General features: G+C 65.9%; 51 protein-coding genes and 1 pseudogene (1 of these 52 running past the window's edge). 27 read left to right on the top strand and 25 right to left on the bottom strand.

All coding sequences use genetic code 11. From position 1 onward, the window contains the following. From A9513_RS25760 to minC, 6 genes are all read right to left on the bottom strand, one after another. On the bottom strand, nucleotides 1–314 hold the 5' portion of the coding sequence (locus tag A9513_RS25760) for a GFA family protein (protein ID WP_024763433.1). 88 nt of this gene lie to the left of the window's left edge; only the first 314 of its 402 coding nucleotides appear in the window; its start codon is at nucleotides 312–314; the stop codon falls past the left edge of the window. A 60-nt stretch (nucleotides 315–374) separates the two neighbouring features. Next, on the bottom strand, nucleotides 375–1,664 hold the full coding sequence (locus A9513_RS25755; protein WP_065085965.1) for a M18 family aminopeptidase: 1,290 nt from the start codon (nucleotides 1,662–1,664) through the stop codon (nucleotides 375–377). A gap of 80 nt (nucleotides 1,665–1,744) precedes the next feature. Then, nucleotides 1,745–2,380 carry an RluA family pseudouridine synthase gene (locus A9513_RS25750; protein ID WP_065085964.1) on the bottom strand — a complete coding sequence of 212 codons (636 nt, stop codon included), beginning with the start codon at nucleotides 2,378–2,380 and terminating at the stop codon, nucleotides 1,745–1,747. 75 nt (nucleotides 2,381–2,455) lie between these two features. Further along, complete coding sequence (gene minE, locus A9513_RS25745) at nucleotides 2,456–2,710, bottom strand: cell division topological specificity factor MinE (protein WP_017522035.1); 255 nt, start codon at nucleotides 2,708–2,710, stop codon at nucleotides 2,456–2,458. After that, nucleotides 2,707–3,522 (bottom strand): septum site-determining protein MinD, encoded by an 816-nt coding sequence (gene minD, locus A9513_RS25740; protein WP_024763436.1) that lies wholly within the window; start codon nucleotides 3,520–3,522, stop codon nucleotides 2,707–2,709. The genes minE and minD overlap by 4 nt, the downstream gene beginning before the upstream one ends. Before the next feature lie 61 nt (nucleotides 3,523–3,583). Beyond that, nucleotides 3,584–4,498 carry a septum site-determining protein MinC gene (gene minC / locus A9513_RS25735; RefSeq protein ID WP_024763437.1) on the bottom strand — a complete coding sequence of 305 codons (915 nt, stop codon included), beginning with the start codon at nucleotides 4,496–4,498 and terminating at the stop codon, nucleotides 3,584–3,586. A gap of 144 nt (nucleotides 4,499–4,642) precedes the next feature. Here minC and A9513_RS25730 point away from each other — a divergent pair, with 144 nt between their 5' ends. After that, nucleotides 4,643–5,572, top strand: a complete 930-nt coding sequence (locus A9513_RS25730; protein WP_024763438.1) for a lipid A biosynthesis lauroyl acyltransferase — start codon at nucleotides 4,643–4,645, stop codon at nucleotides 5,570–5,572. Between the two features lie 42 nt (nucleotides 5,573–5,614). Beyond that, nucleotides 5,615–6,799, top strand: a complete 1,185-nt coding sequence (locus tag A9513_RS25725; protein WP_065085963.1) for a patatin-like phospholipase family protein — start codon at nucleotides 5,615–5,617, stop codon at nucleotides 6,797–6,799. A gap of 33 nt (nucleotides 6,800–6,832) precedes the next feature. On the opposite strand, the gene A9513_RS25720 is transcribed toward A9513_RS25725, so the two are convergent. From A9513_RS25720 to A9513_RS25700, 5 genes are all read right to left on the bottom strand, one after another. Continuing rightward, nucleotides 6,833–7,693: a pirin family protein gene (locus A9513_RS25720; RefSeq protein ID WP_024763439.1), complete on the bottom strand. Its 861-nt coding sequence runs from the start codon at nucleotides 7,691–7,693 to the stop codon at nucleotides 6,833–6,835. A 140-nt stretch (nucleotides 7,694–7,833) separates the two neighbouring features. After that, a complete protein-coding gene (locus A9513_RS25715) occupies nucleotides 7,834–8,646 on the bottom strand; it encodes a VacJ family lipoprotein (protein ID WP_024763440.1) in 813 nt (270 codons plus the stop codon). 4 nt (nucleotides 8,647–8,650) lie between these two features. Further along, nucleotides 8,651–10,000: an alpha/beta fold hydrolase gene (locus A9513_RS25710; protein WP_065085962.1), complete on the bottom strand. Its 1,350-nt coding sequence runs from the start codon at nucleotides 9,998–10,000 to the stop codon at nucleotides 8,651–8,653. An 83-nt stretch (nucleotides 10,001–10,083) separates the two neighbouring features. Next, nucleotides 10,084–10,569, bottom strand: coding sequence for a GNAT family N-acetyltransferase (locus tag A9513_RS25705; protein WP_024763441.1), 486 nt, complete (start codon nucleotides 10,567–10,569; stop codon nucleotides 10,084–10,086). A gap of 70 nt (nucleotides 10,570–10,639) precedes the next feature. Next, a complete protein-coding gene (locus tag A9513_RS25700) occupies nucleotides 10,640–11,206 on the bottom strand; it encodes a hypothetical protein (RefSeq protein WP_024763442.1) in 567 nt (188 codons plus the stop codon). A 111-nt stretch (nucleotides 11,207–11,317) separates the two neighbouring features. On the opposite strand from A9513_RS25700, the gene A9513_RS25695 reads away from it, so the two are divergent. Then, entirely contained in the window at nucleotides 11,318–11,683 is a 366-nt protein-coding gene (locus tag A9513_RS25695; RefSeq protein ID WP_038803309.1) for a hypothetical protein, read from the top strand. 1 nt (nucleotide 11,684) lies between these two features. On the opposite strand, the gene A9513_RS25690 is transcribed toward A9513_RS25695, so the two are convergent. Together A9513_RS25690 and A9513_RS25685 are read right to left on the bottom strand one after the other, a co-directional pair. Then, complete coding sequence (locus A9513_RS25690; protein WP_065085961.1) at nucleotides 11,685–13,241, bottom strand: beta (1-6) glucans synthase; 1,557 nt, start codon at nucleotides 13,239–13,241, stop codon at nucleotides 11,685–11,687. A 74-nt stretch (nucleotides 13,242–13,315) separates the two neighbouring features. After that, a complete protein-coding gene (locus A9513_RS25685) occupies nucleotides 13,316–13,528 on the bottom strand; it encodes a DUF2061 domain-containing protein (protein ID WP_065085960.1) in 213 nt (70 codons plus the stop codon). A gap of 285 nt (nucleotides 13,529–13,813) precedes the next feature. On the opposite strand from A9513_RS25685, the gene A9513_RS25680 reads away from it, so the two are divergent. From A9513_RS25680 to A9513_RS25635, 10 genes are all read left to right on the top strand, one after another. Then, entirely contained in the window at nucleotides 13,814–14,668 is an 855-nt protein-coding gene (locus A9513_RS25680) for a glycine betaine ABC transporter substrate-binding protein (protein WP_024763445.1), read from the top strand. Nucleotides 14,669–14,880: 212 nt separating this feature from the next. Then, on the top strand, nucleotides 14,881–15,192 hold the full coding sequence (locus tag A9513_RS25675; protein ID WP_024763446.1) for a DUF485 domain-containing protein: 312 nt from the start codon (nucleotides 14,881–14,883) through the stop codon (nucleotides 15,190–15,192). Next, nucleotides 15,189–16,844, top strand: a complete 1,656-nt coding sequence (locus A9513_RS25670) for a cation acetate symporter (protein ID WP_065085959.1) — start codon at nucleotides 15,189–15,191, stop codon at nucleotides 16,842–16,844. The genes A9513_RS25675 and A9513_RS25670 overlap by 4 nt, the downstream gene beginning before the upstream one ends. Before the next feature lie 75 nt (nucleotides 16,845–16,919). Next, entirely contained in the window at nucleotides 16,920–18,710 is a 1,791-nt protein-coding gene (locus A9513_RS25665) for a DUF294 nucleotidyltransferase-like domain-containing protein (protein ID WP_065085958.1), read from the top strand. Beyond that, nucleotides 18,707–19,333, top strand: a complete 627-nt coding sequence (locus A9513_RS25660) for a 3'-5' exonuclease (protein ID WP_065085957.1) — start codon at nucleotides 18,707–18,709, stop codon at nucleotides 19,331–19,333. Before A9513_RS25665 ends, A9513_RS25660 begins: the two co-directional genes overlap by 4 nt. 120 nt (nucleotides 19,334–19,453) lie before the next feature. After that, nucleotides 19,454–19,612 (top strand): DUF3309 family protein, encoded by a 159-nt coding sequence (locus A9513_RS25655; protein WP_017522017.1) that lies wholly within the window; start codon nucleotides 19,454–19,456, stop codon nucleotides 19,610–19,612. Between the two features lie 208 nt (nucleotides 19,613–19,820). After that, on the top strand, nucleotides 19,821–20,120 hold the full coding sequence (locus A9513_RS25650) for a hypothetical protein (protein ID WP_024763450.1): 300 nt from the start codon (nucleotides 19,821–19,823) through the stop codon (nucleotides 20,118–20,120). Nucleotides 20,121–20,288: 168 nt separating this feature from the next. Continuing rightward, nucleotides 20,289–21,101 (top strand): SDR family oxidoreductase, encoded by an 813-nt coding sequence (locus tag A9513_RS25645; protein ID WP_038803310.1) that lies wholly within the window; start codon nucleotides 20,289–20,291, stop codon nucleotides 21,099–21,101. 229 nt (nucleotides 21,102–21,330) lie between these two features. Further along, complete coding sequence (locus A9513_RS25640; protein WP_024766159.1) at nucleotides 21,331–21,756, top strand: hypothetical protein; 426 nt, start codon at nucleotides 21,331–21,333, stop codon at nucleotides 21,754–21,756. A 29-nt stretch (nucleotides 21,757–21,785) separates the two neighbouring features. Continuing rightward, nucleotides 21,786–22,115 carry a YnfA family protein gene (locus A9513_RS25635; protein ID WP_024766158.1) on the top strand — a complete coding sequence of 110 codons (330 nt, stop codon included), beginning with the start codon at nucleotides 21,786–21,788 and terminating at the stop codon, nucleotides 22,113–22,115. A gap of 41 nt (nucleotides 22,116–22,156) precedes the next feature. Here the strand turns inward: A9513_RS25635 and A9513_RS25630 are convergent, their stop codons facing one another. The 4 genes from A9513_RS25630 to A9513_RS25615 all read right to left on the bottom strand — a co-directional run bounded on the left by A9513_RS25630 (nucleotide 22,157) and on the right by A9513_RS25615 (nucleotide 27,303). After that, complete coding sequence (locus A9513_RS25630) at nucleotides 22,157–22,387, bottom strand: YheU family protein (protein ID WP_024766157.1); 231 nt, start codon at nucleotides 22,385–22,387, stop codon at nucleotides 22,157–22,159. Between the two features lie 59 nt (nucleotides 22,388–22,446). Continuing rightward, nucleotides 22,447–23,667, bottom strand: a complete 1,221-nt coding sequence (locus tag A9513_RS25625; protein ID WP_024766156.1) for an osmoprotectant NAGGN system M42 family peptidase — start codon at nucleotides 23,665–23,667, stop codon at nucleotides 22,447–22,449. Then, nucleotides 23,664–25,463 (bottom strand): N-acetylglutaminylglutamine synthetase, encoded by a 1,800-nt coding sequence (gene ngg, locus A9513_RS25620; RefSeq protein WP_037009261.1) that lies wholly within the window; start codon nucleotides 25,461–25,463, stop codon nucleotides 23,664–23,666. Before ngg ends, A9513_RS25625 begins: the two co-directional genes overlap by 4 nt. A gap of 70 nt (nucleotides 25,464–25,533) precedes the next feature. Continuing rightward, on the bottom strand, nucleotides 25,534–27,303 hold the full coding sequence (locus tag A9513_RS25615) for an N-acetylglutaminylglutamine amidotransferase (RefSeq protein WP_065085956.1): 1,770 nt from the start codon (nucleotides 27,301–27,303) through the stop codon (nucleotides 25,534–25,536). Between the two features lie 132 nt (nucleotides 27,304–27,435). Here A9513_RS25615 and A9513_RS25610 point away from each other — a divergent pair, with 132 nt between their 5' ends. Then, on the top strand, nucleotides 27,436–27,924 hold the full coding sequence (locus A9513_RS25610) for a MarR family winged helix-turn-helix transcriptional regulator (RefSeq protein WP_024766153.1): 489 nt from the start codon (nucleotides 27,436–27,438) through the stop codon (nucleotides 27,922–27,924). A 3-nt stretch (nucleotides 27,925–27,927) separates the two neighbouring features. Here A9513_RS25610 and A9513_RS25605 read toward each other — a convergent pair whose 3' ends face one another. Then, entirely contained in the window at nucleotides 27,928–28,677 is a 750-nt protein-coding gene (locus tag A9513_RS25605) for a sulfite exporter TauE/SafE family protein (RefSeq protein WP_065085955.1), read from the bottom strand. A 55-nt stretch (nucleotides 28,678–28,732) separates the two neighbouring features. Further along, nucleotides 28,733–30,700 carry a bifunctional tRNA (5-methylaminomethyl-2-thiouridine)(34)-methyltransferase MnmD/FAD-dependent 5-carboxymethylaminomethyl-2-thiouridine(34) oxidoreductase MnmC gene (gene mnmC, locus A9513_RS25600; RefSeq protein WP_065085954.1) on the bottom strand — a complete coding sequence of 656 codons (1,968 nt, stop codon included), beginning with the start codon at nucleotides 30,698–30,700 and terminating at the stop codon, nucleotides 28,733–28,735. A gap of 109 nt (nucleotides 30,701–30,809) precedes the next feature. On the opposite strand from mnmC, the gene pap reads away from it, so the two are divergent. Continuing rightward, a complete protein-coding gene (gene pap / locus A9513_RS25595) occupies nucleotides 30,810–32,315 on the top strand; it encodes a polyphosphate:AMP phosphotransferase (RefSeq protein ID WP_024766150.1) in 1,506 nt (501 codons plus the stop codon). A 519-nt stretch (nucleotides 32,316–32,834) separates the two neighbouring features. Here pap and lapD read toward each other — a convergent pair. Continuing rightward, nucleotides 32,835–34,790 carry a cyclic di-GMP receptor LapD gene (gene lapD / locus A9513_RS25590; protein ID WP_065085953.1) on the bottom strand — a complete coding sequence of 652 codons (1,956 nt, stop codon included), beginning with the start codon at nucleotides 34,788–34,790 and terminating at the stop codon, nucleotides 32,835–32,837. An 11-nt stretch (nucleotides 34,791–34,801) separates the two neighbouring features. Beyond that, nucleotides 34,802–35,503, bottom strand: a complete 702-nt coding sequence (gene lapG / locus A9513_RS25585) for a cysteine protease LapG (RefSeq protein ID WP_045210266.1) — start codon at nucleotides 35,501–35,503, stop codon at nucleotides 34,802–34,804. Between the two features lie 208 nt (nucleotides 35,504–35,711). Between lapG and A9513_RS25580 the strand changes: the two genes are divergently transcribed. The 4 genes from A9513_RS25580 to A9513_RS25565 are packed head-to-tail and all read left to right on the top strand — an operon-like array spanning nucleotide 35,712 to nucleotide 42,112. Further along, nucleotides 35,712–36,857, top strand: coding sequence for an efflux RND transporter periplasmic adaptor subunit (locus A9513_RS25580; protein WP_065085952.1), 1,146 nt, complete (start codon nucleotides 35,712–35,714; stop codon nucleotides 36,855–36,857). Further along, nucleotides 36,854–39,949, top strand: coding sequence for a multidrug efflux RND transporter permease subunit (locus A9513_RS25575; protein ID WP_065085951.1), 3,096 nt, complete (start codon nucleotides 36,854–36,856; stop codon nucleotides 39,947–39,949). The genes A9513_RS25580 and A9513_RS25575 overlap by 4 nt, the downstream gene beginning before the upstream one ends. A 46-nt stretch (nucleotides 39,950–39,995) precedes the next feature. Next, nucleotides 39,996–40,688, top strand: coding sequence for a heavy metal response regulator transcription factor (locus A9513_RS25570; RefSeq protein ID WP_024766145.1), 693 nt, complete (start codon nucleotides 39,996–39,998; stop codon nucleotides 40,686–40,688). Further along, complete coding sequence (locus A9513_RS25565; protein ID WP_083196222.1) at nucleotides 40,685–42,112, top strand: heavy metal sensor histidine kinase; 1,428 nt, start codon at nucleotides 40,685–40,687, stop codon at nucleotides 42,110–42,112. Before A9513_RS25570 ends, A9513_RS25565 begins: the two co-directional genes overlap by 4 nt. A 77-nt stretch (nucleotides 42,113–42,189) precedes the next feature. Here the strand turns inward: A9513_RS25565 and A9513_RS25560 are convergent, their stop codons facing one another. Both A9513_RS25560 and A9513_RS25555 read right to left on the bottom strand, forming a co-directional pair. After that, nucleotides 42,190–42,588, bottom strand: a complete 399-nt coding sequence (locus tag A9513_RS25560; protein WP_024766143.1) for a YbaN family protein — start codon at nucleotides 42,586–42,588, stop codon at nucleotides 42,190–42,192. Nucleotides 42,589–42,639: 51 nt separating this feature from the next. Further along, nucleotides 42,640–43,227, bottom strand: a complete 588-nt coding sequence (locus A9513_RS25555) for a YecA family protein (RefSeq protein WP_065085950.1) — start codon at nucleotides 43,225–43,227, stop codon at nucleotides 42,640–42,642. A 196-nt stretch (nucleotides 43,228–43,423) separates the two neighbouring features. Here A9513_RS25555 and recQ point away from each other — a divergent pair, with 196 nt between their 5' ends. The 6 genes from recQ (at nucleotide 43,424) to A9513_RS25525 (ending at nucleotide 51,384) form a co-directional block, all read left to right on the top strand. Then, complete coding sequence (gene recQ, locus A9513_RS25550) at nucleotides 43,424–45,568, top strand: DNA helicase RecQ (protein WP_024766141.1); 2,145 nt, start codon at nucleotides 43,424–43,426, stop codon at nucleotides 45,566–45,568. A gap of 103 nt (nucleotides 45,569–45,671) precedes the next feature. Continuing rightward, entirely contained in the window at nucleotides 45,672–45,962 is a 291-nt protein-coding gene (locus tag A9513_RS25545) for a hypothetical protein (protein WP_065085949.1), read from the top strand. A 67-nt stretch (nucleotides 45,963–46,029) separates the two neighbouring features. Further along, complete coding sequence (locus A9513_RS25540) at nucleotides 46,030–47,226, top strand: diguanylate cyclase (RefSeq protein ID WP_065085948.1); 1,197 nt, start codon at nucleotides 46,030–46,032, stop codon at nucleotides 47,224–47,226. Nucleotides 47,227–47,323: 97 nt separating this feature from the next. Then, entirely contained in the window at nucleotides 47,324–48,340 is a 1,017-nt protein-coding gene (locus A9513_RS25535) for a DUF2804 domain-containing protein (RefSeq protein ID WP_065085947.1), read from the top strand. Nucleotides 48,341–48,459: 119 nt separating this feature from the next. Beyond that, entirely contained in the window at nucleotides 48,460–48,894 is a 435-nt protein-coding gene (gene slyA / locus A9513_RS25530; RefSeq protein WP_024766137.1) for a transcriptional regulator SlyA, read from the top strand. A 294-nt stretch (nucleotides 48,895–49,188) separates the two neighbouring features. Continuing rightward, on the top strand, nucleotides 49,189–51,384 hold the full coding sequence (locus A9513_RS25525; protein WP_065085946.1) for a FimV/HubP family polar landmark protein: 2,196 nt from the start codon (nucleotides 49,189–49,191) through the stop codon (nucleotides 51,382–51,384). A 133-nt stretch (nucleotides 51,385–51,517) separates the two neighbouring features. On the opposite strand, the gene A9513_RS25520 is transcribed toward A9513_RS25525, so the two are convergent. Continuing rightward, the gene (locus tag A9513_RS25520) at nucleotides 51,518–53,704 is read right to left on the bottom strand and encodes a patatin-like phospholipase family protein (protein WP_065085945.1); all 2,187 of its coding nucleotides are present in this window, start codon (nucleotides 53,702–53,704) and stop codon (nucleotides 51,518–51,520) included. Between the two features lie 70 nt (nucleotides 53,705–53,774). Between A9513_RS25520 and A9513_RS25515 the strand changes: the two genes are divergently transcribed. Next, a complete protein-coding gene (locus A9513_RS25515) occupies nucleotides 53,775–54,059 on the top strand; it encodes a SelT/SelW/SelH family protein (RefSeq protein WP_024766134.1) in 285 nt (94 codons plus the stop codon). Nucleotides 54,060–54,182: 123 nt separating this feature from the next. Next, nucleotides 54,183–55,175, top strand: coding sequence for an ADP-glyceromanno-heptose 6-epimerase (gene rfaD, locus A9513_RS25510; RefSeq protein ID WP_024766133.1), 993 nt, complete (start codon nucleotides 54,183–54,185; stop codon nucleotides 55,173–55,175). 314 nt (nucleotides 55,176–55,489) lie between these two features. On the opposite strand, the pseudogene A9513_RS25505 reads toward rfaD, so the two are convergent. Further along, nucleotides 55,490–55,879, bottom strand: a pseudogene (locus tag A9513_RS25505) (DMT family transporter); the annotation flags it as partial. Nucleotides 55,880–55,895: the final 16 nt, after the last annotated feature.

Raw genomic sequence — 55,895 nt, 5'->3', positions numbered from 1 at the left:
GGCCGGGTGCCTGGATCCTCGTCCAGGCTGGCTACCCGCACGATGACGTGAGGCTGGCCGGCGCGCTCGGCGATCAACTGCGTGCCGCAGCGCGGGCAGAACTTGCGCAGCTTGCCGGGCGAGGATTCATAGGCTGCCAGCTTGTCCGCACCACGGGTCCAGCGGAAGTGTTCGCGCATGACCCCTGCCGTGCTGGCGAAGGCCGCAGCGTGCGCCTTCTGGCAGGTCCGGCAGTGGCAATGGCCGATAGGCATGTCCAGGCCGTCGATCTCGTAGGCGATGTCGCCGCACAGGCAGCTTCCGTTGAAGGACATGGCTGGCTCTCCTCTAACACTCTCCATACAAAAACGCCCGGCAGGCGCCGGGCGTTCGGGTCAGGGCAGGTCGGCGCTGTCGTAGAAGGCGCTGAGAACCTTGGCCAGGTAGTGCAGGTCCTGGCTGCCGGCCAGTTCGCGGATGGAGTGCATGGCGAAGGTCGGCAGGCCGATGTCGACGGTACGCACGCCGATCTGGCTGGCGGTGATCGGGCCGATGGTGGAGCCGCAACCCATGTCGCTGCGGGTCACGAAGCTCTGCACCGGCACTTCGTTTTCCAGGCACAGGTGGCGGAAGAAGCCGGCGGTCTCGCTGTTGGTGGCGTAACGCTGGTTGCTGTTGATCTTGATCACCGGACCGCCGTTAAGCTTCGGGCCGTGGTCGCCGTCGTGCTTATCGGCGTAGTTCGGGTGTACGCCGTGGGCGTTGTCGGCGGAGACCAGCAGCGAGCGCTGCACGGTGCGGGTGAAGGCATCGCCCTCGGGCAGCAGGCGGCGCAGCACCTGCTCGAGGAACGGACCATCGGCGCCGCAGGCGGAGCAGGAGCCGACTTCCTCGTGGTCGGTGCAGACCAGCACGCCGCTCTGCTCGTCGCTGCTGCCCAGCAGCGCCTGCAGGCCGGCGTAGCAGGACAGCAGGTTGTCCAGGCGGGCACCGGCGATGAACGCCTGGTCGAGGCCTATCACGGCGGCGCGCTGGGTATCGTAGAAGCTCAGCTCGTAGTCAAGGATGGCGTCGGCGGTGATGCCGTGCTCCAGCTGCAACTGCTCGCCGAGCAGGTCGCGGAAGTCGCGGGTCTCGCCGGCGGCGACCTGGGCGAGGATCGGCGGCAGCTCGGTCTGCGCATTGATCGCCCAGCCCAGGTTGGCTTCGCGGTTGAGGTGGATCGCCAGGTTGGGGATCACCGCAATGGGCGCCCTGAAGTCGATCAGCTTGCTTTCCACCTTGCCGGCCAGGCGGAAGGTGACGCGGCCGGCCAGGGACAGGTCGCGGTCGAACCAGGGCGCAAACAGCGCGCCGCCGTAGACCTCGACGCCCAGCTGCCAGTAGCCGTTGCGCACCAGCTCGGGGTTCGGCTTGACGCGCAGGCACGGGCTGTCGGTGTGGGCGCCGACCAGGCGCAGGCCGTTCTCCAGCAGCGGCACTGTGCCGAGCTTGAAGGCGATCAGCGAGGAGTCGTTGCGGGTGACGTAATAGCGGCCACCGGCTTCGGTGCGCCAGGCCTCGCGCTCGTCCAGGCGCTGATAGCCGGCCTCTTCAAGGCGGAGGGCGAGGGCCTGGGTGGCGTGGAAGGGGGTGGGGGAGGCCGCGAGGAAATCGATCAGGCCCTGGTTGAGTTCTGCACGCATGGGTAACTCCGGACAGCGAATGGCCGGAAGTTTAACGTAAATGGGCAAATCTGCGGCCAGGCGAGGACCTTGTAAAACAATCAGAACGGCGCGGGCGATTCGAAGCGCAGGCGTTCGCCGGTCTGCGGATGGGTCAGGGCCAGCATGCTGGCGTGCAGGCAGAGGCGGTCGCGCAGGGCCAGGGCTTCGCCCTCGGCATACAGGCGGTCACCGAGCAGCGGGTGGCCGATGCTGAGCATGTGCACACGCAACTGGTGCGAGCGCCCGGTGATTGGCGTCAACTCCACGCGGCTCCAGTTGCCGTGGCGCTCCATGACCCGCCAGAAGGTCAGCGCATGACGGCCCTGTTCGAAGTCCACCACGTGGCGCGGCTTGGTTGGCGGGTCGTAGCGCAGCGGTGCCTCGATGCGGCCACTGTCCGGTTCCGGCTCACCCCAGCAGAGGGCGGTGTAGGCCTTTTCGGTTTCGCGGTCGTGGAACTGGCGGGACAGCTCGCGGTGGCTGTCGGCATCGCGGGCCAGCACGATCAGCCCGGAGGTTTCCCAGTCCAACCGGTGGACGATGCGCGCTTCCGGGTAGCCGTTCTCCTGCAGACGGGTGATCAGGCAGTCCTTGTTGTCGTCCGCGCGGCCGGGCACGGAGAGCAGCAGGGTGGGCTTGTTCACCACCAGCAGGGCGGCGTCCTCATGGACGAATTCGATCTGGGAAAGCGGCATGGAAGCTCTTGCGCGAATAAGAATGACGAAAACGACTGCGGCGGCCGAAGCCGCCGCAGGTCCACCACAACCGGATCAACGCTCCGGCAGGGTGATGTTGAGTTCCAGGATCGAACAGCTGCCCTGGTTGGCCAGCTCGACCTGGACTTGTTCCTGATCGATGGGCACGTATTTGCGGATCACTTCCAGCAGGTCTTTCTGCAGCTGCGGGAGGTAGTCCGGTTGCGAACGGTTGCCGCGCTCATGGGCGACGATGATCTGGAGTCTTTCTTTCGCGATGGATGCGCTGGATTGCGACTTCCGGCTGCGGAAGAAATCTAAAAGGCTCATTCACGTCCTCCGAACAGTCGTTGCAGGAATCCTTTCTTCTGCACGTCGAGGAAACGGTGGGGCATTTCTTTGCCCAGCAGTCGCTCGACGGCGTCGCTGTACGCCTGGCCGGCATCGCTTTCTTCGTCGAGGATGACCGGTACGCCCTGGTTGGATGCCTTGAGCACCGCCTGGGATTCCGGGATCACGCCGAGCAGGCGGATGGCCAGGATTTCCTCGACGTCTTCGACGCCGAGCATTTCGCCCTTGGTGACGCGCTCGGGGTTGTAGCGGGTCAGCAGCAGGTGTTCCTTGATCGGGTCCTCGCCTTTCTCGGCGCGGGCGGACTTGCTGGCCAGCAGGCCCAGCATGCGGTCGGAGTCGCGGACCGAGGAGACTTCCGGGTTGGTCACGACGATCGCCTCGTCGGCGTAGTACATGGCCAGGTGGGCACCTTTCTCGATGCCAGCCGGGGAGTCGCAAATGACGTAGTCGAAGGATTGCTTGAGCTCTTCGATGACCTTGCCGACGCCTTCCTGGGTGAGGGCGTCCTTGTCGCGGGTCTGGCTGGCGGCCAGCACGTACAGGTTTTCGAGGCGCTTGTCCTTGATCAGGGCCTGGGTGAGGGTCGCTTCGCCGTTGATGACGTTGACGAAGTCGTACACCACGCGGCGTTCGCAGCCCATGATCAGGTCGAGGTTACGCAGGCCCACGTCGAAGTCGACGATGACGGTCTTGTGGCCGCGCAGGGCCAGGCCGGTGCCGATGGCTGCGCTGGTGGTGGTTTTACCGACGCCACCTTTACCGGAAGTGACTACGAGGATCTTGGCCAAGGTGATTCACCCCAAAGAAAAAACGAAGAATTCTGGTCCCTGAAAGTCGCGGCAGTATCCGTTAAAGGCGGGTGATGTTCAACACGTCACCCGACAGGCTGACGTGCACTGCCTGCCCCCATTGCGGACTGCGTCGAAGGTCTTCGGCGACCTTGTAATTACCAGCGATGGAAACGAGTTCCGCGGCCAGCTGCTGGCAGAAAATGCGGGCACTGGTATCGCCCTTGACGCCGGCCAGGGCGCGTCCGCGCATCGGACCGTACACATGGATGTTTCCGTCGGCGAGAAGTTCCGCGCCCGGGCTGACGGGGGCGAGCACGATCAGGTCGCCGCCGGCGGCGTAGATCTGCACGCCGCCGCGTACCGGAGTGGTGACCAGCTTGGTCGGACGGACGACCGGTGCCGGCGGCTCGGCAGGTTTTTCCGCAGCAGCTTCCTGGGTCGGCGCCTGGGCCTCGGCTGCGGGCTGCGCGGCTGCAATGGGCTCGCCGGGTGCGGCGGGTTTCTCGGCCTGGGTGCCAGCGCCGGCGGCCTGCTCGACCACCTTCTCCGAGAGTTTTTCGCCGCGCGGGCGACGTACCGGCGCAGCGCCGGTCACCTGCGGGACGGCGTCCTTGGGTTCGACCGGGCGCTCGCGGGAGGAGCCCGACGGCGGCAGCACCGGGATGTCGAACATGGTGGCCAGGCGGATGTCTTCCTCGCGGCTGGCGCGAATGGCCAGGGTGCGCAGGCCGTGGCGGCGGCAGATGTCCAGCACGCCCTGCAGGTCGAGCTGGCCTTCGCCGTCGGGGAGCTTGTCCAGCGCCAGCACCAGCGGGGTGTCGCGGAAGAAGTTGGGGGCCTGGGCGACCTTGTCGGCGAGCTGGCGGTCCAGGCGCGGCAGGTCATTGTGGGCCAGTTCCAGAACGGTGACGGCCAGCATGCTGCCCTTGAGCTGGAATACGGGATCGTGGTCGAGAAGGTCGGCTTGGCTCATGGTCAGGCTGCATCACTAAATGGTGTGGACTTATAACGGAGCGCCCCGGCAGCCGCAAGCGTGGCGGAGGGCCAGGGCGTGAAGGCGGGCGCGGTGTGCATCGGCAAGGTAGAATGTCGGGCTTTGACCTAGCCGGAAAGTTCCATGGACCGCCCCACCTTTCGCCGTGAGTTCCTCCATCCCCGCCACTGGCCGCTCTGGCTCGGCCTCGGCGTGCTGTGGCTGGTGGTGCAGTTGCCGTACCCGGCGTTGCTGGCCCTGGGGCGTGCGCTGGGGGCGCTGATGTACCGCGTGGTGGGCAGCCGCCGGGCAATCGCTGCACGGAACCTGGAATTGTGCTTCCCGGAACTCTCCGCCGCCGAGCGCAAGCGCTTGCTCAAGGAAAACTTCGCTTCCACCGGCATCGCCTTCTTCGAAATGGCCATGAGTTGGTGGTGGCCCAAGGCCCGACTGGCCAAGCTCGCCCACATCGAAGGCATCGAGCACCTGAAGAAGGCCGAGGCCGAAGGCAAGGGCGTGATCCTCATGGCCATGCACTTCACCACCCTGGAGATCGGCGCGGCGCTGCTGGGCCAGGTGCAGACCATCGACGGCATGTACCGCGAGCACGACAACCCGGTGTTCGACTTCGTCCAGCGTACCGGCCGCGAACGGCATAACGCCGACGCTACCGCCATCGAGCGCGAGGACGTGCGCACCATGCTCAAGGTGCTGCGCGCCGGCCGCGCCATCTGGTACGCGCCGGACCAGGATTACGGCGCCAAGCAGAGCCTGTTCGTGCCGTTGTTCGGCATCCAGGCCGCCACCGTCACTGCCACCACCAAGTTCGCCCGCCTGGGCCGCGCGCTGGTGCTGCCCTTCACCCAGTCGCGCCTGGCCGACGGCTCGGGCTACCGCCTGACCATCCATCCGCCGCTGGAAGACTTCCCCGGCGAGAGCGAAGAGGCCGACTGCCTGCGCATCAATCAGTGGGTGGAACGCGAGATTCGCCGCCAGCCCGAGCAGTACCTCTGGGCGCATCGGCGCTTCAAGAGCCGCCCTGAGGGCGAGCCGAAGCTCTACGACAAGAAGTAGGCCGGTGGCTACGCTGGTAACGACGCGACAAGGACTTCAGCTGTGACCGACTCCGCCACTGCACCGACTTCCCCGGCCGTCACCGGCCTCATTCTTTCCGGCGGCGGTGCGCGGGCGGCTTACCAGGTCGGCGTGCTGTCCGCCATCGCCGAGCTGCTGCCCGAGGGGGCGGAGAATCCTTTCCCGGTGATCGTCGGCACTTCAGCCGGCGCCATCAATGCCGTCGGTCTCGCCTGCGGTGCGCTGTCCTTCACCGGCGCGGTGCAGCGCCTGACCAAGGTCTGGAAGGGCTTTCGCACCGGGCAGGTCTACCGTTCCGACTGGCCGGGCGTGTTCAGCCAGGCCTTCAAGTTCCTCGGCCACAGTCTGCTCGGGCTGGGCAAGCGCGAGCCGGTGGCGCTGCTGGACAGCACGCCGTTGCGCTATCTCCTGGAACGTGAACTGGACCTGTCCGGCATCGCCGCGGCCGTGCGCCGCCGTAACCTGCGCGCGGTGGCAGTCACCGCGTTCGGCTACGAATCGGGGCAGGCGGTGACTTTCTACCAGGGCCGCGCCACCATCGATCCCTGGCTGCGCCACCGGCGTATCGGCGTGCCGACGCGCCTGCAGATCGAGCATTTGCTGGCCAGCTCGGCGATTCCGTTGCTGTTCCGTCCGGTGAAGATTCTCCGCGAGTTCTTCGGCGATGGTGCGGTGCGGCAGCAGGCACCGATCAGCCCGGCGCTGCACCTGGGCGCCAACCGCGTTCTGGTGATTGGTGTGAGCGGCAATCCCACCGTCGGCAGTGCCAACGAGTCCGTGGCGAACTACCGTACCGGCCAGCCGCCGAGCCTGGCGCAGGTGGGTATCCATCTCCTCAACAGCACCTTCATCGACAACCTGGAAGGTGATATCGAGTTGCTGCACCGCATCAACTTCCTCAGTTCACTGGTGCCCGAAGAGGCGCGCCGCTCGACGCTGGGGTTGGCTCCCGTGGATGTGCTGCTGATTTCGCCAAGCCGGCCGCTGGACGAGATCGCCGCGCAATACCGCCATGAACTGCCGCGCGCGCTGCGCCTGTTCCTGCGCGGGCCGGGGGCGACCAAGGCGAGCGGGGCGGGTGTGCTCAGCTACCTGCTGTTCGAGCCGGGCTACTGCAATGCGCTGATCGATCTGGGGTATCGCGATGCCATGGAAAAGCGCGCGGAGATCGCGCGCTTTCTGGGGATGGAGGAATGGTCGCTGTAGGCACCCATCCTACGAAAGCTCATCGGGCTTCAGTCAGACCGCGAACACGCCATCGCGGTAGTCGCGCAGGGCCTGCTCGATTTCCTCGCGGCTGTTCATCACGAACGGGCCGTACTGCACGATGGGTTCATTGAGCGGCTTGCCGGCCAGGAGCAGGACGCGCGCGCCCTGGTCGCTGGATAGTTGGATCTCGTCGCCCTGGCCCAGGCGCACCAGGCGGTTGGTGGCGACGGTCTCGTTGCCGCGCTCGCCCGGCACCTGCAGCGAACCCTCATAGACGTACAGCATCACCCGATGGCCCGCCGGAATCTGCGGAGCCACCGAAGTGCCCGCCGGCAGGACCAGATCGTAATAGTGCGGTTCGGTGCCCGGACGCTGCACCGCGCCATCGACGGCGGTCTCGCCATCGTCGAAGCGCCCGGCGATCACGGTCACGCCCACACCTTGCCCGGTGGTCACGCGCGGCACGTCTTCCGGCTCGATATCGCGGTAGCCGGCCGGGGACAGCTTGTCCTTCGCCGGCAGGTTCAGCCACAGCTGGAAGCCACGCATGGCGCCTTCCACCTGTTCGGGCATCTCGCTGTGGATGATGCCGTGGGCCGCCGTCATCCACTGCACGCCGCCGGGCTTGAGCAGGCCGGTATTGCCCAGGTGGTCTTCGTGGCGCATGCGCCCTTCGAGCATGTAGGTGACGGTCTCGAAGCCGCGGTGCGGGTGCGAGGGGAAGCCGGCGATGTAGTCGTCGGGGTTCTGCGTGTCGAACTGGTCGAGCATCAGGAACGGATCGAAGCGTTCGATGCCCGCGCCGCCAATGACGCGGGTCAGGCGCACGCCGGCGCCGTCGGAGGCCGGGTGGCCGATGTGCTGGTCGATCACGGTACGTAAGCGGGTCATGGGGACCTCCTTGATCTGTGAATGGCGATCATCCTAGTCCCAATTGATGGATCAATGGTTGCGAGTTTTTCAGCTTACCAATCGATAAAGTAGATGTATTAAGGGAAAGAAAACCGCCGCCCAAGGGCGACGGTTCCGATTCACTCCTGGATCTGCAGGCGCCGGGCTTCGGTATAGAAGTAGCGCAGCTTCTCGTACTCGAAGGGCGTGTTCATCTGCCCGTAGCGGAAGCCGTTGCTGTAGCGCTTGTCGATGATCTCCAGCACCGGCAGTTCCCAGTACTCGCGGCTGAGCTCGGAGTAGTTCAGGTAGTTCACTTCGCGGGCGGCGACGAAGTCGGTGACCAGCCCGCCGGTGTCGCGCAGGTTGGACGGGCCGAGGATCGGCAGCATCAGGTAGGGCCCATCGGGGACGCCCCAGTAGCCTAGGGTCTGGCCGAAGTCCTCGCTGAGCCTGGGCAGGCCCATGGCGGTGGCCGGGTCCCACAGGCCGCCGATGCCGAAGATGGTGTTGAACAGCAGCCGCGCGGTGCTGTTCGCCGCGCGCTGGGGCTTGAGCTGGGCAACGCTGTTGAGCAGCGTCGGCACTTCGCCCAGGTTGCTGAAGAAGTTGCTCACGCCAGTACGCACGAAGTGCGGGGTGACGTACTCGTAGCCGTGCACCACGGGCAGGAAGACCCACTCGTCGAAGCGGTAGTTGAAGTGATAGACCCGGCGGTTCCACGACTCCCAGGGGTCGTAGACGTTGAGGGCGTCGAAGGTGGCGCGCTCGAACTCGCGCTGGTCCAGGCCGGGGTTGAACTTCAGCGCGTCGAGCGGGTGCTTGAAGCCGTCGTCGTCCGGCGCCATGTCGAACTTGGTGGTGATGGGCGTCTGTACCGGTTGCGCGGACTCGGCCTGGGCGACGCCGCAGGCCAGCAGCAGGGCAAGAGTCCAGGAATGGCGGAGTGGCATGGAGTCAGTTTCCTGTCTGCGCGGTGGCCAGGCCGTCGGCCGGGGCACCCTGTCCCTTGAAGAAGCCCAGCATGTCCTGGGCGTTCACGCGGTAATTGAGGTTGCCGCAGTGGCCGCCGCGGGGGTAGAGCGTCAGGCGATCGCCAAAGGTGCGGCGCAGGAAGCCGATATCGCCCGGGCCGAGGATGACGTCGTCGGCGTTGTGCATGACGGCGATCTTCGGGCTCTGCTTCAGGTAGTCCTGGACGCCATACAGGCTGACCTGGTCGATCAGCTGCGGGAGGCTGCCGCCGTCGTACTTGGCGCGCCAGAGCGGCATCAACTGGTCGGTCATGTAGCACTCGAAGTCGCATTGCATGGCGCGCTTGAAGAACGGCGTCAGGCTGGTGCCTTCGGTGATCGGGTACTTGGGCGGGGTGATCAGGCCGCGGCGGTTGATCAGGTCGGAGGTGAAGGCGATGTCGGCGGAGGAGAAGCGGAATACCGCGCCGATCAGCATGGCCATTTCTTCATTGGAGAGGTGTTGCTTGGACTGCTGCAGGTCGAAGAGGAAGGCGTCGTTGAGGTCGACATAGCCCTTCTGGTTGAAGTAACGGGTCAGCTTGGCCAGGATCACCTGGTAGAAGGTGTTGGTGTCGTTGATGCCCTTGACCTGGGTCTGCACCAGCTTGTCGAGGTTGCTGACCGAGGTGTAGAGGTTCACCGGCGGGTTGAGCAGCAACACACGCTTGAAGTTGAAGCTGCGGCGGGTTTCGTCGAGCTTGCTGACGAAGGCTGCGTGCAGCGCGCCCAGGCTGTAGCCGGTCAGGTAGTAGTCGCTGACAGGCAGCTCCGGATGCTGCGCGCGCACCGCCTGCATGACTCTGTACAGGTCGTCGGCATCGTCGGGCGTGTAGCCCGGAGTGGCGACGTGGGAAGCGCCAACCATGAAGTCCCAGCTGGTGGGCGAGGACAGTTGCACCACGTGGTAGCCGGCGCCGTAGAAGAGGCGCTTGAGGTACTCCGGCGTCGTGCTGGCGTAGTTGGCGCCGGTGCCGGCAATGATGAATACCAGCGGCGCCTTGTGGTTCTGCCAGGCCAGGCGATAGTGGAGCTTTTTCACTGGCCAGAAGTTGCTCGGCAGCTCGTACTCGCGCTCCGGGCGCAGCTTGAGCGCGTAGTCCGACTGGCGGATATCGTCGTCCGCCGGCAGTTGCGGGCGCAGCTCCGGCGGGGTGGTGGCAATGGTCGCCTCGAACGGGTTGATCAATGGGTAGCCGTAGCTGGCCTGATCCACGTCGCGGGCCGATGCCGGGCCGGCGAGCCCCAGTGCGAGGCAGCCTATCAGGGCCGCCGCGCGGTAAAGAAATGTCATCGTTTGAAGTCCTTTCAGGAGAGGCCAACTCTAGGGTGACCGCCGAATAAGACCAGCGCATTTCCGACAAGTGCGATTGGCGTTCAGCCCTTGCGTGCCAGGTCTTTCAGCGCGTCACCGGTTAGACGATAGACGGTCCATTCGTCCTGTGGGCGCGCGCCCAGGCTGCGATAGAAGCCAATGGCCGGTTCGTTCCAGTCCAGCACCGACCATTCCAGCCGGCCACAGCCACGCTCCACCGCCAGTCGCGCCAGCTCCGTGAGCAGCGCCTTGCCCAGGCCGGCGCCTCGCGCGGCGGGGCGCACGTAGAGGTCTTCGAGGTAGATGCCGGGCTGGCTCAGCCAGGTGGAATAATTGTGGAAGAACAGCGCAAAACCCTGGGGCGTGCCGTCCACTTCGCCGATCAGCACCTCGGCAAAAGGGCGCGGGCCGAACAGGTGGTCGTGCATGCGCTGGGCGTCGGCCTTCACTTCGTGGACCAGCTTTTCGTAGTCGGCCAGTTCGCGAATGAGGTCGAGAATCAGCGGGATGTCGCCCGGGACGGCGGGGCGCAGGGTGGCACGAGGCATCGGTCATTCCTTGCAGGGCGGGGTCGCGGCGAGGATGCCCAAAGGCGGGCGCGGCTGGCAACCGGGCGTCTCAGTAAAGCTCCAGGCTTTCCACCCAGACCAGCTCGCAGGCGCCGGCGCCGGTGTCTTCGCGGGTCAGTGAGCTGACCCAGCGCCAGCCGTCATCACCCTCCACGCGCACCAGCTTGCCGGAGAGGCGAATGTGCTCGCCGGCGCTGACCTGGGCCAGGGTGCGCGCCACGTCGTCGCTGGCCGGGATCATGTGCATGTTGGCGGCATGGGTCTCCAGCTCCCGGCGGGGAATCGGCAGCTTGTCGGCGTGCCAGTAGAACCAGCGGTTGCCCTGGGTGATGCGGATATCGGCCAGCACGCGCGGATCGTCCATCGGCCCCCAGCCCAGGGCGAGGTCGGTGGGCGACAACTCTGCCTCGCGACCCAGGCGGTAATCCTCGCGGCCCAGCACGCGCGCCTCGATGCTGAAATCCTCCAGCGGATAGATGGAGTAGCGCGCCAGGCGGAAGCCGCCATTGGCCAGTGTCTGGCTGTGCTGCTGCGGCGCCTGGGGACGTTCGGTGGGCCAGAGCCACCAGAAGCTGCCCGCCAGGCAGGCCAGCAGGAACAGGGTCGATCGTTTCATCGAAGGCTCCATTGCTGGGCGAAGTCTAGGCTGCAACCGGCCCCCCTTGCATCGGCCCTTGCGCTGGTTATGCTGGGCGCCGATTTCCCGCCTGCCCGGAGTAGTGGCGCCATGTCCCGTCGTTTGCCCCTGATCCTCCTGCTGCTCGCCCTGGCCCTGTGGCTGGCCGCCAGTTATGGCGTACGTTTCGGGCTGATGGAAGATGGCCGCTGGGTCGGCATCTGCGCCGACGAGGCCGCGCGCTGGGAGTGCGGCGTGCGTTCGCAGCTGGGCTGGGCGATCCACTTCGGCGTATTCGGCAAGCTGGCCCTGGGGCTTTCGCTGCTGGCGTTCTTCGTGCCGCGCCAGGCCGGCTGGTGGCTGGCGGTGCTGGCGATGCTGGTTACGCTGCCGGCGCTGGTGCTGTACAACGCCGGCCTCGCGGTGTTCGCGGTGGTATTGGCCGGGTTGCGCCTGGTGCGGGCAACAGGACGCTGAGTCAGGCCTTTTGCGGCGCCAGCCGTCCGCGTAACAGTGCGCCGAGCAGGAGCAGGCTCACCGCTGCCCAGCCCAGTGCCTGAAGATTGCTCAAGCCTTCCAGCGCCAGCTGTGCGGGAATCCCGGCGGCAATGATCAATGCCAGCAACAGTGCTTCTCGACGTGGCGTCGCGACCGGCCGGCACAGATAGACCAGCGCCGGGAACAGCAGTGCCGCGCTGGGGAAGCTGCGGTAGCGCGCGTCGAAGACCATCCCGAGCATCAGTACCGCGCCAGCGAAACCGGCCGCCGCCAGCCACAGACCGGCGTGGCGCTGCAGCCAGTCGAACGCCTTCGACCGCCAACCTGCGCGGGCTGACAGCGCCAGGCTGATGTGCAGCAGTACCAGCAGATTCAAGCCAACCAGTGCCGCCGACCAGAGCCACTCGCCCCAGAAGCGGCTGGTGATCACCGACAGCTCCAGCCACAGGCCGATGCAGCCGGCGCCGAGGGCGCCAGCCAGCGGCAACAGGAAGGCATGGCGGGCAGAGGCGGGGCGGCCGCCGACCAGCAATCCAGCGAGCAGAATCACGCCGGAAAGTCCCAGCCAGAGCGGCCAGTCCGGCAGGTTGCTGACCGGCCCGGCGAGCACGCCTTTCTCTGCGCGATCGGCGCTGAACAGGCCCCAGTAACCGCCCACCGCGCCTTCGCTCTGGCGTTTCCAGGGCTGGTCGAAGGCTTCGATCAGGTTGTAGCGCCAGCCTTTCTCCTCGGCCATGTGCACGAAGCCGCGGATGAAGCGCGCCTCGTTGACGCGGCTGGGCAGTGCGGTTTCGCGCTGGCGGCCTTCGCTGGGCCAGCCGGTTTCGCCGATCAGGATGTCCTTGGGCGCGAACTCGCGGCCGAAGTCTTCGCGGATCTTCGCCACGTGGGCGAGTGCATCGTCGATCCCGCTGGGATTGTCTTCCCAGTACGGCAACAGGTGGATGGTGACGAAGTCTACCGCCGGGGCGATCTCCGGGTGCTGGTGCCAGAAGTCCCAGACGTCGGCGTAGGTCACCGGCTGGCGAACACGAGCCTTCACCTTGTGGATCAGCCCGGCGAGGTAGCGCCCGGTAACTTCCTTGCGCAACAGGGTCTCGTTGCCGACGATCACCGCCTGTACCACGTCCGGGTACTGGTTGGCCGCCTTGATCAGCGCCTCGACTTCCCGATCGGTATCCACCGGGTTGGCATTGACCCAGGCGCCGAGCATCAGCTTCAGGCCGTGCTTGCGCGCCAGCGCCGGGATGCCTTCCAGGCCGGTCATGGAATAGGTGCGCACGCACTCGAAGCGCGTTGCCAGCAGCGCCAGGTCGGCGTCCATCTGCTCCGGGCGCAGGACGAAGGGCTGGTCGAAGGGCGACTGGTCCTTGGCGAACGGGCTGTAGGACGCGCACTGCAGCTTGTGCGTGGGCGTGGCCGCGTCGGGCAGGGCCACCGGTTTGCCCAGGCCGTACCAGAGGCCGCCGAGGGCGATCAGGGCAAGCAGCAGGGCGAGAAGGTAAGGGAGAAGCGGAAAGCGCGAGGACTGGGGCATGGGGGCACGCGAACCGTGGCGAGGCGCGCATCTTAGCAACGCCGCTTGCCGCCGTCAGTGCCCGTGCGAGGCGTTCACGCGTGGCGGTGAATCCAGTTGTGCGTCGGCTGGGCCGCGTTGCCCTCGATGCGCTTCCAGAACTTCTCGTGGAAGTGGAAGCCCACCGCGTTGCACTGCGGCTCGACGATCGCCACCAGGCCGCCCACGGTGATGCTGCCGGTCAGCGCGTAGGCGACGCTGAAGGCGATGGCGAAGTGCATCAGGGTGAAGGTGACGGTCTTGAGCATGGTGGCGATCCTCCAGTCGAGAATGATTCTCCGTTGCTGAAAGCCTACTGCGCAGGAACCCTCTCGAGTAATCGAGCCTCTGTATGGAGGCGATAGGCCGGCACCTTCGTCGTGGATGGAATGGCGCGGTCGTGGATGGACGGTTTCTGTCGTGGATCGGACCGTTTGGCGTCGTTCTCAGAGCAGTTCGCCAGCAGCGGGCGCCGATCATGAAAGGGCGGCCAAGACCGCGAATGGCGCCGGGTCTACCCGGACGCCGCAACGAAAAATCACGGGGAGAAAACCATGACAATGATGCGACGCCTGTTGGGCCTGGGCGCAGGTCTGGTGCTGTCGGCGGCGGCCGGGCTGGCCGGCGCGGCGGCCAAGCCGGAAATCACCATCGGTTACGTGGACGGCTGGTCGGACAGCGTGGCGACCACCCACGTCGCCGCCGAGATCATGCGCGAGAAGCTCGGCTACCAGGTCAAGCTGATGCCGGTTGCCGCCGGGATCATGTGGCAGGGCGTGGCGCGCGGCAAGCTCGACGCCATGCTCTCGGCCTGGCTGCCGGTCACACACGGCGCCTACTACGAGAAGATGAAGGACAAGGTCACCAACCTGGGCGTGAACTACCCGGGCGCGAAGATCGGCCTGATCGTGCCCGAATACGTGAAAGCCAACAGCATCGAGGACCTCAAGGCGCAGAAGGATGACTTCGGCGGCCGCATCGTCGGCATCGACGCCGGCGCCGGCGTGATGCTCAAGACCGACCAGGCGATCAAGGACTACGGCCTGGACTACAAGCTGGTAGCCAGTTCCGGCAGCGGCATGATCGCCGAGCTGACACGTGCGGAGAACGACAAGAAGGCCATTGCCGTGACCGGCTGGATTCCGCATTGGATGTTCGCCAAGTGGAAGCTGAAGTTCCTCGAAGACCCGAAAAAGGTCTACGGCGAAGAAGAGCACGTCGACAGCGTGGCCAACCCGGCGCTGGAGAAGAAGGCGCCGGAAGTCTGGGCCTTCCTGAAGAAGTTCCAGTGGAAGGACGGCCAGGAAATCGGCGAAGTCATGCTCGCCGTGCAGAATGGCGAGAAGCCGGAAGTGGCCGCCAAGAAATGGGTCGAAGCGCATCCGGATCGCGTGAAGGAATGGCTGTGATCTTCTAGGCCGAACTGACGCCAGCAACAGAAGAATCCCCGGCGAACGCCATCGTTCGCGGGGGATTTTTTTATTCCGAGGCGTCTATTCCGGGCTTGTTCGCAAGAGAGGGCAAATCGCTACGACTAAAGTCGTCTGGAGAGCTTGCAGCGCTCCAATAAATTAGGGATCGACGACATCCGCGTCATCCCCGCTGTGAGGACAAGAACAAAATGAACGACAGCATCTACCAGCGGATTGATACCAATCCGCGCTTCAAAGAGTTGGTGGCCAAGCGCGAGCGATTCGCCTGGCTGCTCTCCCTGATCATGTTGGGCCTGTACGTGGTCTTCATCCTGCTCATCGCCTTCCAGCCGCAGCTGCTGGGCGCGAAGATCAGCGCCGATTCGTCCGTCACCTGGGGCATCCCCATGGGCGTCGGGCTGATTCTCTCTGCCTTCGTGCTCACCGGCATCTACGTGCGCCGGGCGAACGGTGAATTCGACCGCCTCAACCAGGAAATCCTCAAGGAGGCCCAGCAATGAAAGGCCGAATTTCTGCGGCCCTCGCACTGGCCGCTTTCGCTCCGTCACTCTGGGCTGACGCCCTCACCGGCGAAGTTCAGCGCCAGCCGCTGAACATCTCCGCCATCGTCATGTTCGTCGCCTTCGTCGGCCTGACCCTGTGCATCACCTACTGGGCCTCCAAGCGCAGCAAGTCCGCTGCTGACTTCTATACCGCCGGCGGCAGCATCACCGGCTTCCAGAACGGCCTGGCGATCGCCGGCGACTACATGTCCGCCGCGTCCTTCCTGGGTATTTCCGCGCTGGTGTTCACTTCCGGCTACGACGGCCTGATCTACTCCATCGGCTTCCTCGTCGGCTGGCCGATCATCCTTTTCCTGATCGCCGAACGCCTGCGCAACCTGGGCAAGTACACCTTCGCCGACGTGGCGTCCTATCGCCTCAAACAGAAGGACATCCGCACCCTGTCCGCCTGTGGCTCGCTGGTGGTCGTGGCCTTCTACCTGATCGCGCAGATGGTCGGCGCCGGCAAGCTGATCGAGCTGCTGTTCGGCCTGAACTACCACGTCGCCGTGGTCCTGGTCGGCATCCTGATGGTGCTGTACGTGCTGTTCGGCGGCATGCTCGCCACCACCTGGGTGCAGATCATCAAGGCCGTGCTGCTGCTCTCGGGCGCCACGTTCATGGCGATCATGGTGCTCAAGCACGTCAACTTCGACATCAGCACCCTGTTCTCCGAAGCCATCAAGGTCCACCCGAAAGGCGAGGGCATCATGAGCCCCGGCGGCCTGGTGAAGGACCCGATCTCCGCGTTCTCCCTGGGCTTCGCGCTGATGTTCGGCACCGCCGGCCTGCCGCACATCCTGATGCGCTTCTTCACCGTCAGTGACGCCAAGGAAGCCCGCAAGTCGGTGTTCTTCGCTACCGGCTTCATCGGCTACTTCTACATCCTGACCTTCATCATCGGCTTCGGCGCGATCCTGCTGGTCAGCACCAACCCGGACTTCAAGGACGCCACCGGCGCCCTGCTGGGCGGCAACAACATGGCCGCCGTGCACCTGGCCAATGCAGTGGGTGGCAGCCTGTTCCTCGGCTTCATCTCCGCCGTCGCGTTCGCCACCATCCTCGCGGTGGTTGCCGGCCTGACCCTGGCCGGTGCCTCGGCCGTGTCCCACGACCTGTACGCCAGCGTGCTCAAAGGCGGCAAGGCCAACGAGAAGGATGAGCTGCGCGTGTCGAAGATCACCACCGTCTGCCTCGGCGTGGTGGCCATCGTTCTCGGCATCCTCTTCGAGAAGCAGAACATCGCCTTCATGGTCGGCCTGGCCTTCTCCATCGCCGCCAGCTGCAACTTCCCGGTGCTGCTGCTCTCGATGTACTGGAAGAAACTGACCACCCGTGGCGCGAAGATCGGCGGCTGGCTCGGCCTGATCACCGCGGTGACCCTGATGATCCTCGGCCCGACCATCTGGGTACAGATCCTCGGCCACGAGAAAGCCATCTACCCGTACGAATACCCGGCGCTGTTCTCCATGGCCGTGGCCTTCATCGGTATCTGGTTCTTCTCCATCACCGACAAGTCCGCCGCTGCCGACGAGGAGCGCGCACGCTTCTTCCCGCAATTCATTCGCTCGCAGACCGGCCTGGGTGCCACTGGCGCCGTTGCCCACTGATCGCTTGAGCTAACCTGCCGGGGCCGGAGGTGGAAACACCTCCGGCCCTGCTTTTTTGACAGGGATGGATAACGGATGTCCGACGATTTCAACTTCGCCTCGCCTCCTTTCGACCAGCTTCGTCCGCTGGAGCGCGAGCAGCTGCGCGATGCATTGAGTGTGGGTTACTACACGGTCGACGAAGTACTGCTCGAGGCGGGTGCGCCGGTGCCCTGCCTGTTCATCCTGATGAAGGGTGTGATCGAAGAGCGCGGCGAGGACGGCAGGCTGTTCGCGCAATATGGCGCCGAAGACCTGTTCGATGTTCGCGGATTGCTCTCCGGCAGCAGCAAGCACCGTTACCAGGCAGTGGAAGAAAGCATCGTCTACGAACTGCCCGCGGCGGTTTTCCATCAGCTCTGCGCGGACAATCCCCAGTTCGCGCAATTCTTCCGCGCGGACCTGGCCAGCAAGCGCCAGCTGGAGCGCCGCGACGGGCAGAACCTGGCCGAATTCATCCTCACCCGTATCGCCTCCGAACACCTGTTGCCGGCCATTGAAGTGGAGCCTACGTTGCCGCTGGGCGATGCGGCGCGCCTGCAGCTGAGCCATGGTGCCGACGCCTTGCTGGTGCGCGAGGAAGGTGCCCTGGGCATTGTCACCCGCACCGACCTGATGACCGCGCACTTCCGCGACGGCTTCAGCGAGACGCAACCCATCGGCCCGCTGGCGCACCGCCCGCTGAGCCATGTCGAGCTGGGGGATTTTCTCTTCGACGCGATGATCCTCATGACCCGCCAGCGCATCGAACGCGTGGCGGTGTGCGAGGAGGGCAGGGTGGTCGGCCTGTTGCACCTGACCCAGGTGCTCAGCCTGTTCTCCACCCACTCCCATGTGCTGGCGCTGCGCATCGCTCGCGCCGAGAGCGAGGCCGAGCTGCGCGCCGCGGCCGAGACCCTGCACACGCTGATCGCCACCCTGGCGGGCAATGGCATCCGCCTGCGTTTCATCATGCAACTGGTCAGCGCGCTGAACGAACAATTGCTCGAGCGCCTCTTCGAACTGCAAGTGCCGCCGGTGCTGCGCGGCCGCTGCTGCCTGCTGGTGATGGGCAGCGAAGGGCGCGCGGAGCAACTGCTGAAAACCGACCAGGACAACGCGCTGATCCTCGACGACGGTCTGCCGGTGGAGCAGGGCCTGCTGCTGATGCAGCGCTTCTCTGCCGCCTTGTTGGAATTCGGCTATCCGCCATGTCCCGGTGGCGTGATGGCCAGCCGGCCGGAGTGGTGCAAAGCCTTGTCGGAATGGCAGCGCGAATTGCGCGAGTTGCCGTTGCAGGGGCGCCCGGAGCAACTGATGCGCCTGTCGATTCTTGCCGATGCCTGGCCGGTGGCGGGCAACCGGCGGCTGTTCGACGGCCTGCGCGAATGCCTGGGTGAACTGGCTGGCGACAGCAGCCGCTGGATGAGCGACCTCGCCTTGCCGGCGCTGCAATTCGACACGCCGCTGACCTTCCTCGGCCAACTCAAGACCCAGGATGCGCAGCTCGACGTGAAGCGCGGCGGCATCTTCCCCATCGTCCACGGCGCCCGCGTGCTGGCTGTGCGCGAAGGCCTGGAGGAGCGCGGCACGCTGGGCCGGCTGACTGCGCTGAAGGCGCTCGGCGTGCTGGACGAGTCGCTGGTGGACAACCTGGTCGAGTCCTTCGAGCTGTTCCTTCAACTGCGCCTGCGCCAGCAATTGGACGGCAAGCGTGACGGTCGCGAGCAGGGGCTCGATGTTTCCCGACTGAGCCGCCACGAGCGCGACCTGCTGCGCTTCGGCTTGCACACGGTGAAGAAGTTCAAGCAGAGCCTGACCCGCCAATTCCATCTGGAGACCCGATGAACGCCTGCGTCGCCGCCCCCGATCCGCACTGGTCCGCCTGGCGCCGTCGCCTCTACTGGTGGCGGCATGATCCGGCCGAGGCGGAGGAACTGGTGTCGCTGGACCTGGAAACCACCAGCCTCGATCCGCGCAAGGCCGACATCCTCAGCATCGGCGCCGTGGTGATCCGCCGAGGCAAGCTGATCCTCGGCGAGCGCCTGGAGCTGCTGGTGGAACCGCCGCCATCGCTGGACGGCGAGTCGATCCGCATCCACAAGCTGCGCCGCGCCGACCTCGAAGGCCAGCTGCCGCTGGCGGAGGCGCTGAAGCGGGTACAGGCGTTCATCGGCGTCCGCCCGCTGCTGGGTTACTACCTGTCCTTCGATGTCGCCGTACTGCGCCGGCATCTGCGCGAGCAGCTCGGCGCGCGGCTCGACAATCCCCGCGTCGAGGTCTCCGAGATCTACCACCGCAAGATGAGCCGGCGCTTTCCCGACCTGCACCTGGACCTGCGCTTCGATACCCTGGCGCGCAACCTGGAAATTCCCATCGAAGGTCGCCACACCGCCATCGGCGATGCGCGCACTGCCGCGTTGATGTTCCTGCGCCTGCGCAAGGGCTCATTACCCCGCGATCTGAGCTGATCCCGGCGGCGTGCAGATTCTTTGAATCTTCCGCGCAACCGCCCGGTCGGAACTCATAAGCGCTGGCCAATCGCATCCCGCGAGCCATCGCCCCTCGTCGACTGAAAGAGGAGAGACGATATGGGACTCGGGACCATCCTGTTGATCATCCTGATCTTGATGCTGATCGGCGGCCTGCCGGTCTTCCCCCACTCGCGCAACTGGGGTTACGGCCCGTCGGGCGTCATCGGTGTCGTACTGGTCGTTCTGCTGGTGCTGTTGTTGCTCGGACGTATCTGACCGAGTGGATCGGCGTGACCCGTTAAACCCCTCACCCCAGCCCTATCCCAGTGGCGAGGGCTGGGGTGAGGGGAACACCCGACCACGGAGGCCCCAGGTAAGTCGGTTTTTGTCACCGCGCTGATACGCCACAGGGTGATTCGTCGCACAGCCCGCTGGGGAGGCCTGTACTAACATACTGGGCCTTTGCCATCAGGGAGTCGTAGGGATGCTGGGCGTTGTACTGGTTGTGCTGGGCGTGGTGTGGTTGCTCGTCCAGTGCGGGCTGGGCCTGCCGCCGTTGGCCGAAGCCATGACCCTGGACCCGGTGGTCGACCCCGACCGCTATTGGCAATTCGTTTTCCTCGGTCCGGCGCTTCCGGTGGCGCTGGGCGTCTTCCTCCTCCGCTACCGTATCCAGGGCTTTGCCCAGCTCAAGCGCGAACGTATCAACTGCGCTGCCCACCTGCTCGTCTCCGCCGGCATCGCCCTGGTGCTGGGCAAGCTCTGCGTGCTCGCCCAGGCCTGACCCTGCAAGCCGTGAATCACTAGTGCGCCGGCGGTTTGCCAGGGGCATTCAGCGCCCTGATTTCACCGCTGATGGTCGAAAGCCTTGGTTACACTTCGGGCCACAGTCGTCGACAGATCCTCGTCGACCACCCGTCCCGAACAAGACAAGAAAAGGCAGACCTCCCTTATGCAAAATCGCATCATGATCACCGGCGCCGGTTCCGGCCTCGGACGCGAAATCGCCCTGCGCTGGGCCCGCGAGGGCTGGAAGCTGGCGCTGGCCGACGTTAACGAAGCAGGCCTGCAGGAAACTCTCAAGCTGGTGCGCGAGGCTGGCGGCGACGGCTTCACCCAGCGCTGCGACGTGCGCGACTACAGTCAGCTGACCCAGCTGGCGCAGAACTGCGAAGAGAAGTTCGGCGGCATCGACATCATCGTCAACAATGCCGGCGTCGCTTCCGGCGGCTTCTTCAGCGAACTGTCGCTGGAGGACTGGGACTGGCAGATCTCGATCAACCTGATGGGGGTGGTCAAGGGCTGCAAGGCCTTCCTGCCGCTGCTGGAAAAGAGCAAGGGCCGCATCATCAACATCGCCTCCATGGCCGCGCTGATGCAGGGCCCGGCGATGAGCAACTACAACGTGGCCAAGGCCGGTGTGGTGGCGCTGTCGGAAAGCCTGCTGGCCGACCTCAGCCTGGTGGACGTGAAGGTCCATGTGGTCTGCCCGTCGTTTTTCCAGACCAACCTGCTGGACTCCTTCCGCGGCCCCAGCCCGGAAATGAAGACCCAGGTCGGCAAGCTGCTGGAAAGCTCGCCCATCAGCGCCGCCGACATCGCCGACTACATCCACCAGGAAGTGGCCCGCGACGTCTTCATGATCCTGCCTCATGAACAGGGTCGCATGGCCTGGCAGATCAAGCAGCAGAACCCCCAGGCGCTCTACGACGAGATGGCCAAGATGGCGGAGAAGATGCAGGCCAAGCGCCGCAGCCTTTCCTGATTTTGCCCTCTTTCGGTGCAATGAAAGACAGGGCTTGCCCAGGCCGGTGCAAAGGGTTAGTTTTAGTCACCGGCCTGCCTGGCTGATGTACGTTGGACCCCGGTAAAAGCCCCGCGAATGTCGCGGGGCTTTTGCTTTTTCGGGCTACCGCCCAGCTCTTGGGATTCGTGCTTTGCGCATCGTCGGGCCTGTGTTAGAAGGCTCCGGTGTCATTGAAGGAAGAACCCGCTTGCACTGTGAATCCATCGTCTATGGCTGCATCCGCGACTGGCCCGGCGACTCGATGGAGCGCCGCCTGCGCCGCGCCGCCAACCGCAAGGTCCTCGACAGCCTGCCCATGGGCGAGGCCTGGCCGTTCCTGGGCCGCGAAATGTTCAGCCGCTGCGAGACCGAAGGCGCGGGCCTGTACCAGTCCCAGGTGATCCATTTCGGCGCCAGTTACCAGACCATCGAGTACGAGTGGAAACTCTGGGTCGAACAGTTCGAAGCGCTGTTGCGCCGCCTTTACTGGGCCAGTGCGGTGGTGCACCTGGAAACCGAGGTCAACGGCAGCCACACTTTCCGCTGGGAATCCGAGAATGGTTTCCACAGCCCGCGCGAAGGTGAGCTGAAAGTGCGTTGCGCCTGGGAGCGCGAGGGCGGCCTGCGCGGCTGATGGCGCGCCTCCCGTTACGGAAAGCACCCATGATCAATTACCTCTGGTTCGTCCTCGCCGCGTTCTGCGAGATCGCTGGCTGCTACGCCTTCTACCTCTGGCTGCGCCTGGACAAGAGCGCCCTGTGGATCATTCCCGGGTTGCTCAGCCTGACGCTGTTCGCCCTGCTGCTTACCCGCGTCGAGGCGAACTATGCCGGACGCGCCTACGCGGCGTACGGCGGTATCTATGTGGCCGCGTCGCTGTTCTGGCTGTCCTTCGTGGAAAAGAGTCGCCCGCTGTGGAGCGACTGGGTCGGCGTGGCGCTCTGCGTGATCGGCGCCAGCGTGGTGTTGCTCGGGCCTCGTCTCGCGCCGTGATCTGAGCGGGATCGACAGCTGCAGGAGTTCCTGACGCTCTATCAGTCCTCCAGCCACTCCCTCGGCACTTCGCTTTTCAGCATCAGCTGGCACTGCTGGCTTTCCGGGTCGAAGACGATCACCGCCTCGCCGCGCTTGAGCGCATGGCGCGCGCGCTCTACGCGCACGTCCAGGGGCGTGTCGTCGCCGTTGTCGGTGCCTTCGCGGGTGACGAAGTCTTCCAGCAGGTTGTTCAGGGTGTAGGCTTCGATCAGATCGTAAGGAATCAGCATGGCGGAGTACTCGGAATCGCAGCGCGGGATTGTAGTCCCGCGATGCGGTGAGTGCAGCTTCAGTTCTTGCCCTTATCCGAGTCCTTGCCCCGGTCGCCGCTGTCGGTGCTGTCGATCAGGTCGTCCACCGGCGGTACATGGGTGGTGCTTTCCATGTGCACCGGGTGCTCCAGTTGCTTGCTGAAGCGCTCCAGCGTGCCCTCGCTGGGTTCGGCGTCGCTGTCGAAGACCGGCGGGCTGAGCAGGTAAGCAGTCAGCAGTTTCGATAGTGCGGCCAGGCTGTCGATATGGGTGCGCTCGTAGCCATGGGTGGCGTCGCAGCCAAAGGCCAGCAGCGCTGTGCGGATGTCGTGGCCGGCGGTGATCGCCGACTGCGCATCGCTGTGGTAGTAGCGGAACAGGTCCCGGCGCACGGCGATCTCGTGGCGCTCGCCCAGGCGCAGCAGGTGCCGGGACAAGTGGAAATCGTAAGGCCCACCGGAGTCCTGCAACGCCACGCTGACCGCATGTTCGCTGGAGTTCTGCCCCTCGGCCACCGGCGCGATATCGATGCCGACGAATTCGCTCACATCCCAGGGCAGCGCGCCGGCCGCGCCGGAGCCGATTTCCTCGGTGATGGTGAACAGTGGGTGGCAGTCGATCGGCGGCACCTGGCCGGCTTCGACGATGGCCTTGAGCGAGGCCAGCAGCGCGGCCACGCCGGCCTTGTCGTCGAGGTGGCGGGCGCTGATGTGGCCGCTCTCGGTGAACTCGGGCAGCGGGTCGAAGGCGACGAAATCGCCGATGGCCACGCCGATGGATTCGCTGTCGGCACGGCTGGCGGTGTAGGTGTCCAGGCGCAGCTCGACGTGATCCCAGCTGATCGGCAACGTATCCACCGCGGTGTTGAAGGCGTGCCCGGAGGCCATCAGCGGCAGCACGCTGCCGCGGAATACGCCGTTCTCGCAGAACACCGTGACCCGGCTGCCCTCGGCGAAGCGGCTTGACCAGCAGCCCACCGGCGCCAGGGCCAGGCGGCCGTTGGGTTTGATCTCGCGGACGATGGCGCCGATGGTGTCCAGGTGCGCCGAGACGGCGCGGTCCGGGCTCTTGCGCCGGCCCAGCAGGGTGGCGCGGATGGTCCCGCGGCGAGTCATCTCGAAGGGCACGCCGATCTCCTCCAGCCGTTCGGCGACGTAGCGCACGATGGTGTCGGTGAAACCGGTGGGGCTGGGGATGGCGAGCATTTCCAGCAGCACGCGCTGCAGGTAGTTGAGGTCGGGTTGTGGCAGTTGGGTCATGCCGGGGCCTCTTCGTTGGGGTGAGGCTGATCACGGTTGTCGCGATGCAGGAGTTCGCGGCTCAGCGGGAAGAGCAGGTCGACGAAGCGTTCGGCGGTCGGCTGCGGCTCATGGTTGGCCAGGCCGGGGCGCTCGTTGGCCTCGATGATCACGTAGTCCGCCTGGTCGGCCTCGGTGACCAGCAGGTCGAGGCCGGTGACCGGAATCTCCAGCGCTCGCGCGGCGCGGATGGCGGCGTCGGCCAGGGCCGGGTGCAGGCGCTCGGTGACGTCTTCCAGGGTGCCGCCGGTGTGCAGGTTGGCGGTGCGGCGTACGGCCAGGCGTTGGCCGCTGGGCAGCACATCGTCGTAGCTGAAGCCGGCGGCGGCCAGGGTGCGCTCGGTCTCGCCGTCCAGCGGGATGCGGCTTTCGCCTCCGGTCGCAGCCTGGCGCCGGCGGCTCTGCGCCTCGATCAGCTTGCGGATGCTGTGCCGACCATCGCCGATCACCTCGGCGGGGCGGCGAATGGCGGCGGCCACCACTTCGTAACCGATCACCACGATGCGCAGGTCATTGCCGGGGTGGTAGCTCTCGAGGATGACGCGGGTGTCGAACTGCTTCGCGTGGGCGACGGCGCTCTCCACCTCCTCGGCCGTGCGCAGGTCCACGGCGACACCCTGGCCCTGTTCGCCGTCCACCGGCTTGACTACCAGCGCGCCGTGTTCTTCGAGGAATGCCGCGTTGTCTTCGGCGCTGGCGGCCAGGCGTTGCTGCGGCTGGCGCAGGCCGGCGCGGTCGAGGGCGCGGTGGGTGAGGGTCTTGTCCTGGCACAGGCTCATGCTGACGGCGCTGGTGAGGTCGCACAGCGACTCGCGGCAGCGAATGCGTCGGCCGCCCTGGGTGAGGGTGAAGAGGCCGGCGTCGGCGTCCTGCACCTGCACCTCGATGCCGCGTCGATGGGCTTCGTCGACGATGATTTTCGCGTAGGGATTGAGTCCCTTTTCCGGGCCGGGGCCAAGGAACAGCGACTGGTTGATGCCGTTCTTGCACTTCACTGCGAAGGTCGGCAGTTCACGGAAGCGCAGCTTGCGGTACAGCGACTTGGCCTGCTGGTTGCCGTGCAGCACCGACAGGTCCAGATAGGCCAGCCCGCGGCTCATGAAGTGTTCGATCAGGTGGCGTACCAGCGCTTCGCCGACGCCGGGCCGGCTGGACTGCGGGTCCACGGCCAGGCACCAGAGGCTGGAGCCGCCTTCGGGATCGCGGAAGGCCTTGGCGTGGTTGATACCCATGACGGTGCCGATCACCGTGCCGGTCTCGGCGTCTTCCGCCAGCCAGTAGGCCGGGCCGCCCTGGTGGCGCGGGGTGACGTTGGAGGGATCGACCGGCAGCATGCCGCGCGAGAGGTACAGGCGGTTGATCGCCGTCCAGTCGTCGTCGCTGTGCACGCGGCGGATGCGGAAGCCGCGGAAGGGTCGGCGCGCCGGGCGGTAGTCGGTGAACCACAGGCGCAGCGCGTCCGAGGGGTCGAGGAAGAGTTGCTGCGGGGCGTGGGACAGCACCTGCTGTGGCGCGGCGACGTAGAGGGCAATGTCGCGCTCGCCGGGTTGTTCGTTGAGCAACTCGGCCGCCAGCTTGTCCGGGCTGGAGAAGGTATGGCCGATCAGCAGGCGGCCCCAGCCGCATTGCAGGATCAGCGGGCCGTGGCTTTCCGCGTGGTCGCCGGCGAAGCGCGCCTGCAGGCGCTCGTAGGTCGGCGTCTGGCCGCGCAGCAGCCTCTGGTTGTGGGGATGGGGCAGGTTGGAATGGGGTTTCATCGTGCGCTCCCTGATAAGTATCTGTCCTGGGCTGTGGGGTAGGCGGCGCCACGCACGACGCCGCCGGGCTCTAGAGGCCTTGTTCCGTCAGCCAGAGGTTGAGGGCCGCCAACTGCCACAACTTGGAACCACGCAGCGGAGTGAGATCGCTCGCCGGGTCGCTGAGCAGGCGGTCGAACATCGCCGTCTCGAACAGTCCACGGTCCTGGCTCGGGTCCAGCAGCAATTCGCTGACCCAGGCGCGGGTATTGCCTTGCAGGTGCTTGAGGCCGGGCACCGGGAAGTAGCCCTTGGGCCGGTCGATCACCTCGCTGGGGATGACCTTGCGCGCGGCGGCCTTGAGCACCTGCTTGCCGCCGTCGCCGAGCTTGAAGCGCGACGGGATGCGCGCCGACAGTTCCGCGACGCGGTAGTCGAGGAACGGCACGCGGGCTTCCAGGCCCCAGGCCATGGTCATGTTGTCCACGCGCTTGACCGGGTCGTCGACCAGCATGATGGTGCTGTCCAGGCGCAACGCCTTGTCCACCGGGTCTTCTGCGCCGGGTTGGGCGAAGTGGTCGCGGACGAACTCGCTGGCCACGTCCTCGACCCGCATCGCCTCGCGGACTGTGTCCAGGTACTCGCCGTGGCTGCGATCGAAGAAGGCCGCGCGGTAGGCCTGCAGCGGGTCCCTCGCGCCGGCCACTTTCGGGTACCAGTGGTAGCCGGCGAACAGCTCGTCGGCGCCCTGGCCGCTCTGCACCACCTTGCAGTGCTTGGAGACTTCCCGCGAGAGCAGGTAGAAGGCGATGCAGTCGTGGCTGACCATCGGTTCGCTCATGGCGCGGAAGGCCGCCGGCAACTGCGAGATGACTTCGTTCTCGTCGATGCGCAGTTGGTGGTGGCGGGTGCCATAGCGTTTCGCGATCAGGTCCGAGTACTGGAACTCGTCGCCGCGCTCGCCGCCGGCATCTTCGAAGCCGATGGAGAAGGTCAGCAGGTCCTCGACGCCGGCTTCGTGGAGCAGGCCGACCAGGAGGCTGGAATCGACACCGCCGGAGAGCAGCACGCCAACCTCGCGGGCAGCGCGCTGGCGCACGCTCACGGCGTCACGCAGGCTGCTCAGCAGGCGGTCTTCCCAATCGTCCAGGGTCAGCTCGCGCTCATCGGGCAGCGGGCCGTAGTCCAGGGACCACCAGCGCTGGCGCTCGGTGTGGCCGTCGGCGTCGATGCTCATCCAGGTGGCCGGCGGCAGCTTCTGCACTTCGGCCAGCAGGGTGCGCGGCGCGGGCACCACGGCGTGGAAGCTCAGGTAATGGTTGAGTGCCACCGGGTCCAGCGCCGGGTCGATATCGCCGCCCTTGAGCAACGCCGGCAGGCTGGAGGCGAAGCGCAGGCGCTTGCCGGTCTGTGACAGGTACAGCGGCTTGATGCCGAGACGATCGCGGGCGATGAACAGGCGCCGTTTGTCGCGTTCCCAGATGGCGAAAGCGAACATGCCATTGAGGCGGGGCAATAGTTGTTCACCCCAGGCGTGGTATCCCTTGAGCAGCACTTCGGTGTCGCCACCGGAGAAGAAGCGGTAGCCCAGTGCTTCGAGTTCCTGGCGCAGCTCGGGGTAGTTGTAGATGGCGCCGTTGAAGACCAGTGACAGGCCCAGGGCGGTATCGATCATCGGCTGACCGGAGGCTTCAGCCAGGTCCATGATCTTCAGCCGCCGATGGCCCAGGGCCACCGGGCCTTCGCTATGGAAACCCCAGGCGTCGGGGCCTCGCGGGGCCAGGTGATGGGTGATGCGTTCGACTGCGGCAAGGTCCGCAGCCTGTTTATCGAAACGTAACTCTCCTGCTATTCCGCACATGTCCTTACCGGATCTCCGTTGGGGATGAAGTGGGTGGCGTCTCACGGACGCCTTAGGGGATGACCCGTCGATCCGGCGAGAGTTCTATTTGATTTCATTGAGGAAAAATGACGGAGCAGCAGGTGGACTGACATGGCCGACAGCAAGACTTCGATGCGCAACGCCCACGCACTCTCGATGTTGCAGGCCCTGCGGCGCCTGCAACAGGCGGCGGAGGTGCACTCCAAGAGCCTGGGCCGGGATGGCGAACTGACGCCGCTGCAGTTGCTGATCCTGCAGGTGGTGGAGTTGGAAGGGGAAATAACCGCTGGTCAGCTGGCGCGGCACGTGGCGCTGTCCCAGTCGTCGCTTTCCGGTGCACTGGCCCGGTTGGAGAGCAAGGGGCTGCTGACGCGGCGGCGCGACGATGGTGATCGCCGCAAGCAGTGGATGAGCCTTGAAGCCGATGGCCGCAAAGCGCTCAAGCACAGCCCGGCGCTATTGCCCGAGCACGCCCTGGAGCGCTTCGCCGGGCTGCCCGAATGGGAGCAGCACGCGATTCTCGCCGGGCTGTTGCGCGCGGCCGAGCTGTTCGAGACGCCGGGGAGCGGCGTCGAGGAAGAAGAGGAAGAAGAGTTCTGAGCGTCAGCTCATCAGTTTCTGTGCCGCCAGGGACAGGCTGACCGCCACCAGCATCAGCGCGAACAGGCGCTGCAACGTCGCGCCGCCCAGGCGCACCGCCAGGCGATTGCCGAACAGCACGCCCAGTGCACCGCCCGCCGCCAGGCACGCCAGCAAGGGCAGCGGTGGCTGTGCGTGGGTCAGATAAAGCAGGAATCCACCGCCGGACACCAGCGCGATCACCGCCATCGACGTCGCGGTTGCCGCCATCATCGACAGCGGCGTGAACCACAGCAGCCCCGGTACGATCAGGAAGCCGCCGCCCACACCCATCAGGCCGGACAGCACTCCCACCGCCAACCCCACCGCAAGCAGCGGACCGTTGCGCGTCGGCAGGTCGGACACGCGCGGCTGGCTGGAGCCCTGCCACATGCGCCAGGCCGACCACAGCACCAGCACGCAGAAGCCGATGATCAGCCAGCCATCGGGCACGAACTTGCCCAGCCACTGGCCGATGGCGTTGCCCGGCCAGCCGGTGATCACCAGCCAGAACAGCGGCTTCCACGCCACCTGGCCCTGCCGCGCGCGCGGCACCGCGCCAATGGCTGCCGACAGCGCAACGGCGCCGAGGCTGACGCCGATGGCATCGTGCAGCGGCAGGTGCAGGCTGAGGAGCAATGGCAGCGCCACCAGCGAACCGCCGGCGCCGGTCAGGCCCAGCAGCAGCCCGAGGATCAGACCGATGGCGGAGGATTCAAGCAGCAGTGCATCCATGTCGGTGGTCCGCTCTGGAAGCTGATCGCGGTCCTGTCGCTGGACCGCGAGATGATCAGGCGTTCTTCTGGCCGCGCACGATGTCGCGCAGGAAGAAACGGTTCGGGTGGCAGGCCTCGGCCACGGCACGGGGCAAGGGTAGCGGTTCGTCGTCGATCCAGGCTGCGAGCAACTCGCCAGCCAGCGGCGCGGTGACCAGCCCGCGGGAGCCGTGGGCGCTGTTCAGGTACAGGCCGTCGAGCCAGGGGCACGGAGTTTCCGGCACCTGGCGCGCATCCTTGCCCAGTACAGCGTAAACGCTGGCGAAGGCTTCGCGGTCGGCCAGCGGGCCCACCAGTGGCAGATAGTCCGGCGTGGTGCAGCGGAAGGCGGCGCGGCCCTGCAGAGTTGCCGGGTCGAGCTGGGCGATGTGCATGCGTTCGCTCAGGTCTGTGGATATCTCCGCCAGCAGGTCGAGGTTGCCCAGGTGTTCTGCCAATGATGGCTCAGTGTCGTCTCGCTTGAATTCGAAACTGGCGCCCAGGGTGTGCTCGCCGTGACGCGGCGGGGCGACGTAGCCCTCGGCGCAAACCACGGTACTCAGCGCGGCGCTGTCGGCGGTGGCCGGCACACGGGTGATCTGCCCGCGAATGCGCTTCATCGGCAGGCTCGATGCGCCTTCGAAGCGGCGCACCTCGGCGGCGGTGGCAAGGATGGCGACGGGCGCGCTGGCAAGTTTCGCGTCGCCGCTCCAGGCGCTCCAGCCATCGGCTTCGCGTTGCAGGCGGACTTCCTCGCCGGCCACCACGCGGATGTTCGGATGCTGCGCCAGGTGCCGGCACAGGGCCGGCGGATGTACCCAGCCACCTTCGGGATAGAACAGCCCGCCGGCGGGCAGGCCGACGCCAGCGAGGCTTTCCGCCTCGGTCTTGTCCAGCAGGCGCAGCAGCGAGCCGGGGAAGGCTTCGGCGAGCTTCGCCTGGCGGCCGGCCTCGGCTTCATCGAAACCCAGTTGCAGCACGCCGCAGTCGGACCATTCCTCGCCTTTCTGCAGACGCTGGATCAGCCGTCGCGAATGGCCAAAGCCGCTGACGATCAGCCGTGACAGGGCGGTGCCGTGGGCGGACAGCTTGAGATAGAGCACGCCCTGGGGATTGCCCGAGGCTTCCTCGGCAAGGCTGGCATGACGCTCGATCAGAGTCACCTGCCAGCCGCGTGCGGCGAGACTCGCGGCGCTGGCGCAACCGGCCATGCCGCCGCCGATCACCAGGGCTTGGCGCGTTCCCTTCGAGCGAACGGGGCGGGCGTACCAGGGCTTGCCGGTGGGCTGTTCGAGGCCGATGAATTCGCCCTGGGACATCTCCCATTTCTTGCCGAAGCCCAGGGTACGACGAATCTTGAAGCCGGCTGCGCCCAGTCCGCGGCGGACGAAACCGGCGCTGGTGAAGGTGGCGAGGGTCGTGCCCGGCGCCGAAAGACGGGCCAGCTGCGCATAGAGCGCGTCGTTCCACATCTGCGGGTTCTTCGCCGGGGAGAAACCGTCGAGGAACCAGGCATCGACGCGTGCGTCCAGTTCCGGCAGCGTGTCCAGTACGTCGCCCACCAGCAGGGTCAGCACCACGCGGCCGCCCGCGAAGACGAAGCGCTGGAAGCCGGGATTGATCGCCACGTACTGTTCCAGCACCTGCCCCGACAGGTGCGCCAGCTCCGGCCAGAGGGCGAAGGCGCGGCGCAGGTCTTCAGGTGCTACCGGGTACTTCTCGGTGGTGACGAAGTGTAGCCGTGCATCGCCGGGTGCCAGCGTCTCGAACAATTGCCAGGCGCAGAGGAAGTTCAGCCCGGTGCCGAAGCCGGTCTCGCCAATGCACAGGCGCCCGCCTGCTGGCAGCGCCGCGAAGCGCTCGGGCAGACGGTTGCCGTCGATGAACACGTGGCGCGTCTCGGCAATGCCCGAGTCGCGGGAAAAATACACGTCGCCATAGACGCGGGAAGTGGGCTGGCCGTTCTCGTCCCAGTCGATCTGGGCGCTGCTGATGTCTGGCATGAAGGAAGGCAGGGCAGTGAAACGAAGGCGGCAGTTTAGCTGATCCGTTCCGAGGACAGGCTGCGTCACTTCCGCTACCTTTTACTCACTTCGAGACAAGGAGAGGTGCATGTTCGAATCCGCCGAGATCGGTCATTCCATCGACAAGGAAACCTACGAGAAGGAGGTCGCGGTGCTGCGCGAAGCCCTGCTCGAGGCGCAGTACGAGCTCAAGCAGCAGGCGCGCTTCCCGGTGATCATTCTGATCAACGGCATCGAGGGCGCCGGCAAGGGCGAAACGGTGAAGCTGCTCAACGAGTGGATGGATCCGCGCCTGATCCGGGTGGAAAGCTTCCTCCAGCCCACCGACGAGGAACTCTCGCGGCCGCCGCAATGGCGTTTCTGGCGCCGTCTGCCGCCCAAGGGCACGACCGGCATCTTCTTCGGCAACTGGTACAGCCAGATGCTCTACGCGCGGGTCACCGGCGAGATCAAGGACAGCCAGCTCGATGGCCTGATCAACGATGCCGAGCGTTTCGAGCGGATGTATTCCGACGAGGGCGCGTTGATCTTCAAGTTCTGGTTCCACCTCTCCAAGAAGCAGCTCAAGGAGCGGCTCAAGACACTGGAGAACGACCCGACGCGTAGTTGGCAGCTCTCCGAGATCGACTGGAAGCAGAGCGAGGTCTATGACAAGTTCGTGCGTTACGGCGAGCGCGTGCTGCGCCGCACCAGCCGCGACTACGCGCCCTGGTACGTGGTGGAGGGTTCCGATGAGCGCTACCGCAGCCTGACGGTGGGCCGCACCATCCTCGAGAGCCTGCAGGCCGCACTCAAGCGAAAGGACCGCCCGACCCCGCAGCCCCATGCGGCGCCACTGGTCTCCAGCCTGGACAACAAGGGGCTGCTGGATGCGCTTGACCTGAGCCTGTCGCTGGACAAGGACCAGTACAAGGAGCACCTGGCCAAGCAGCAGGCGCGCCTGGCCACGCTGATGCGCGACAAGCGTTTCCGCAGCCATTCGCTGATCGCCGTGTTCGAAGGCAACGACGCCGCCGGCAAGGGCGGCGCCATCCGCCGCGTGACTGATGCGCTGGACCCACGCCAGTACCGCATCGTGCCGATCGCCGCGCCCACCGAGGAGGAGCGTGCGCAGCCCTATCTGTGGCGTTTCTGGCGGCACATTCCGGGGCGGCGGCAGTTCACCATCTTCGACCGCTCCTGGTATGGCCGGGTCCTGGTGGAGCGGGTCGAGGGCTTCGCCTCCGACGCTGACTGGTTGCGCGCCTATGCGGAGATCAACGACTTCGAGGAGCAACTGACGAACTACGGCATCGTGCTGGTGAAGTTCTGGCTCTCCATCGACCAGCAGACCCAGTTGGAGCGCTTCAAGGAGCGCGAGTCGATTCCCTTCAAGCGCTTCAAGATCACCGAGGAGGACTGGCGCAACCGCGACAAGTGGGACCAGTACGTGGATGCGGTGGGGGATATGGTCGATCGTACCAGCACCGAGATTGCGCCCTGGACGCTGATCGAGGCCAACGACAAGCGTTATGCGCGGGTGAAGGTGCTCAAGACGATCAATGATGCGCTGGAGGCGGCTTACGGAAGCGCGAAGAAGGGCAAGAAGGACTGACGTTTGGTGTAGGAGCGAGCTTGCTCGCGAATGCGGCCTTCAAGGCCTGCTCCGGCGTTTGCCCTTGTGTAGGCGCGGGCTTTGTCCGCGATGTGTCTGCCTAGCTTTGAGGTTTCCAGCGCCGCTTCAGCGTGCGCTGCGACTTCTCGTTTCGCCCCCTCGGGCGACCCACTTTGGCAAACGACGGATGGCCGCCCCATCCAAAGTGGGCAAAGGTCTTGCCCCGGACATCCGGTTTTTCGCTTGGGCGAAAAATTCCCTCGTCGAATCGAAGTTTCAGGGGCACGCCACGACGGGCCATCCCTGGCCCATCGTGGCTCTCGCGACATCCATGTCGCTCAACCCCTGAAACTCCGCTTCAACGAGGCCTCCTGAACGGGGCGGTTCGGAGTGCTCGGCTGTTTTTCTGGAAGTCTTTGAAGTGTCAGAGCCTGAGACAGGGATTGCGAGCTCTTCGTAGGAGCGAGCTTGCTCGCGAACTGACTCCGCAGCGGGCTCTGTTCGCGAGCAAGCTCGTTCCTACAAGGTGTTCTTCTGCGACGGCTTCGGCGCGCCAATGAGTCGCCCCATCGCCCCGGCAATCCCCATCTCCCGCAGCACCTGCAGCTCGCCCTCGGTCTCGACCATCTCCGCGATCAGCGGCAGGTCGATGCTGTTGGAAGCTCGGTACATGGCCTCGATGAACAGGCGCTTGTCGTTGTCCTGGTCGATGGCACGGATGTAGCTGCCGTCGATCTTCAGATACGCGAGACCCAGGCGGGTGAGGTTGCCGATCAGGCTGAAGCGCCCGCCGAAGTGCTGCAGGCCGAGCTTGGCGCCGACTTCCTGGACCGACTGGGCGAGCTTCTCCAGCTCGGCCGGCGGCGGCAGGTAGCGTTCGTCCACTTCCAGCGTCATCAGCTGCGCTTCCTGCGGGTGGGCACGCAGGATTTCGAAGAGCTGGCGCAGGGGCTCGGCGCTGCGCACGGTTTCCGCCGAGAGCGACAGGGCCAACGGTGCCGGTTGCTGGGCGAGGTGGGCGAGGGCGTGTTCGAGCATCGCCAGGTCGAAACGCGCCGACCAGCCGAAGCGCTCGATCCAGGGCAGGAATTGCCCGGCGGCCACGGCCTCGCCCTTGGGATCGAGCAGCCGCGCGAGGACTTTCTGGTGCAGCAACTCGCCATTCTCGACGCAGGCGCGCACGGGCTGGAACCACAGCTGCAGCTTGCCCTTCTGCAGGGCGTCGTCGAGCCAGTCGCGCCAGGCACGGGAGTCCTGGGCGGGCTGGCTGCCGGAGCTGTCCAGGCGTTGCCAGGTGCGGTCCGGAGTGGCCTGTGCCTGGGCCAGTGCCTGGTCGGCGCGCGACAGCACGCCAGCGGAGGGCTCGCCCGGTCGGAAGGCCGCCAGGCCCAGATGCGCCACCGGCGTGCAATCGCTGGCGCCCGTGCCGCGCAGGTTTTCCAGGGCGGCACTGAGTTCGTCCGCCAGATGCTCTGCACTGGCGCTGTCCAGGCCGGGCGCCAGCAGGGTGAATTCGCCGCCGCGACTGCGCGCGGCCAGCCAGTCCGGCGTGCCGTGCTGCTCGCGCTCACGTTCCAGCAACTCGGCGACGTCGCGGATCAGCGCGTCGGTGCGCTGTCCGCCGAGGCGCTGGTTGAGCCCGGCCAGGTCGTTCAGGCGCAGCAGCAGCAGGTAGCCGGCGGCGTTCTGCTCGCTGGGCGAGAGCTGCGCATCCAGCCGCGCGTCGAACAGGCGACGGTTGGCCAGGCCGGAAAGGCTGTCCTGGTAGGCCTCCTCGCGCAGTTTCTCGCTGCGGCTGGCTTCTTCGGCGAACAGGGCCTTGAGCTTGTCGACCATCTGGTTCATCGCCTGTACCACGCGCCGCAGCTCCGGGGTGCGCGGTTCCCTGGGCAGGGTGAGGAATTCGCGGCGGGTGATGGCGTGGGCTTGCTGCACCATCTGGTCCAGAGGCTTCAATTGGGTGCGCAGCAGCCAGCCGCCAAGGATGGCGCTGACCAGCCCGCAGGCCAGCAGCCAGGCGAGGCTGCCCAGCGCACCGTCCCACAGCTTGGCCAGGGCGAACTGCGGATGGCTGACCACCTCGACCCGCGCGGCCTGTTCCCAGCCGCGCATGATCAGCGCGTCGCCGCCCTGGGCCTTGAGGTTGACCAGCTTGGCGAACCAAGCCGGCACCTGTTGGTTCTGCGTGTCGCTGTCGCGCTCGACGATGACCTTGCCCTCGGGAATGCTCACCACGCGGATGGTGGCGAAGTAGCCGGAGTCGAAGATCGAGCTGACCATCAGCTCGATCATCGCCGGGTCGTCCACGTGCGGGGTGAGCGACAGGCCCAGCGCGGTGGCCGCATCCTGGGCATGGGAGCGCAACTGGCCGATCAGTTGCTCGCGGGAGCTTTCCAGGCTGGCGGCGAAGCTGCCGGCGAAGGCCACCACGAGGAACAGGCAGATCGCCAGGAACAGTTGCTTGAGCAATGACATGCCGGGTTCTCCTATCGCGTCTCGTCGAGGTCCAGGCCCTCGGCGCGCATCTTGGTCAACAGGTCCTGCCAGCGCGACAGCTTCTTGCTGTCGCCGGTGCGCTTGCCGCCGCCGGGGCCGGGCAGCCACAGCCCCTCGGCGTTGAAGGCGTAAACGGGCAGGAGGTCCTTGCGCTGGGAGGCGGGCTTGATCTGCGGGATCAGGTTGTCCAGCACCAGCGGTTCGGCAGTGGGGGAGGCGTAGTAGGTGAGCACCATGTGCGCCTGGTTCTGCTGCAGCGCCTTGACGTAGGTGATGCGCAGCTTGTCGCTGGCGACCCCGAGGCGGCGCAGGGTGACGAACTTGGCGATGGAGTAGTCCTCGCAGTCGCCGGCGCCCTTGTAGAGCGATTCCACCGGGGTGGCCCAGTAGTCCTCCTGGTGCCAGACGGTGCGGTCGTCGGTGAACACCAGCGCGCCATTGAAGAAGGCGTTGACGGCCTTGAGCTTGGCCATCTCGTCGAGATTCTCGCTGTCGGCGATCAGGCGGCCCCAGGATTCGATGCGGGTCTTGGCGGTGCCGAGGTTGCCGTAGCGCTGCTCGGCGTTCTTCAGGATGGTGTCGAAGTTCCAGGCGGCGCCGGCGCTCAGCGCGAGGAGCGCGAGCAGCAGCACGCCGGCCCGCAGACGCAGCGGGCTGGCGAACAGCCAGAGGGCTCCTCGGGGTGGCTGCATCGCCAGCGCTCCATGTGGGATGTGTGGAGTCTAGGCGCTCTTCGAGAACTTGCGCCGGCCTATCGCCATTAGGCGCAAAGCCCCGTTGTACGGGGCTTGAAGACGAAACTGACAGGATTGTCATTTAAGGGTCAGCGTCCGGTCCGGGCTGCTGGCTTATAACCCCAGGATGCGGCCGCTGTGGCCGATCCAGACGCAGGAGAGCGGGATGCAGGGGCAACGGCGGGTTTGGCTGGCGGCAGGGTTGCTGGGGGTGACGGCGCTGGGAGCAGGCATCTGGGGCTTTGCCGGCCGGCACGAGGCGCCGCAGGCCGCAGCCCAGCCAGCCGGCATACCGGTAACCCTGGCGCGAGTGGCCCGCGAGGACCTGGCGCAGAACCTCGACGGCGTCGGCACCGTTACCTCGCTGGCCAGCGTGCTGGTCCGCCCGCAAGTGGAAGGCCAGCTCACCGCGTTGCTCGTCGAAGAGGGGCAGATGGTCAAGCAGGGCGAGCTGCTGGCGACCATCGACGACCGCGCGATCAAGGCTGCGCTGGAGCAGGCCGAGGCGACCAAGCAGAGCAACCAGGCGCAGCTGCGCATCGTCGAGCAGGACCTGGCCCGCTACCAGACGCTGATCCAGCGCGGCTCGATTTCCCGGCAGACGGTGGAGCAGAGCGAGGCCGAAGCCGCTCGCCTGCGTGCCACCCTGCGCGGCAACGACGCCACCATCGACGCCGAGCGCGTGCGCCTGTCCTACACCCGGATTACCTCTCCGGTTGCCGGCCGCGTCGGCATTCGCAACGTGGATGTCGGCAACCTGCTGCGCACCAACGACAGCAGCGGCCTGTTCACCGTCACGCAGATGTCGCCGATCTCGGTGGTCTTCGCCCTGCCGCAGGAAAGCCTGCCCAAGTTGCAACCGCTGATGAGCAGCGATTCCCCGGTCGTGGCGCGCAGCCGCGACGGCGGCCAGTTGCTCGGCGAGGGCCACCTGCGCAGCATCGACAACCAGGTGGCCGCCAGCACCGGCACCATCCGTGTCCGTGCGGTTTTCGACAACAAGGACGGCCAGCTCTGGCCGGGGCAGTTCGTTGCCATCGACCTGCAGTCCGGCGTGCTGCACAACGGCCTGGTGCTGGACAGCCGCGCCGTGCGCCGTGGCCTGGACGGTGCCTTCGTATTCCGCATCGAGGACGGCAAGGCGCAGAAGGTGCCGGTGCGCATCGTCGCGGAAGTGGACGGGCGCACCATAGTCGAGGGCCTGGCGGTGGACGATGAAGTGGTGCTCGATGGCCATTCCCGCCTGACACCCGGTGCACGCGTGGAGGTGCAGGGCGACGTGCAGGCCCTGGCCCGCCGGAGCGAGCCATGAGCGTGCGCGCCGGCATGTCCGGCTGGTGCGTGCGCCACCCCATCGCCACCTGCCTGCTGACCATCGCCTCGCTGCTGCTCGGGCTGCTGGCGTTCTTCCGGCTTGGCGTCGCGCCGTTGCCGCAGGTGGATTTCCCGACCATCCAGGTCCAGGCCCTGCTGCCCGGCGGCAGTCCGGAGACCATGGCGTCGTCGGTAGCGACCCCGCTGGAAGTGCAGTTCAGCGCCATTCCCGGCATCACCCAGATGCTTTCCACCAGCGCCCTGGGCTCGACCACCCTGACCCTGCAGTTCGACCTGGACAAGAACATCGACGTCGCCGCCCAGGAGGTCACCGCCGCGATCAACGCCGCCGCCGGCCGGCTGCCGGCAGACATGCCGAACCTGCCGACCTGGCGCAAGATCAATCCGGCGGACAGCCCGATCATGATCGTGCGGGTGAACTCCGAGCTGATGCCGCTGATAGAGCTGAGCGACCTGGCCGAAGTGCTGCTGTCGCGCCAGCTCAGCCAGATTGCCGGGGTGGGGCAGATCTTCGTGGTCGGCCAGCAGCGCCCGGCGATCCGCATCCAGGCTCAGCCGGAGAAGCTCGCGGCGTACCGCCTGACCCTGGCTGACCTGCGCCAGTCGCTGCAGTCGGCGAGCATCAACCTGGCCAAGGGCGCGCTGTTCGGCGACGGCCGCGTGTCCACCCTGGCGGCCAACGACCAGTTGTTCAGCCCCGACGAATACGGCGATCTCGTCGTCGCTTACCGAGCGGGCGCGCCGGTGTTCCTGCGCGACCTGGCGAAGGTGGTGAAGGCGCCGGAAGACGACTACGTGCAGGCCTGGCCGGATGGCCGGCCGGGCGTTGCGCTGGTGATCCTGCGCCAGCCCGGCGCGAACATCGTCGAGACCTCCGATGCCATCCAGGCCGAGTTGCCACGCCTGCGCGAGATGCTGCCGGCGGGCGTCGAGGTGGAAGTGCTCAACGACCGCACCCGCACCATTCGTGCCTCGCTGCACGAAGTCGAACTGACCCTGCTGCTGACCATGGGGCTGGTGGTGCTGGTGATGGGGCTGTTCCTGCGCCAGCTGTCGGCGACCCTCATCGTCGCGACTGTCCTGGGGGTGTCGCTCAGCGCGAGTTTCGCGGCGATGTATCTGCTGGGCTTCACGTTGAACAACCTGACGCTGGTGGCGTTGATCATCGCGGTGGGCTTCATCGTCGACGATGCCATCGTCGTGGTGGAAAACATCCACCGCCACCTGGAGCAGGGCAAGGACCGGGTCGAGGCGGCGCTGGCCGGCGCCTCGGAGATCAGCTTCACCGTGGTCTCGATCAGCTTCTCGCTGATCGCCGCATTTATCCCGCTACTGTTCATGGGCGGCATCGTCGGTCGGCTGTTCCGTGAGTTCGCAGTGAGCGTCACGGCCGCCATCCTGATTTCCGTGCTGGCCTCGCTGACCGTGGCGCCGATGCTCGCCTCGCGCTTCATGGGCGCGCCGAAGCATGGGCACGATCACGGCGGGATATCGGAGTGGCTGCTGGCGCGCTACGCGAAGGGGCTGGACTGGTCGCTCAAGCACCAGCGCACCGTGCTCGCCGGCTTCGTGGTCTGCGTGGCCATTGCGGTGGCCGGTTATGTCGGGATTCCCAAGGGCTTCTTCCCTTCCCAGGATACCGCCTTCATCTTCGGTACCACCCAGGCCGCCGAGGATATCTCCTATGCCGACATGGCCGAGAAGCACAAGCAACTGGCGGATATCATCGCCGCCGACCCTGCCGTGCAGAGCTACAACCACGCCATCGGCATCACCGGCGGCAGCCAGAGCCTGTCGAACGGGCGCTTCTGGATCGTGCTCAAGGACCGCGGCGACCGCGACGTATCGGTGGACGAGTTCATCAACCGCATCCGGCCCAAGCTGGCCAAGGTGCCGGGTATCGTTCTCTACCTGCGCTCGGCCCAGGACATCAACCTTGCCACCGGCCCGGTGCGCACCCAGTACCAGTACGCCCTGCGCAGTAACGACAGCGCGGCACTGGCACTCTGGGCGGATCGGCTGACCCAGCGGCTGAAGGAGGAGGGCGGCCTGCAGGACGTGTCCAACGACCTGCAGATGGGCGCCAGCGTGACCTCGCTGCAGATCGACCGAGTGGCGGCGGCGCGTTTCGGACTGTCCGCCGAGGATGTCAGCCAGACGCTCTACGATGCCTTCGGCCAGCGCCAGGTGGGTGAGTTCCAGACCGAGGTCAACCAGTACAAGGTCATTCTCGAACTGGATTCCCGGCAGCGTGGTCGCGCTGACAGCCTGGCGTGGTTCCACCTGCGCTCGCCGCTGACTGGCGAGATGGTCCCGCTGGCGGCGCTGGCGCGGGTCGTGCCGGACAAGTCCGGGCCACTGCAGATCAACCACAACGGCATGTTCCCGGCGGTGACCCTGTCCTTCAACCTGTCGCCGGGCGTGGCCCTGGGCGATGCCGTGAGTCTCGTCCAGCGCGTGCAGCAGGAGATCGGCATGCCGTCCAGCATCAGCGGCGAGTTCCAGGGCGCGGCGGCGGCCTTCCAGAGCTCGCTGGCGAGCCAGCCGCTGCTGATCCTCGCGGCGTTGTTCGCGGTCTACGTGATCCTCGGCGTGCTCTACGAGAGCTTCGTGCACCCGCTGACGATTCTTTCCACCCTGCCTTCGGCAGGCATCGGCGCGGTGTTCCTGCTCTGGGGTTGGGGCCTGGAGTTCTCGGTGATGGCGCTGATCGGCCTGGTGCTGCTAATCGGCATCGTCAAGAAGAACGGCATCCTGATGGTCGACTTCGCCCTGGCTGCGCAACGCCAGCGCGGGCTGTCGCCTTACGATGCGATCCGCGAGGCGTGCCTGGCGCGCTTCCGGCCGATCATGATGACCACGCTGGCCGCGCTGCTCGGCGCGATCCCGCTGATGATCGGCTTCGGCACCGGCTCGGAACTGCGCCAGCCGCTGGGCGTGGCGGTGGTGGGCGGGCTGATCTTCAGCCAGGCGCTGACCCTGTTCAGCACCCCGGTGGTGTACCTGGCGCTGGACCGTGTCTTCCACCGCCCGCAGCCTGCGCAGGTAATTGCCGGAGGTGCGGCATGAAGCGCGGCTGGGTAGCATGGCTGGACGCGGCGAACGGAGGGCCGGCATGCGCGTACTGATTGTTGAAGACGAGAGCAAGACCGCCGATTACCTGCAGCGCGGCCTGAGCGAGCAGGGCTTCACCGTGGACGTCGCGGCCAACGGCATCGACGGCCGGCACCTGGCGCTCAACGGCGAATACGACGTCATCGTGCTCGACGTGATGCTCCCCGGTATCGACGGCTACGGCGTACTGCGCGCGTTGCGCGAACAGCGGCAGACGCCGGTGATCATGCTCACCGCCCGCGAGCGTGTGGAAGACCGCGTGCGCGGCCTGCGCGAGGGCGCCGACGACTACCTGATCAAGCCGTTCTCCTTCCTCGAACTGGTGGCGCGCCTGCAAGCGCTGACCCGCCGTGGCGCGCACCTGGAAAGCGCCACGCAGATGCGCATCGCCGACCTGGCCATCGATCTGGTCAGCCGCCGCGTGCAGCGCGGCGGCACGCGCCTGGAACTGACCGCCAAGGAATACTCGCTGCTGTGCGTGCTGGCCCAGCGCAGCGGCGAAATCCTCTCCAAGACGGCCATCGCCGAGCTGGTCTGGGACATCAATTTCGACACCGATACCAATGTCGTCGAGGTCGCCATCAAGCGCCTGCGCGCCAAGCTCGACGGGCCGTTCGACACCAAGCTACTGCACACCATCCGCGGCATGGGCTATGTGCTGGAGAGCCGCACCGTGCAGGAGCGCGAAGCGTGAAAGGCCTGTCGCTGTCGACGCGCCTGGCCGGCATGTTCGCCGTCGCCGCACTGGGCATCTTCCTGCTCATCGGTTCGGCCATCTATTGCGTGCTCGATGCGCAGATCGAGCGCCTGCAACGCTCGGAGCTGGACACCCGTTTCAACATGGTCGCGCGCATGCTCGACAAGCCCGACCTCGCCGAGCGCTGGCCGCACATGCAGCTCAAGCTCAACACCCTGAGCCAGGAGTACCAGTTGATCCGCTTCTGGATCGACAGCGACGACGCGCGCTTCCGCTACGGCAAACCCAACGAGACGGTCAACCGGATGCTCGGCACCGGGAACGGCTATGCCGAGCTTGAGCTGCCCGAACACGACGCACCGCTCTCCGCCCGTGTCGGCCGCCTGCCGGCCAGCGATGGACGACCGGCGCTGGTGCTGCTGGCGGCGATCGACAGCGTGGCATTCAAGCACGCCCGCGAGGCGACGCTGGTGACGCTGTTCGTGCTCTCCGCGCTGGGGATCGCGCTGGCGACCTTGTGCGGCCACTGGATTGCCCGCGTCGGTTTGCGGCCGCTGCACGAACTGTCTGCCGAAGCGAGGCAGATCAGCCCCCGCCAGCTGTCACAGCGGTTGCGCCTGGCCGGTTTGCCGGCGGAGCTGTCGGCGCTGGCCGGTGCCTTCAACGAAGCACTGGACCGGCTGGAGCAGGCTTATCTGCGTCTGGAGTCGTTCAACGCCGACGTCGCCCACGAACTGCGCACGCCGTTGGCCAACCTGATCGGCCAGAGCCAGGTCGCGTTGTCCCGCGAGCGCAGCGCACAGGATTACGAGGAGGTGCTGCAGTCCAACCTGGAGGAGCTGGAGCGCCTGCGTGCCATCGTCAACGACATGCTGTTCCTCGCCCGTGTCGACCAGGGCGGGCTGGCTGCCGAAAGGGTGGAAACCTCACTGGCGGCCGAGGTGGCGACGACGCTGGACTTCCTCGAGGTGATCTTCGACGAACAGGGCGTGCAGGTGAATCTGCGCGGCGATGCGCGGGCCTGCGTCGAGCGCGCGCTTTTCCAGCGCGCGGTGACCAACCTGCTCTACAACGCCGCCCAGCACACCGCACCGGGCGGGCGCATCGACGTACGCCTGAGCGTCGAGCGCGGCGCCGCGCTGGTGGAAGTCAGCAACCCTGGCGAGCCGATCACCGCCGAGCAACGCGCGCGGCTGTTCGAGCGCTTCTATCGCGCCGACATGGCTCGCGCCAACAGCCAGAGCAACCATGGGCTGGGGTTGTCCATCGTCAAGGCGGTGGCGAGCATGCACGGCGGCTCGGTGTTCGTGCGCAGCGAGGGCGGGGTGAATACCTTCGGCTTTACGGTGGATGGGGTGGGGCCAGTCGGGCCGGCGCAGGATGATCAGCAGGATGTGACGGGCGAAGTGGTGCCAGTCTGAAGGCTTCAGTGCTCGGGCAATAGCCCTCTCCCTTCCGGGAGAGGGCTGGGGAGAGGGTTTTCGAGCCCGCAGCGGACTCAATCCAGGCGCCGCGTCTTCGTCCGAATCAGGTAGATGCTCACCAGCGTCGCACTGGTCAGCATGAACGCCCAGGCCCAGGGGCGCTGCACGATGAACCCTGAAATGAGGATGCTGCACCACATCAGGCCGATGGCGTAGACCTTGCCCTTGAGCGGGATGCCTTCGCCGTCGAGGTAGTCGCGAATCCACGGGCCGAGTTTCGGGTGATTCACCAGCCAGTCATAGAAGCGCTGGGAGCTGCGCATGAAGCAGGCGGCGGCGAGCAGCAGGAAGGGCGTGGTGGGCAGTACCGGCAGGAAGATGCCGATCACGCCCAGTGCCACGCTGAGCCAGCCGATGCCCAGCAGGCAGTAGCGAACCCAGGCGTGACGGCTTTGGCGGATTTCTCGTGGCATCGACGTACGCGTAGCGAATCCGGAGCCGCGTTGCGCGGCTCCGGCAGTGGATCAGTGGGTGCGGGGCTTGAGCAGGGCCGGTTTCTCTTCCGGGGCCTGGCACAGCAGGAACAGGTTGGTCAGCAGTTCGGGAATCTGCGCGACCATGTCATCCACCAGTCCGCGGTCGCTGGCGATCTCGTCGAACTCGGGTTGTTCGTCGAACAGGCCGGAACCGACCATGATCGGCAGCAGCAGCTCGCTGACTTCTTCCTCGGCCTGCTCGAACCACACCGCTTCACGCAGGAACACGCCTTCCATGAAGCCGATGCACCAGCCGCGGATGTCGGAGTCGTCCGGCTCGTCGCCCAGGTAGGGTTCGCAGGGCAGCTCCAGCTCTTCGTCACCGGCCATCTGGCGGATGATGTGCGCCTTGAGCTGGGCCAGGGTCGATTCGATTTCGTTGCGCTCTTCCTCACTGCGGTAGTGCGGCGGCTCGGCAAACAGGGCGTCGATCCACTCGCGCTCCGGCACTTCCTCCGGGCAGATCGCCAGGGCGGTCAGGTAGCCGTGTGCCGCCACGTAGTCCAAGGCTTCCTCGTGCAGGTCATCGGCATCGAGAAAGGCTTGCAGGCGGGACAATTGGTCGGCGAAGGACATCGGGTACTACCTCGGAGGTGATCGGTCCCGAATTGTAGTCCTTCCGGGGGCCCGCGGCAAAAGCCAAATGCCCGTGCAGCCTGAGCCGACGCGGGGTTCGGACGCATGTGACGGATTTTTCCGCAGTTTCCCGGACAAGGTGCCGGCCGTGGGCGGACGGCTTGCGTATAATGCGCGGCTTCATTCGGAGTCCCCCATGCTCGATCAGGCACTGCGCATCCTCAAAGACGTTTTCGGTTACGACGCCTTCCGCGGCAATCAGGCGCGGATCATCGAGCGCGTGGCCAGCGGCGGCGATGCCCTGGTGCTGATGCCCACCGGCGGCGGCAAGTCGCTGTGCTTCCAGGTCCCGGCGCTGCTGCGCGACGGCCTGACGGTGGTGGTCTCGCCGCTGATCGCGCTGATGGAAGACCAGGTCGCCACACTCGATGAACTGGGCGTGCCGGTGGCGGCGCTGAACTCCTCGCTGAGCCCCGAGGCCCAGCGCGAAATCGCCGCTCGCCTTCAGCGTGGCGAAATCAAGCTGCTTTATCTGGCGCCCGAGCGCCTGGTGCAGCCGCGCATGCTGGACTTCCTGCAACGCCTGGAGATCGGCCTGTTCGCCATCGACGAGGCGCACTGCGTGTCGCAGTGGGGCCATGACTTCCGTCCCGAATACCTGCAGTTGGGCCAGCTCGCCGAGCTGTTCCCGCACGTGCCGCGCATTGCCCTGACCGCCACGGCGGACATGCGCACCCGCGAGGAGATGATCCAGCGCCTGCACCTGCAGGACGCCGAGCAGTTCCTCTCCAGCTTCGACCGGCCGAACATCTTCTACCGCATCGTGCCCAAGGAGCAGCCGCGCAAGCAGTTGCTGGGCTTCCTCGCCGAGCGCCGGGGCGATGCCGGCATCGTCTACTGCATGTCGCGCAAGAAGGTCGAGGAGGTCGCCGAGTTCCTCTCCGCCCAGGGCTTCCCGGCGCTGCCTTACCACGCCGGGCTGTCCAACGACCTGCGCGCCTATCACCAGAAGCGCTTCCTCAACGAGGAAGGGCTGATCATGGTCGCCACCATCGCCTTCGGCATGGGCATCGACAAACCCAACGTGCGCTTCGTCGCGCACCTGGACCTGCCGAAAAGCCTCGAGGCGTATTATCAGGAAACCGGCCGCGCCGGCCGTGACGGCCTGCCCGCCGATGCCTGGATGGCCTACGGCCTGCAGGACGTCTTGCTGCTGCGGCAGATGATGCAGAACTCCGAGGGCGACGAGCGCCACAAGCGCGTCGAGCGGCACAAGCTCGAAGCCATGCTGGCGCTGTGCGAGGAAACCCGCTGCCGCCGCCAGGCGTTGCTGGCCTATTTCGACGAGGTGATGCCCAACCCCTGCGGCCATTGCGACATCTGCGTCGATGGCGTGGAGACCTGGGACGCCACCGAGCCCGCGCGCCAGGCGTTGTCTGCCATCTACCGCAGCGGCCAGCGCTATGGCGTCGGTCATCTGGTGGACGTGCTGTTGGGCAAGGACACCGAGAAGGTGCGCAGCGTCGGCCACCAGCACCTGGCGGTATTCGGCATCGGCAAATCCCGCGCCGAGGACGAATGGCGCACGCTGTTCCGCCAACTGGTCGCCCGTGGCTTCGCCGATGTGGACGTCGACGGCTTCAATGGCCTGCGCCTGACCGAGGCCTGCCGTCCGTTGCTGCGCGGCGAAGAGACGCTGGCCCTGCGCCGTGATCCGAAGCCGCAGCGCAACAAGTCGTCCTCTTCTGGCGGGGCCAGTTCGGCCAGCCAGCTGGTGCGCCAGGAAGAGCGCGAGATGTGGGAAGCCCTGCGCACCCTGCGGCGCAAGCTGGCGCAGGAGCACTCGGTGCCGCCCTACGTCATCTTCCCCGATGCGACGCTGCTGGAGATGCTGCGCAGCCAGCCGACCACGCTCACCGCCATGGCTCAGGTCAGTGGCGTCGGCGCGCGCAAGCTGGAGCGCTACGGTCAGGCCTTCCTCGACGTGCTCACCGAGTCCGAGGCGGCGCCCGCCACCCCGGCACCGGTGGCCGACCTCAGCCACGAACTGGTCACCCTGGCCCGCGCCGGCATGACCCCGGCGCAGATCGCCCGCCAGCTCGATTGCAGCGAGAAGAACGTCTATAGCCTGCTGGCCGAGGCCATCGGCAAGCAGCAGCTGGGCCTGGAACAGGCGCTGGACCTGCCCGAGGAACTGCTCGGTGAAATCCAGGACGCCTTCCTCGACGAGGACGGTGAGCTGCCGCCGGTGACAGCGATCGCCGAGCTGTTCGAGGGCCGCGTCCCGCTGGGCGTTCTGCATTGCGTGCGCGCCGCCCTGCAGGCCGAGCTGGAAGTCTGATCGCGCCGAAATACGGCGTTACAGATGAAATATCAATGTGCCAGCAACGGCGCCTTTTTCCACCAGTCCTATCTGTCAGTACGGAACACTTTCGGAGTGACAGATGGCGAGCTGGGTGCGGGTAGTGGCGGGGCTGCTGGTCGTCGGGCAACTCAGCGGATGTGCCAGTGGTGGCGGTCTGACCGAAGGTGGCAAGAACGCCTTGATCGGCGTTGCGGCGGTCGCGCTGGTAGCAGGGCTGGTCATCATGTCCAAGGACGATGACGACGATGATCGAGACTGCCGCAAGCATCACAATCGCTCCGAGCGCCGCTATTGCAATGGCTCCTACTACGACCACGACCACGACCACGACCGCTACCGCTACCGGAACTCCCGTGACGATCGCTGGTGATTGCACTGATCCGTCAGTTTCGTGACGGGGCAAAACGACAAACTTGTGACGCACGTCCCGAACAGCTATGGTGGCACTTAGACCTCCACGAGAAGAGGTGAGCGTGCCACAACAACAAAGCTGGCTGGACGACGTCCGCTCCAATGCCTATGCCGAACAGCTCTCCCGGGGCTTTCGCCGCCTGCGTTTCGAGCCCGACCTCGAGACCCAGTACCGTCATTACCTGCTCGAAGACAGCTTCGACCTCAAGCGCACCGCGCTGACCATCGGCGTGCTGATCTGGCTGGCGCTGGCGGCCATCGATTTCCTCCTCATCCGTGGTCCCGAACACTGGCAGATGCTTGCCGTGCGCATCGGCGTGCTGGTGCTGCTGACCGTCTGCGGCGGGTTGATCCTGCAGCGTCGCCATATCCACCTGCTGGTGCCGCTGAGCCTGGCCTGCATCCTCAGCGTCGGCATCGGCGCGGCGGCAGTCGCCGGCATCGCCCACACAGTGGACCAGAGTTATCCCTACGAAGGCCTGTTGCTGGTCAGCATGGCCGCCTACTTTCTGATCGGCCTGCGCTTCGCCGAGGCGGTGGGCAGCGCTTCCGTGATCCTGCTGGCCTACGTGGGCTTCGAGTTGTATGCGGGACTGCCGTTGCCCAAGCTGATCAGCAACGTGGTCTTCCTGCTGTTCGGCAACCTGGTCGGCGCGGTGGGCTGCTACCTGCTGGACTACAAGTCCCGCCAGCATTTCCTGATCAGCCGCCTGCTCAAGGTCATGGCCGAGCACGATGCCCTGACCGGCCTGCACAACCGCCGCAGTTTCAATCGCCAGCTCGAGCGCCTGTGGCGCCAGGCGCAGCGCGAGAGCGTGGGGCTGGCACTGCTGCTCTGCGATGTCGACCACTTCAAGGCCTACAACGACCGCTACGGCCACCAGGCCGGCGATGGTGTGTTGCAGCGTATCGGCGAGGTGCTCATGGCCAGCGCCCGGCGCCCGCTGGACATGGCTGTGCGCCTGGGCGGCGAGGAATTCGCCGTGCTGCTCTATGGCGCCAGCGAGCGGGAGGCGAGGGAGCGTGCCGAGGTGTTGCGCGGAGCGGTGCAGGGCCTGGGCATCGTCCACGAAGGATCGCTGACGGCGGATGAGGTGACGCTGTCCATCGGCGTCTCCTGCCTCTGGCCGGAGACAGGGCATCCGCTGCGCAGCATCTACGAGCACGCCGACCGTGCGCTCTACGAGGCCAAGGCGTTCGGGCGCAACCAGGTTGTCGCCTGATGGCCCATTCCGTCCCCCGAGCTGGCGCCGTGCGTGACTGCGGCGTGCCCAGGCGCGGTGCTAGGATTCGCCGCACCTTGCCTCCGAGCCCGCGCCCATGCAGCAGCTGATCCAGCCCAACGGCCAACCGCACTACGGCATCTTCCCCGGCACCCCGGCGACCATCAATCACCGCGACTTTGACTTCCGCTCGCCCATGGGGCGCCGCCTCGGCGCGTTGAGCAAGTGGCGCAGCTTCCACCAGTTCCAGTACTTCGGCCTGATCAGCCCGACGCTGATCGGCGGCTGCGCGCTGGCGGACCTCAGCCTGCTGTCCATCGGTTTCGTCTACCTCTACCACCCCGAGAGCGGGCGGATGATCGAGCGCCAGTTCAAGTGCCCGCTGGGCAAGGGCTCAAATTTCTCGCAGACGCCCAACGACGGTGTCTGTGAACTGCGCCAGGGGCGCAACCTGCTGCGCCTGGAGAATGGTTCCTCGCCCCTGGAAAAGCGCCTCCTGGTGGAACTGGACGACGGTACCCGCATCGACGCCCGTTTCAGCGAGGAGCAGCCAGCGTTCGAACCCATGAGTATCTGCACGCCGACGGCGGTCAACGGCTGGGTCTACGCCCGCAAGGTGGCCGGCGTGCATTGCCATGGCGAGGTGCGTAGCGCGCTGGGCGACTACGACCTGCGGGAGCTGGATGCCTACGCCCACCACGACTGGTCCGCCGGCTACATGCGCCGCGAGACGTTCTGGAACTGGGCGTGCCTGTCCGGCGAGGCGCAGGGGCGGCGTGTCGGCCTGAATCTGTCCTGCGGGGTCAACGAGACCAGCTTCACCGAGAACTGCTACTGGCTCGACGGCCAATTGGTGAAGGTCGATACGGTGCGTTTCGAGTTCGACCGCGATTATCCGCTGCAGCCCTGGACCATCCGTTCCTATGACGGCCAGGTCGAGTTGCGATTCGAAGCCCACGGCCTGCACCAGGAACGCCTGAACCTCGGCGTGCTGGCGAGCAACTTCAAGCAGATCTTCGGGCGCTTCAGTGGCGTGCTGAAACCGGCAGGGCAGGCCGAGGTGCGTATCGACAATCTGTGGGGCTTCGTCGAAGACCAATATGCGAAATGGTGAGGCCCGAGGTCACACCCTGCGACAATCTGTCATTGTACGGGCTTGATTAGCTGGCTAATAATTAGTCAAATCAACTTAGCCGACTCATCCTCGATTCTCTCAGTAGAAAGCCCGACGCAATGTCAGATAACGATAAGCACTACTTCGGTACCCAATTGGCCCAGGCTTCGCGTGCATGGCGGGCTGAACTCGACCGCCGTCTCAGTCATCTCGGACTTTCCCAGGCGCGCTGGCTGGTGCTGCTGCACCTGGCGCGCCACTCGGCCGCCCCCACGCAGCGCGAGCTCGCGCAATCGGTCGGGGTCGAAGGTCCGACGCTGGCCAGGCTGCTGGACGGCCTCGAAGCCCAAGGTCTGGTCCGGCGGCAAGCCGTGGCCGAGGACCGTCGCGCCAAGCGTATCGCCCTGACCCCCAAGGCAGACGTGCTGATCACCGACATCGAGAATATCGCCGCCGCGGTTCGCAACGAAGTGCTGGCGGGCATTACCGAAGATGAAATCGCCCTGTGCCAGAAAACGCTCAGTCGGATTCTCGGCAATCTTGAGCGGAACTGAGCAATTCATCACGTTATTCAGGTAAAGTAGCCATTTTTCTGGCGGTCCTTTGTGGGGCCGCTGGCCATTCGCTATCCACTCCCCAACCATTCGCCGGTTTTTCGACGATTTATCTTGACCAAATCCAGCGCACCACCTAATCCGTGATATCAGACGGCCTGTACTCTGCAAGGTACAGTGGGTAGTGCGTGACGGTCTGCAGTCCGGCATGGCTTCAGGTGTGAGGACAGGTTCAGCCTGCTGCTTTCGAGTGGTCAGGGAATGGCGTGCAGACCCGGACAATGGGATGGGGTTATGGCTCGAATAAAGAGAATTCCGCTGACGCTGGCCGCACTGTCGGTTTTTGTATCCGCTCACGCGAATGCCCTCGGTCTCGGGGAAATCACGTTGCATTCCGGCCTGAACCAGCCGCTGGATGCCGAGATCGCTCTGCTGCAGACCGGCGACATGACGTCCGACGAACTGGTGGCCAAGCTCGCCAGCCCCGCGGACTACGAGAATGCCGGGGTCGACCGCTTCGTGTTCCTGCAGAACCTGCGCTTCACCCCGGTGATTCGCAACGGCCGTGGCTACATCAAGGTGGTGTCCACGCAGCCGGTACACGAGCCTTACCTGAATTTCCTGATCGCCGTGGAGCGCCCCAACGGTCGCCTGCTGCGCGAATACACCGTGCTGATCGATCCGCCGGAGTACAGCGCCAACCGCAGCCTGGCCGCCAATCTGGCGACCAGCGTGCCGGCGCCTTCGCGGGCTTCCGGCTATCGCACGGAACCTGTACGCAGGGCTCCGGCGCAACCGTCGTTGCCGGCTGGCGACGGCCGCTACACCACGGTGCGCAATGACACTTTGTGGAAGATCAGTTCGCGCCTGAGCGGCACTGGCGTTTCGCGCTCGCAACTGATGGACAGCATCGTCGCGCTGAATCCGCAGGCCTTCGTCAATGGCGATCCGCATCGACTGAAGGTCGGCCAGACGCTGATCCTGCCGCAGGGCCAGCAGCTCGCCGGTAATACTGCCGCGCCCGCTCCGCAGGCCGCTTCAACAGAAGCATCCACGCCTGCCGCGCCCGCAGCCGTTGCCCCGACCCAGGCACCGGGCAACACCGCCGCGCCGGCCGGTGGAGCCGACGCCGCCAAGGTCGAGGCCGACCTGCTCCTGGCCAACGCCCAGCGCGACCAGTTGAACCAGCGCATGGACGACATGCAGAAGCAGCTGGAGTCCCTGCAGCAGGCGTTGCAGAGCCGCGACCAGCAGGTGCAAACGCTGCAGGCCGAGCTGGATCGCCGCCAGGGCGAAGCTGCCTCGGGTAATGCCCCGGCAGCCGATGCTCCCGCGGCCAGTGCGCCAACCAATGCCATTCCCGCTGCCCCCAATGCGGTGGCGTCGGCGCAGCAGGATGCCCCGGCTGCGAGCGTTGCCCAGCCGGCGACTCCGGTGCAGGACGCGCAGGACAGCGGTTTCAACTACTGGCCATGGCTGGGCGCTGGTGCTCTCGGCGCACTGTTGGTCGGCCTGCTGTTCGCCCGCCGCAAGCGCGAGGAAAAACCGGTCGAGATGCCGCCCCTGCAGGCGGCTGCCGAGCCAGTCAGACCGCTTCCGCCGGCCAAACCGCTGGCTGCTGCCGTCGTGGCCCCGGTACCGGTTCCGCATCCGGTGGTGATCGCCACTCCGGAACCGGGCGTCGCCCGGCTGCCGGCCGCCAGCGCGGACAGCCTGGAAGGTGCGGACATCTATATCGCTTACGGCCGCTTCAACCAGGCCCGCGACATGCTGCGCAAGGCCGTCAATGCCGAGCCGAACCGCCGCGAGTTGCGCATGAAGCTGCTGCTGGTGCTGGCCGAGCTGGGTGACGTGGCGGGCTTCCATGAGGAAGAGCACGCCCTGCTGGCTGTCGGCGGCGACCAGAAACAGATCGACCAGCTCAAGTCGCGTTACCCGGCGATGCTGATCCGCCCGGAAGACACCCTCCAGGCGCCCACCGGGGAGACGCTGACCGATTGGGACGATCTCGAGCTGGGCGAACCGGTGGCTGCCCCCGTGGAGCAGCCCAAGGCGGCGCAGGACCAGCCGGACTTCGCCATGAACCTCAGTGACCTGTCGCTGGACCTGGACCTGGACTGGGACAAGCTCGACAACCCCTTCGAGTCGCCCAAGCAGGGCAAGGCTGCTTCCAAGGCCACCCAGGAAGTGCCATCGGACTTCCGCAGCAACCTGCATGAACTGCCGGAAATCACCGAGCTGGATCTGGGCGAGCACGGCGAGATGTTCGGTCATGGCAGCAAGGCCCAGGTGGAGGACGACCTGACCTTCGACCTGCCCGACGACATCGGCCACGAGCATGACGAGCTGCTGGCCAGCCTCGACCGTGCGCGCAAATGCATCGACCAGGGCAACCTGGAAGAAGCCTACGGCATCCTCAAGCAGGTGATCGCCAGCGGCGACTCCAAGGCCAAGGCCGAAGCGCGCGAGCTGCTGGCGCTGATTGCCTGATCCGCTGTCTGAATGAAGAAGCCCGGCACTTGCCGGGCGTTTTCATTTGCGAGAGGCCGACATTGCTCACCTCCCGAGGATCGGGCGCGAAGGCTCTTGTAGGAGCGAGCAAGCTCGCTCCTACAAGAGCGGCTCAGAAGTTACGGCCCAGGTTGATGTACACCGCGTGCTCGCTGGCATCGTTCAGGCCGTAGCTGAAGGACAGCGGCCCCAGCGGTGTCTCGAAGCCCATGAGAATGCTGCCGGCGTTGACGTAGCCGGTGTCGTAGCTGTTGTCGTTGTTCCACACCCTGCCTCGCTCCAGGCTGCCGCCCAGGTAGAAGGGGAAGTCCAGCGGCAGGAACGATCGCTCGGTCATGCGCCGGTAGTAGATGACCCGTCCGAGGCTGTAGTTCTGCCCGGCCAATGCGTCCTGGCGATAACCGGAAAGTTGCCGCGCGCCGCCGAGCAGGAAGCTCGACACCACCACCTCGGCGTCATCGATGGTGCGGCCGTAGCCGCCGCCCAGCACCCAGGTGTTGGGGCCGCTGCTCAGCGCCTTGTCCAGGCGCAAATCCCATTGCCGGTAGCGGTCGTCGTCGCCCAGGGACGGCGTGTGTTCGCGGAAGGAGGTCTGGATGTTCTCGCCTTCACGGGGGAAGTCGACGTTGTCCATGGTGTCGAAGGAGTATTTGAGCTCGGCGTAGCCTTCGGTGAAGTGGAAGTCCGGCAGGTCCTGCTCGCCCACGCGTACGTCGGCCTTGCCGAAGGCCTGGGCCACGCCGAGGCGGATCTCGCCGTTGTTGGCGATCTGCCGGCCGAGGTTCAGGCCATAGCCATAGCGCTCCAGGCGGTACTCGGCGATGGGGTCGTCGTTGTCGGTGGCCTCGACGTTCTGCGCCTCGTTGAACAGGTAGGGCGCGACGAAGTAGCGCGAGCCCACGTCCAGCGGCTGGTAGAACTCGCTATAGAGCTCCTGCTGGTCGCCGATCTGCAGGCGCGTCAGCCATTCCGCGCCGAGGCGGTTGATACCGTTCATGCGGTAGCTGCCGCCGACGTTGAAGGTGCTGTCGCCGCGTAGGTCGTCAGAGAGGTTCAGGCCCAGGCGCAGGTAGTCGGTGCCGCTGCGCTTGCCATAGGCGTGGATCACCAGCGCGTTGCCATCCTTGCGGTGCACGACCCGGTACTGGACCTGGTCGAAGTAATCCAGGCCGTAGAGGGTGCTCATGTCGCGCTGCAGGCGTTCCAGGTCCAGGTGCTCGCCCAGCGGTTGGCGAATGTAATGGAGGATGACGTCGTCGCTGACCTTGGAGTTGTTCTCCACCTCGATGCGGTCGATCACCGGCTGGCGCTCGCCCGGTGTGCGCGCCTCGTTCAGTGCCACTGCCTGGGCGTCGGCGGGTTTGCGCAGCGCTGCCAGGCGCGGGGCGAGGATGCTGGTGGCGCGGTAGCCGGCGTCGATCAGCTGCGGCACGCGGCCAAAGTCGGTTGAGCTGTAGCCACTGAGCGGCGGCTGCACCAGGATGTCGCTGGATTTCAGGGTGGCCAGCTGTGCTTCGGAGTTCTTGCGGGTCATCAGGGTGATGGACTGGTTGAGCATGTCCACCACGGTGGCCAACTGCTTGCGATCCAGCAGCGGGTTGCCGATGTCGACCACGATGACCACGTCGACGCCCATCTGCCGGGCCACGTCCACCGGGATGTTGTCGACCATGCCGCCGTCCACCAGCAGCTTGCCGTTGACCTCCACCGGCGCGAACACCGCCGGGATCGACATGCTGGCGCGGATCGCCTGGGGCAGGTGGCCCTTGCTGAACACCACTTTCTCGCCGGTGGAGATATCGGTGGCCACTGCGCGGAAGGGAATCGCCAGCTGATCGAAGTCGCGGGTATCGCTGGTGTGCACCAGCAGGCTTTCCAGCAGCATCGACAGGTTCTGCCCCTGGATGGCCCCCAGCGGCAGGCCGAGGGTGCCGTCGTCGCGGAAGCTGAGCTTCTGCTTCACCAGGAAGTCGCGGTCGTCCTGTTTGCGGCGGAAGGGCACGTCGACCCGCGGCGGCGAGTCGGACAGCGCTTCCTTCCAGTCCAGCCCCAGGGCCAGTTGTTCCAGCTCCTTGGGCGTGTAGCCCGCTGCATACAGGCCGCCGATCACTGCGCCCATGCTGGTGCCGGCGATGGCGTCGACGTGGATGCCCTGTTCGTCCAGCGCCTTCAGCACGCCGATGTGCGCCAGGCCGCGCGCTGCGCCGCCGGAGAGGACCAGGCCGATCTTCGGCGGAGTGTTCGCCGCCAGGGCGCCGAGAGGAAGGAGCAGGAGGAGGGCGAACAGCAGTCGGCGCATGAAGAGAAGAGTCCGGTAGGGCATTTCAGAGCGGTATTATAGGTTCGCGTCCTACTGCAGAGTCTGATTCATGTCCGAAGCCAAAGCCGAAATCGTCATCACCTATTGCACCCAGTGCCAGTGGCTGTTGCGCGCCGCCTGGCTGGCCCAGGAACTGCTGAGCACCTTTGGCGACGACCTGGGCAAGGTCAGCCTGGTGCCGGGCACGGGCGGGGTCTTCCACATCACCTGCGACGCCGAGCAGATCTGGGAGCGCAAGGTCGACGGTGGTTTCCCCGAGGCCAAGGTGCTCAAGCAGCGCGTGCGCGACCGCATCGATCCGCAGCGCGACCTGGGCCATAACGATCGCTCCTGAAGCGTCGCGGTACCGGTCGGCGGAACCATTCGATAGCTGGCTAACTTCCTTGCTTCATATCAACGGGGTACGCGCGTACCACTCTTAGTCTGAGGGCACCCATTCTCCACAGGAGGTGCCCTCATGAGCATCATTGTCACTGGCGCCGCCGGCTTCATCGGCAGCAATCTCGTCAAGGCGCTGAACCAGCGCGGCGAGACCGACATCATCGCGGTCGATGATCTGACCGAGGGTGACAAGTTCGCCAACCTCGCCGACTGCGACATCAGCGACTACCTCGACAAGGGCGATTTCATAGCGCGCTACGCTCGCGGACGCTTCGGCGTGGTGCGTGCGCTGCTGCACCAGGGTGCCTGCTCCAGCACCATGGAGCGCGACGGGCGCTACATGATGGACAACAACTACCGCTACAGCTGCGAGTTGCTGGACGCCAGCCTGTCCCTGGGCGTGCCGTTCCTCTATGCCTCGTCGGCGGCGGTCTATGGCGGCGGCCAGGAGTTCCGCGAGACGCGCTCCTGCGAGCGGCCGCTGAACGTCTACGGCTACTCGAAGTTCCTCTTCGACCAGCGCGTGCGCAAGGTGCTGCCCACGGCGCGCACCCAGGTGGCCGGCTTCCGCTACTTCAACGTCTACGGCCCGCGCGAGCAGCACAAGGGGCGCATGGCCTCGGTGGCCTTCCACTGCTTCAACCAGTTCCGCGAGACCGGCAAGGTGAAGCTGTTCGGCGAGTACGGCGACTACCCGGCCGGCGGCCACCTGCGCGATTTCGTCTCGGTGGAGGATGTGGCCAGGGTCAACCTGCATTTCCTCGACAATCCCGAGCGCAGCGGCATCTTCAACCTCGGCAGCGGCCGTGCCCAGCCGTTCAACGACGTGGCGCTGGCGGTGATCAACACCCTGCGCGAACAGCAGGACCTGCAGCCGCTGACCCTGGACGCAGCGATCCGCGATGGACTGCTGGAGTACACCGAGTTCCCGGATGAGTTGCGCGGCAAGTACCAGTGCTACACCTGCGCCGATATCGCCTTCCTCCGCGAGGCGGGCTACCGCGCGCCGATGATGGGCGTGGAGGAAGGGGTGCAGCGTTACTGCCGGTGGTTGCTGCAACAGGCTTGATAGCCCGTGTATCGGACCTTTTACCCACTCTTTACCCAGTGCTGACGTTCCAGGCAGGGCAGACGCGCGATCATTGCGCCCAGAGCTGAAGCTGCCTCGCCCCCTCCGGCGTCGTGGAAAGGTTCACCCAATCTCGGCGCCTTATCCACAGGCACCACACCGAACAGGCCGCCTCGCAGGCTGTCGTGCGATGAATCCTTGGCAGTCCCTCCCCGGGGCAAGGTTCGATATACGCGCGCTGCGGGGCAGCCTTCCTTTTCAGCGTATTCACTACCCGGCAAGTGCAGAGCGAGCAAGTTCGCTCCTGCAGGTCGTTAATGCGAGCCACGTGCGCTGAGGAAGGTCGCGAAGATGATCAGCGTGCCACCCGCCAGCATCCGCAGACTCGGCTCCTCGCCGAACAGCACGGCGGCGAAGGCGATGCCGTAGACCGGCTCCAGGGCAAAGATCACCGCCGCCGTGCGTGCCTTGATCAGTCGCAGGCTGGCGACGAACAGGCTGTGGGCGACACCGGTGCAGAGGACGCCCAGCGCCACCAGCCACAACCAGTCCATGCCGCGAATCGCGGGCAACTCGAAGAGCACCAGCGGCAGCAGGCAGGCGATGATCGTCAGGTTCTGGCACAGCGCCGCCTGGATTGGGTCGATCCCGCGCACGCTGACCCGGTTGGCCAGCGACAGCAGGGCGAACAGCAGCCCGGAGAGYGGTGGAGGTGGTTAG

Source organism: Pseudomonas sp. AU12215 (assembly GCF_001675465.2).
GTDB lineage: Bacteria > Pseudomonadota > Gammaproteobacteria > Pseudomonadales > Pseudomonadaceae > Pseudomonas > Pseudomonas nitroreducens.
Note: the sequence above shows the minus strand (reverse complement) of the source record. Positions and strands in the feature narration are given on the sequence as shown.

Bases quoted from the DNA above. Each gene is read 5' to 3' on its own strand.
- A9513_RS25755 (WP_065085965.1), bottom strand. From the start codon at position 1,664: ATGCGTGCAGAACTCAACCAGGGCCTGATCGATTTCCTCGCGGCCTCC.
- A9513_RS25750 (WP_065085964.1), bottom strand. From the start codon at position 2,380: ATGCCGCTTTCCCAGATCGAATTCGTCCATGAGGACGCCGCCCTGCTG.
- minE (WP_017522035.1), bottom strand. From the start codon at position 2,710: ATGAGCCTTTTAGATTTCTTCCGCAGCCGGAAGTCGCAATCCAGCGCA.
- minC (WP_024763437.1), bottom strand. From the start codon at position 4,498: ATGAGCCAAGCCGACCTTCTCGACCACGATCCCGTATTCCAGCTCAAG.
- A9513_RS25730 (WP_024763438.1), top strand. From the start codon at position 4,643: ATGGACCGCCCCACCTTTCGCCGTGAGTTCCTCCATCCCCGCCACTGG.
- A9513_RS25720 (WP_024763439.1), bottom strand. From the start codon at position 7,693: ATGACCCGCTTACGTACCGTGATCGACCAGCACATCGGCCACCCGGCC.
- A9513_RS25715 (WP_024763440.1), bottom strand. From the start codon at position 8,646: ATGCCACTCCGCCATTCCTGGACTCTTGCCCTGCTGCTGGCCTGCGGC.
- A9513_RS25710 (WP_065085962.1), bottom strand. From the start codon at position 10,000: ATGACATTTCTTTACCGCGCGGCGGCCCTGATAGGCTGCCTCGCACTG.
- A9513_RS25705 (WP_024763441.1), bottom strand. From the start codon at position 10,569: ATGCCTCGTGCCACCCTGCGCCCCGCCGTCCCGGGCGACATCCCGCTG.
- A9513_RS25700 (WP_024763442.1), bottom strand. From the start codon at position 11,206: ATGAAACGATCGACCCTGTTCCTGCTGGCCTGCCTGGCGGGCAGCTTC.
- A9513_RS25695 (WP_038803309.1), top strand. From the start codon at position 11,318: ATGTCCCGTCGTTTGCCCCTGATCCTCCTGCTGCTCGCCCTGGCCCTG.
- A9513_RS25690 (WP_065085961.1), bottom strand. From the start codon at position 13,241: ATGCCCCAGTCCTCGCGCTTTCCGCTTCTCCCTTACCTTCTCGCCCTG.
- A9513_RS25685 (WP_065085960.1), bottom strand. From the start codon at position 13,528: ATGCTCAAGACCGTCACCTTCACCCTGATGCACTTCGCCATCGCCTTC.
- A9513_RS25680 (WP_024763445.1), top strand. From the start codon at position 13,814: ATGACAATGATGCGACGCCTGTTGGGCCTGGGCGCAGGTCTGGTGCTG.
- A9513_RS25675 (WP_024763446.1), top strand. From the start codon at position 14,881: ATGAACGACAGCATCTACCAGCGGATTGATACCAATCCGCGCTTCAAA.
- A9513_RS25670 (WP_065085959.1), top strand. From the start codon at position 15,189: ATGAAAGGCCGAATTTCTGCGGCCCTCGCACTGGCCGCTTTCGCTCCG.
- A9513_RS25665 (WP_065085958.1), top strand. From the start codon at position 16,920: ATGTCCGACGATTTCAACTTCGCCTCGCCTCCTTTCGACCAGCTTCGT.
- A9513_RS25660 (WP_065085957.1), top strand. From the start codon at position 18,707: ATGAACGCCTGCGTCGCCGCCCCCGATCCGCACTGGTCCGCCTGGCGC.
- A9513_RS25655 (WP_017522017.1), top strand. From the start codon at position 19,454: ATGGGACTCGGGACCATCCTGTTGATCATCCTGATCTTGATGCTGATC.
- A9513_RS25650 (WP_024763450.1), top strand. From the start codon at position 19,821: ATGCTGGGCGTTGTACTGGTTGTGCTGGGCGTGGTGTGGTTGCTCGTC.
- A9513_RS25645 (WP_038803310.1), top strand. From the start codon at position 20,289: ATGCAAAATCGCATCATGATCACCGGCGCCGGTTCCGGCCTCGGACGC.
- A9513_RS25635 (WP_024766158.1), top strand. From the start codon at position 21,786: ATGATCAATTACCTCTGGTTCGTCCTCGCCGCGTTCTGCGAGATCGCT.
- A9513_RS25630 (WP_024766157.1), bottom strand. From the start codon at position 22,387: ATGCTGATTCCTTACGATCTGATCGAAGCCTACACCCTGAACAACCTG.
- A9513_RS25625 (WP_024766156.1), bottom strand. From the start codon at position 23,667: ATGACCCAACTGCCACAACCCGACCTCAACTACCTGCAGCGCGTGCTG.
- ngg (WP_037009261.1), bottom strand. From the start codon at position 25,463: ATGAAACCCCATTCCAACCTGCCCCATCCCCACAACCAGAGGCTGCTG.
- A9513_RS25615 (WP_065085956.1), bottom strand. From the start codon at position 27,303: ATGTGCGGAATAGCAGGAGAGTTACGTTTCGATAAACAGGCTGCGGAC.
- A9513_RS25610 (WP_024766153.1), top strand. From the start codon at position 27,436: ATGGCCGACAGCAAGACTTCGATGCGCAACGCCCACGCACTCTCGATG.
- A9513_RS25605 (WP_065085955.1), bottom strand. From the start codon at position 28,677: ATGGATGCACTGCTGCTTGAATCCTCCGCCATCGGTCTGATCCTCGGG.
- mnmC (WP_065085954.1), bottom strand. From the start codon at position 30,700: ATGCCAGACATCAGCAGCGCCCAGATCGACTGGGACGAGAACGGCCAG.
- pap (WP_024766150.1), top strand. From the start codon at position 30,810: ATGTTCGAATCCGCCGAGATCGGTCATTCCATCGACAAGGAAACCTAC.
- lapD (WP_065085953.1), bottom strand. From the start codon at position 34,790: ATGTCATTGCTCAAGCAACTGTTCCTGGCGATCTGCCTGTTCCTCGTG.
- lapG (WP_045210266.1), bottom strand. From the start codon at position 35,503: ATGCAGCCACCCCGAGGAGCCCTCTGGCTGTTCGCCAGCCCGCTGCGT.
- A9513_RS25580 (WP_065085952.1), top strand. From the start codon at position 35,712: ATGCAGGGGCAACGGCGGGTTTGGCTGGCGGCAGGGTTGCTGGGGGTG.
- A9513_RS25575 (WP_065085951.1), top strand. From the start codon at position 36,854: ATGAGCGTGCGCGCCGGCATGTCCGGCTGGTGCGTGCGCCACCCCATC.
- A9513_RS25570 (WP_024766145.1), top strand. From the start codon at position 39,996: ATGCGCGTACTGATTGTTGAAGACGAGAGCAAGACCGCCGATTACCTG.
- A9513_RS25560 (WP_024766143.1), bottom strand. From the start codon at position 42,588: ATGCCACGAGAAATCCGCCAAAGCCGTCACGCCTGGGTTCGCTACTGC.
- A9513_RS25555 (WP_065085950.1), bottom strand. From the start codon at position 43,227: ATGTCCTTCGCCGACCAATTGTCCCGCCTGCAAGCCTTTCTCGATGCC.
- recQ (WP_024766141.1), top strand. From the start codon at position 43,424: ATGCTCGATCAGGCACTGCGCATCCTCAAAGACGTTTTCGGTTACGAC.
- A9513_RS25545 (WP_065085949.1), top strand. From the start codon at position 45,672: ATGGCGAGCTGGGTGCGGGTAGTGGCGGGGCTGCTGGTCGTCGGGCAA.
- A9513_RS25540 (WP_065085948.1), top strand. From the start codon at position 46,030: ATGGTGGCACTTAGACCTCCACGAGAAGAGGTGAGCGTGCCACAACAA.
- A9513_RS25535 (WP_065085947.1), top strand. From the start codon at position 47,324: ATGCAGCAGCTGATCCAGCCCAACGGCCAACCGCACTACGGCATCTTC.
- slyA (WP_024766137.1), top strand. From the start codon at position 48,460: ATGTCAGATAACGATAAGCACTACTTCGGTACCCAATTGGCCCAGGCT.
- A9513_RS25525 (WP_065085946.1), top strand. From the start codon at position 49,189: ATGGCTCGAATAAAGAGAATTCCGCTGACGCTGGCCGCACTGTCGGTT.
- A9513_RS25520 (WP_065085945.1), bottom strand. From the start codon at position 53,704: ATGCGCCGACTGCTGTTCGCCCTCCTCCTGCTCCTTCCTCTCGGCGCC.
- A9513_RS25515 (WP_024766134.1), top strand. From the start codon at position 53,775: ATGTCCGAAGCCAAAGCCGAAATCGTCATCACCTATTGCACCCAGTGC.
- rfaD (WP_024766133.1), top strand. From the start codon at position 54,183: ATGAGCATCATTGTCACTGGCGCCGCCGGCTTCATCGGCAGCAATCTC.